Below are 57671 nucleotides of genomic sequence, written 5' to 3'. Positions count from 1 at the left end.
GCGGCCGGGATGCTGGCCGCCGCCCGGCTCGCCCTGACCGCCGCGCCCGGCGGTCGGGTCCAGCTCTGGCTGGCCTGCGCCGGCCTGCTCGCCGGCCTGGTGTGGCTCGCCGCGACCGCCGCCACGGTCGTCCGGCCGGTGCCGGGGCTGGCGTTCGGCCTGGCCGGGGCCGCCGTCGGGCACGCCCTGCTCGGCACCGAGGACCTGGTCTGGCGGGGCGGCCCGCTCGGCTGGGTCCTGTCCGTCCTGCTGGTCGGCGCCTTCCTCGCCGCGCAGGCGGCCCCGTCGTCGCCGGCCGGGCTCCGGCCCTCGGCCCGTCCCGCCGCCTTGGCCGGTGACGCCGTGCCGGCGCCGGGCGGGGGAGCCGGCCGTGCCGCCTGGCTGCTGGTGGGGCCGGTGCTGTTGCTGGCCGGCCAGTTGGCCCTCACGACGGCGGTGTGGGACGCGGCCGCCTCGTACTGGCACGGGTCGGCGGACCTGCCGGGCCTGGCGCTTCCCCCGGCGCGCCTCGCGGCGGTGCCCGAGGTGGCGATCGCCCTTTTCCTGGCAGCGGTGCTGCTCCGGCCACCCCGGCCGGTGGCGCGGCCGCTCTGGCCCGCCGCGCTGGTCGTCGGGGCCGGACTGTTCGCCGCCGACCGGGCGGGCTGGCTGGCGGCGGCGGTCCTGCTCAGCGCCGCCGGGCTCGGTGGCTGCCTCGCCCTTGTCGACACCGTCGGCGAGCGCGCGACCGTGCCGGCTGAGCGGGTGCCCGCTGAGCCCGTTCCCGCCACGACAGGCCCGGGCGGGGACACCGGTTCGGTGGCGGTCCGTGGCGCAGGTGCAGGTGCTGGTGCCGCGCCGGCCAGGTCGGGCAAGGATTCCGCTGCCGGTCCGTCTGCCGCGCCGGACCCGAGCGCCTCGGACGGCGGCCGGCGGGACTTCGCCGTCGTCGGCGGGATGCTGGGTTTCGCGGTGGGGTCGGTTGCGTACTACGCCGCCTACGACCTCGGGTACCCGAACGGCTGGGTGCCGGTGCTGGCGGCGCTCGTCGTCGCCGTCGCGGCCGTGCTCGCCCCGCCGCCGGCCGCAGCCCCGGTCCGCCGGCCCGTGCCGGTGTGGACGGTCCTCGGGGCGATGCTGCTGACCGCCGTGGCCGGCGGGATCCACCGTCCGGCTCCGGCGCCGAACCCGCCCGCGACGCCACCGGCGGCGGTACGGGTGGCGGCGTACAACATCCGGATGGGCTTCGGACTGGACGGGCGGCTCGACCTGGACGCGCTGACCCGGGCGGTGGAGGGCGGCCGGCCGGACGTGGTGCTGCTCAGCGAGGTGGACCGAGGTTGGCTGCTCAACGGCGGCCACGACACCCTCGCCCTGCTGGCCGGGCGGCTGCGGATGCCGTACGTCTTCGCGCCTGCCGCCGACCCCGTGTGGGGTGACGCGGTGCTGAGCCGCTTCCCGGTGCGGGCCGGCCGGACCCGGCCCCTCGCGGCGCACGGGGCGCCGACCGGGGCGCAGGCGCTCGGCGTCACGCTCGACCTCGGCGGCCGGGAACTCGCCGTGGTCGCCACGCACCTGCAACCGCCGCCGGGGGAGGGTCCGGTGGCCCAGGCCGGCGAGGTGGCCGCCTTCGCCACCCGGTACGCGGCCGGCCGCCCGCTGGTGCTCGGCGGCGACCTGAACACCGAGCCCGGCGATGCCGCGTTCGCCGAGTTCACCCGCGCCGGGCTGGTCGACGCGCTGGCCGCGGCCCGCCCGCTGCGGACCAGCCCCGCCGACGACCCGCGCACCCAGATCGACCACGTCTTCGTCTCACCCGGTCTCACGGCGTCGGGTGCAACGGCGCCGCGCAGCACCGCCAGCGACCACCTGCCCGTCGCGGTGACGATCGCCCTGCCCTGAGCACGGTGTGCGGACGGGACCCCTGGTCGCGCGGCGGCGTTGACAGCGGCCCTTCCTCAGAGCCGGTCGGCCGCGACCAGGCGGTCGCCGCTGAAGGCCAGCAGCCAGCCGCCGCCCTTCGGGGTGGTGTAGTCGTCGGAGCGGCCGGTCAGCCGCTCCAGCGCGCCCGGGATCACCTTGCCCTGGCTGCACACCGCGACCGGTTCCCCGTCCTGGGCCAGCGCGGTGAGCCGGGCGGCGGCGGCCAGGGCGCACTCGTCCGGCTGCTGGCCGGGGCGCGGCTCGTCCAGGTCGCCGACCACCTCGACGGGCAGGTCCAGCAGGGCGGCCGCCGGGTCGAGGGTCTGCACGCAGCGCTTGGCCGAGGCGGAGACCAGGCGGACCGGGCGGACCAGGGCGACCAGGGGCGCGAGCGCCCGGGCCTGGGCCCAGCCCTCGTCGTCCAGCGGCCGGCCGGTGTCCGGGCCGGTCCAGGTGCCCCGCTTGCCGGCGTGCGCGTGCCGGACCAGCAGCACGGTGGCGGTGACCGGCGGCAGCGCCGCGAACGCGGCGATCACCTCGGCGTCGTGCGGGTAGCTGACCCGGCGTGCCGCCTCGTCGGTGGGGAACCACGCCACCTCGTCCACCTCGGTGTCCGGCTGGAACCCGCCCTGGGCGGCGGCCCGCATCGACCAGTAGTCGACGGCCTTCGGCCGGCCCTCGCTGCGGTAGCGGACGGTCGGCAGGCGTACCTGCGGCACGGCCCGGACGTCGGTCTCCTCGGCGACCTCGCGGACGGCGGCCCGCAGCGGATGCTCGCCGGCGTCCAGCTTGCCCTTGGGCAGCGACCAGTCGCCGTACCGGGGGCGGTGCACCAGGCAGATCTCGACGCCGCCGGTGGCCGGACGCCAGACGACCCCGCCCGCCGCCCGGATCCGCACCGGCTCGTCGTCCGTCATCCGCTCACCGTATGCCCGCTCCGAGCGGGCCGTGGTCCGGTCAGCCCGCCCTCCCGCCGACCCGGTGCAGGAGCAGGTCCTGCAGGTGGGTCAGCGGCGTGTCGCCGGTGCCGGTACGCCGCTGCCAGGCGCCGTCCGGGGCCAGCTCGAAGGCGTCCACCTCCGGGCTGAACGCCGCCGTCAGCACGTGGTCCAGCTCGGCCCGGGCCACCGGGTCGCTCACCTGCACCAGCGCCTCGACCCGGCGGTCCAGGTTGCGGTGCATGAGGTCGGCCGAGCCCATCCAGAACTCCGCGTCGCCGTTGTTGCCGAACCGGAAGATGCGGGAGTGCTCCAGGAACCGGCCGAGGATCGAGCGGACCCGGATGTTCTCCGACAGCCCGGGTACGCCCGGCCGCAGCGTGCACATGCCCCGGATCAGCAGGTCCACGTGCACCCCGGCCCGGGACGCCCGGTAGAGCGCGTCGGTGATCTCCTCGTCGACAAGCGCGTTCACCTTGAACTGCACGAGCCCCGGCATGCCCAGCCGGACGTGCTCGATCTCCCGCTCGATCCGCTCGACGAGGCCGCTGCGGATGCCCTGCGGGGCCACCAGCAGCCGCCGGTACGCGGTCTGCCGGCTGTAGCCGGTGAGCACGTTGAACAGGTCGGTGAGGTCGGCGCCGATCTCCGGGTCGGCGGTGAGCATGCCGAAGTCCTCGTAGAGCCGGGCGGTCTTCGGGTGGTAGTTGCCGGTGCCGATGTGGCAGTAGCGGCGGATCTGGTTGCCCTCCTGGCGGACGACCAGCGCGGTCTTGCAGTGCGTCTTCAGGCCGACCAGCCCGTAGACCACGTGGCAGCCGGCCCGCTCCAGGGTGCGCGCCCAGCCGATGTTGGCCACCTCGTCGAAGCGCGCCTTCAGCTCGACGAGCACCACCACCTGCTTGCCGGCGGCGGCCGCGTCGACCAGCGCGTCGACGATGGGGGAGTCGCCGCTGGTGCGGTACAGGGTCTGCTTGATGGCCAGCACGTTCGGGTCGGCGGCGGCCTGCTCGACGAAGCGCTGCACGCTTGTCGCGAACGAGTGGTACGGGTGATGCACCAGCACGTCGCCGTCCCGCAGGGTGGCGAAGACGCTGCGCGGCACCTCGCCCTCGGCGAGCCGGGGGTGGGTGGCCGGCACGAACGGCGGGTCCTTGAGGTCCGGTCGGTCGGCCTCGCCGTAGACCTGCCAGAGCGCGGAGAGGTCGAGCAGGCCGCGGACCCGGAGCACGTCCTGGCTGTCCATGTCGAGCTCGCGGACGAGCAGCTCCAGCATGTGGTCGGAGATGGAGGCGGCCACCTCCAGGCGCACCGGCGGGCCGAACCGGCGCCGCGCCAGCTCCCGTTCCAGGGCCTGGAGCAGGTCCTCGTCGCGGTCCTCGTCCACCTCCACCTCGGCGTTGCGGGTCACCCGGAACAGGTGGCACTCGACCACCTGCATGCCGGAGAACAGCTGCCCGAGGTGCACCGAGATGAGGTCCTCGACCGGCAGGAAACGCACTCCCGGCTGGTCCCGCGCCACCCGGACGAACCGGGGCACGTTGTTGGGCACCTTCACCCGGGCGAACAGCTCGGAGCCGCCGTCCGGGTCGCGCACCGACACGGCCAGGTTCAGGGACCGGCCGGAGATGTAGGGGAACGGGTGCGCCGGGTCCACCGCGAGCGGGGTGAGCACCGGGAAGATGTGCTCCCGGAACCAGGTGCGCAGCCGCTCCCGCTCGCCGTCGTCGAGGTCGCTCCAGCGCAGGATCCGGATGTCCTCGGCGGCCAGCTTCGGCAGCACGTCGTCGACGAAGCAGGCGGCGTGCCGGGAGACCAGGTCGGCGGCCTTCTCGGCGATCAGCTCCAGCTGGGTCCGCAGCGGCATCCGGTCGCCGCCGCGCACCGGCAGGCCGGCGGAGAGCCGCCGCTTCAGCCCGGCCACCCGCACCATGTAGAACTCGTCCAGGTTGCTGCCGAAGATGGCCAGGAACTTGGCCCGCTCCAGCAGCGGCGTGCGGGGGTCCTCGGCGAGCGCCAGCACCCGGGCGTTGAAGTCGAGCCAGGAGAGCTCCCGGTTGAAGAACCGGTCCTCCGGCAGCGGCCGGGCCGCCGGCGGCTCGTCCAGCGGGCCCGGCCCCTCGACCGGGTCGAGGGACTCCTCCAGCCCGGCGGAGGCCGCCGCCGCGGGCTCGGGGCTGACGCTCTCTTCGGGCGGGCGGACGCGGCGGAACCGGCCGTCGCCGCCGCGGGTCGACGCGCCGTTGCGGGGCGTGTCGGGGTCGACGAGGTTACGGGGACCGTCGGGGCGCTCGCGAGGGGTGCTCACCACCTCATGATTCCCCGACAAGGGTGAACGGAAAATGAACTCGGGGCAGGTTGGTCACGCCATCGTCGGCAACGTCACCCGGACGACCTCGCCGGCGGCGTCCCGCTCGATGCGGACGCGCTGCCCGAGCCGGAGCAGCCGCAGCCCGGAGGCGTCGAACGCGCGGGCCGGGAAGGCCAGCTCGGTGCCGTCGTCGAGGAGCAGCACGCCGCTGCGGGTCGACGCGTCGTAGGTGGCCACCGTGCCCTGCATGCCAGCACCGTACCCGACGTCCTTGCCGGCCCGGGCCAGCAGCGCGGCGGTGCGCGGGCCGGCGCCGAGCCGGGCGGCGGCGGCCAGATCGGCCGGGGTGTCCACGTCCCGCCGTAGGGTGGGCCAGCCGCCGGGCAGCGGCAGCGCCCCGCTCGCCGCGTGCGCCGCCGCCGAGCCGGGCCCGAAGCGGGGCGCCAGGGGCACCCCGGGCGGCGCGGCGAGCAGCACGGTGCCGCTGCCGGGGGCGTCGGCCACGAACCCGCGTACCCCGTCGGTGGGGGCGGCCCGCAGCGCCCCGTCCAGGTCGGCCGGGCGCAGCGCCGGCAGGTCGGCGGTGAGGCCGGCCACCGCGGCGCCCGGGCCGGCCACCGCCGCCCCGTGCCGGAAGGCCGCGTTCAGCCCGGCCGCCGGATCCGGCACGACCGCCGCGCCGGCCGCCGTCGCCTCCGCCGCCACCCGCGGGTCGTCGGTCACCACCAGCACCCCGGCGACCGCCGGGCAGGCCACCACCGCCCGGACCGTGTCGGCCGCCAGGGCCAGCGCCAGCTCCTCGTGGGGTACGCCGGGCAGCGCGCCCCGCAGGCGGCTCTTCGCCACTGCGAGGCGCTTCACCGGCACCACCACGGTCCAGGTCGGCTCAGGCACGTGACAATCCTGCCAGCCGGGCAGCGGTACCCTCACTGGCCGGACCCGGAGCGAGCAGGCATGATTTCGTGCCGGGGCGTGCGCGCGTGGGGCGGAACGAGGAGGCAGGGTGGCACGGCGGAGGCTGGGATTCTGGCCACGGTTCGCCGTGGTGCTGGTGAAGCCGGTGTTGACCGTGTGGACGCGCCGCACCTGGCGGGGCATGGAGCACCTGGGCGGCGACGGCGGCATCATCATCGTGCCCAACCACATCTCGCACGCGGACCCGCTGGTGTGCGCGCACTTCATCCACGACGCCGGGCGCTGGCCGCAGTTCCTCGGCAAGGCGAGCGTGTTCCGGGTGCCGGTGATCGGCTGGATCCTGCACCGGTGCCGGCAGATCCCGGTCGAGCGCGGCAGCATCGAGGCGGCCCGGTCGCTGGACAAGCTGGTCGCCGCGGTGCACGCGGGCGGTGCCGTGGTGATCTACCCGGAGGGGACCACGACCCGCGAGCCGGACCTGTGGCCGATGAAGGGCAAGACCGGCGCGGCCCGGCTGGCGCTGGCCACCGGAGCCCCGGTGATCCCGCTCGCCATGATCGGCCCGGAGAAGATGTTCGACCCGCGGACCGCCCGCGTGGGGCTGCGCCCGCGTACCCCGGTGACGGTGGTCGCCGGGCCGCCGATCGACCTGAGCCGGTGGGCGGGCGCCACGCCGACCCGGGCGATCCTGGAGGAGATGACGGACACGATCATGCTGCGGATCCGGGACCTGGTCGCCGAGATCCGCGGCGGGACACCACCACCGCTGTGGGAGCGGCCGGCCGGGACGCGTACGCCCGAGGTGACCGAGTGAGCGGGCACGTCGCGGTGCTGGGGGCGGGCTCGTGGGGCACCGCGTTCGCCAAGATCCTCGCCGACGCCGGCCGGGACGTGACCATCCTGGCCCGGCGGGCCTCGGTGGCCGAGGCGATCCGGACCGGGCGCCACAACCCGGAGTACCTGCCGGACGTGCGGCTGCCCCACCGGGTCACCGCGACCGGCGACGCCGAGGAGGCGATCGCCGGCGCCGAGGTGGTGGTGCTCTCCGTGCCGTCGCAGACGCTGCGCGGCAACCTCGCCGACTGGACCCCGCACCTGGACGCGGACGCCACGCTGGTCTCCCTCATGAAGGGCATCGAGCTGGGCACCACCAAGCGGATGAGCCAGGTGATCATGGAGACCGCCGGGGTGCCGGCCGACCGGGTGGTGGTCGTCTCCGGGCCGAACCTGGCCCCGGAGATCGCCGCCGAGCAGCCGGCCGCGACCGTGGTCGCCGGGACCGACAGCCGCCGGACCGCCCTGGTGCAGTCGTCGATCCGCACGCCGTACTTCCGCCCGTACACCAACGACGACGTGATCGGCTGCGAGCTGGGCGGGGCCGTGAAGAACGTGATCGCCCTGTCGTACGGCATCGCCACCGCGATGGGCTTCGGCGACAACACCCGCGCCATGCTGATGACCCGCGGCCTGGCCGAGACCGCCCGGCTGGGCGTGGCGCTGGGCGCCGACCCGATCACGTTCGCCGGGCTGGCCGGCATGGGCGACCTGGTCGCCTCCTGCTCGTCGCCACTGGCCCGCAACCGCACCTTCGGCGAGCACCTGGGCCGGGGGGAGACCCTGGAGCAGGCCCAGGCGGCCACCCGGCAGACCGCCGAGGGCGTGAAGAGCTGCCTGGCCATCCGGGACCTGGCACGGGCGCACGGGGTGGAGATGCCGATCACCGAGCAGGTCGAGCGGATCTGCCACGAGGGGATGGATCCGCGGCTCGCCGTGGACGCCCTCATGAGCCGGACCGCGAAGCCCGAGTCGTACGAGTGAGGCGGCGATGACCGAGTGGGGTGACGGCACGCGCAGCGTGCACGCGGGCCTGCCCGCGCCGGAACCGGGCCAGCCGTTCCTGCCGGGGCCGGTGTTCGCCGCGCCGTACCACCTCGACCCGTGGCGGGGGCCGGAGGCGACCCCCAACGGGTACGGGCGGCCGGACAACCCCACCCGGCGGCTGCTGGAGGCGGCCGTCGGCGAGCTGGAGGGCGGCGACTGCCGGGTCTTCGCCAGCGGCCAGGCGGCCATCACCGGGCTGCTGCTGGCCGTCCTGCGCCCCGGGGACACCGTGCTGCTCCCCGCCGACGGCTACTTCCCGGTGCGCGCCTTCGCCACCGCCACCCTGGAGAGCATCGGGGTACGCGTCGTCTTCGTGCCGACCGCCGGGCCGTACCCGTCGTTCGAGGGTGTCCGGCTGGTGCTGCTGGAGACCCCGGCGAACCCCGGCCTGGACGTGGCCGACGTGCCGGCGCTGGCCGCCGCGGCGCACGCCGCCGGGGCCCTGGTCGCGGTCGACAACACCACCGCCACCCCGCTCGGGCAGCGCCCGCTGGAGCTCGGCGCCGACGTGGTGGTGGCCTCCGGCACCAAGGCCCTCACCGGCCACTCCGACCTGCTGCTCGGCTACGTGGCGACCCGTTCCCCCGAGCTGCTCGACGCGGTGACCGCCTGGCGGACCACCACGGGCGGGGTGCCCGGGGCGTTCGACTGCTGGCTGGCGCACCGCTCACTGGCGACCGTAGACCTGCGGTTGGCCCGGCAGACCGCCAACGCCGGGGCGCTGGCCCGGCTGCTCGCCGGCCGTGGCGACGTGACCGGCCTGCGCTGGCCCGGGCTGCCGGCCGACCCGGCGTACCCGGTGGCCTCGGTCCAGATGCGACGGATCCCCGGCGTGGTCTCCTTCGACCTGGGCGACGCCGACCGGGTGGCGCGCTTCCTCGACGCGTCCCGCCTGGTGTCCGCCGCCACCTCGTTCGGCGGGCTGCACACCACGGCCGACCGCCGGGCCCAGTGGGGGGACGACACCGCGCCCGGCTTCGTCCGGCTCTCCTGCGGCATCGAGGACGGCGCCGACCTGGTGGCCGACGTGACGGCCGCGCTCGACGCGTCCTGACGCGTGCCGGCCGGCTCCGCTAAGGTGACGGACAGCAGCGGCCCGCGCGGGCCCCGACCGGAGGAGGTGAGACCGATCCACCAGCAGAGGACCGGCGCTCCCTCCGAGTCCGCGTCGCCCCAGGGTTAGGGCGACGCCGGGAGCGCCGACGAGCGTTCCCGAAAGGCCTGCCATGCCACCCACCCTGTTCTCTCCCGACCGTCCCGCCCTCGTCCGCCGGCTGCGCGCCGCCGGCTGCGTCTTCGCCGAGGACGAGGCGGAACTGCTGATCGCCGCCGCCGGGTCGGCCGAGGCGCTGACCGACCTGGTCGACCGCCGGGTCGCCGGACTGCCGCTGGAGCACCTGCTCGGCTGGGCCGAGTTCTGCGGCCTGCGGGTCGCCGTCGACCCTGGGGTGTTCGTACCCCGCGGGCGGACCGCCCTGCTGGTCGCCGCCGCCGCGGCGGTGGCCGGACCGGCGCCCGCCGTGCTCGACCTCTGCTGCGGCTCCGGGGCCGCCGCGCTGGTGCTGCACGGCCGGGTGGCGCCCCGCTGGCTGGCCGCCGCCGACGTCGACCCGGCCGCGGTGACCTGCGCCCGGCGCAACCTGGCCCCGCTGGGCGTACCGGTCTACCAGGGCGACCTGTTCGCCCCGGTGCCGGTGCGGTGGCGGGGGCGGCTGGACCTGGTGGTGGCGAACGCACCGTACGTGCCGAGCGGCGCCGTGGCCATGCTGCCGGCGGAGGCGCGGCTGCACGAGGCCCCGGTTGCGCTGGACGGCGGCGCGGACGGGCTGGCCGTGCTGCGCCGGGTGGCCGCCGGCGCGGCCGAGTGGCTGGCCCCCGGCGGGCACCTGGCGGTGGAGGTGAGCGCCGGCCAGGCCGGGACGCTCTGCGGGATCATGGCCGACGCCGGCCTCGACCCGTCCGTGGTGCACGACGACGACCTGGAGGCCACCGCCGTCACCGCCCGCCGTCCCGGGTGAGACGTCGCCCGACCCCGCCCCGCGCGGAGACCGGGCGGGCGGGGTGGCGCGACCGTGGCGGGACGCCCCGGCGCGAACTAGCCTCGGGTCAGACTCGGCGGGAGGCGGTGGCGGTGGGCAGCGCGGGTGTGCCGGTGGTGGTGGGGCTGGACAACGGCGGCACGAGCAACAACGCCACCGTGCTGACGGTCGACGGCCGGTTCCTGGTGGACGGGCTGGTGGAGATCCCGAGCGAGGTCCAGGCCGGCCCGGACCCCGCGATCGAGGCCCTCGCCCGGGCGCTCGACGGCGTGCTGGCGCTGACCGGCGTGCCCCGCGAGCTGGTCCGCGCGGTCGGGCTGGACACCCCCGGCCCGGCCAGCGCCACCGGGGTGATCTCCTCGCGCGGCTCGACCAACTTCTCCCAGCCGGCGTGGCGCGGCTACGACGTGCGCGGCGCGCTGGAGCACCGGCTCGGCCTGCCGGTGGTCTACGCCAACGACGGCAACGCGGCGGCCCTCTACGCGCACCACGTGCACTTCGGCGCGGACGCGATGGCCCGTTCCTCGGTCGCCGCGATCGTCGGCACCGGGCTCGGCGGCGGTGTGGTGGAGAGCGGCCGGGTGGTCGGCGGGGCGGCCGGCATGGCCGGCGAGTTCGGGCACGTGCACATCCCCCTCGACGGGCTGCTCGGGCCGGGCCAGCCGGTGCCGGTCTGCGCCTGCGGCTTCGCCGGCGACGCGGAGAGCGTCGCCTCGCTCACCGCCATCGCGAACCACCTGCTGCCCTACTGGCTGGGCCGGTTCCCGGGGCACCCGCTGGCTCAGGAGGAGCCGGGTCGGGCGGCGAGGCTGGTCCGCGGCTACGGCGAGCGGGGCGACGCGCTGGCCCGCGAGGTCTTCACGCAGCAGGCCATGGCGCTGGGCCGGCTCTTCACCATCGCGGCCAACTTCACCGACCCGCACGCGTACTTCGTGGGTGGTGGGGTGGTGGAGGCGGCGCCGGAGTTCCGCGACTGGTTCCTGGCCACCGTGCGGGAGCACACCGTGCTCCGCGCCGAGCAGCGCGCGGTGGCCACCTTCGCGCTGGTGCCCGACCGGGACATGGCCGGTGCGCGCGGGGTGGCCATCGCGGCGCTGGAGGCGGTCCGCGGCGGGGCCGCCGCCGGTCCGCTGGTCGCCGGCTGAGCCGCGCAGTCGCCGGCCCGAGGCCCGTGCCGCGGCGCCGCCGACCGGCGGATCAGGGGCGCGGTGGTGCGCCGGTGAAGGCCGCCCACGCGGCCGGCGGGAAGACCAGCACCGGGCCGGCCGGGTCCTTGGAGTCGCGGACCGCGACCGCCTCCGGCAGCGGCGCCATCTCGACGCACGCGCCCTCGTCGCCACTGTGGCTGCTCTTGCGCCAGCCGGTCGCCGGCGGGCGCGGGCTGTTCGTGCCGTTCATGCTCTCTACCTCTCGTTCAGCAGGCGGAGCAGCTCGTCCCGGCTGGCCGCCGGGCTCAGCGCCACGGTCCGCAGGTGCTCCATGATCTTGGTGCAGGTGCGCAGGTCGCCCGGACGGTCCAGCACCATCTGCCCGGCGACGGTCTCCACCGAGGCGATGATCGGATCCTCCGGATCGGCGAACTCCAGAATGTGCAGCGACCCCCGCGTCCCCCGGTGGTATCCGGCGGAGAGGGGGATCACCTGCACCGTGATGTTGGGTAGTTCGGCCATCTTCAGCAGGTGCTGGAGCTGGCCTCCCATCACGGTGCGGTCGCCGACCGGCCGCAGCAGCGCCCCCTCGTCGATGATGGCGTCGAGGATCGGCGGATCGTCACCCATGAGCCGTTGCTGGCGGTCGAGCCGCAGCTTGACCCGCTGCTCCACCTGCTCGTCGCTGAGGGTGTGCGGGCCGCCGCGCATCACCCCACGGATGTAGTCGGCGGTCTGGAGCAGGCCCGGTACCACCGACGGCTCGAAGTTGGCGATGCCGGTGGCCTCCGCCTCCAGGGCGATGAAGTCGATGGTCCGCCGGTCGAGCAGGTACGAGTAGGAGACCCACCAGCCGGGCTTGCGGGCGTCCTTGGCGAGCTGCACGGCCCCGGCGATCTCGTCGGGCCCCACCCCGTAGAGGGTGAGCAGCGCCCGCACGGTGGCCGGGTTGACCAGTGTCTGCGCGTTCTCGTAGCGGGACAGGGTGCTGCGGGTGCTGTTGATCTCGTCGGCGGCGGCCTCCAGGGTGAGGCCGGCGGCCTCCCGGTGGGTCCGCAGGGCGATGCCGAGCCGTCGGGCCCGGGCGGTCTTCGGCGCCATGCATCGATGGTCGCACATCAACGGGAGCTTGGGCATGAGAGAAATCCGATGAGAGTTGCATTCACGCGTGCACACCTGTCAATCTGTGACGGCGTCCTCACCGCCGGTTGTCGTGGCGACGGTGGTGGTGAGCGACCGGAGGGGATGGGGCGCGCGGTGATCGGGTTTTACTCCCCCACGACCCGATCGCCGCGTGCCCGTACCGGACGCCAGACGGGGAGGGATCGCGATGACGGTGACGGCCTGCCACCCCGCCGACGGGGGTGGGCGGCGATGACCCGCTTCCTCGTGGTCCTCACCGACGTGCGCCCCCTCGACGGCATCTGGCGCAACGAGCGGACCAGCCCCGAGCGGCGCCGGCAGGTCGTCGGCGCGACCACCCGCGAGGCGGCGGACCGGATCGCCGGCGCCTTCATGGCGCTGGGCATGGTCCGCGCCGGCCGGCAGCGGGTGAAGGTCATCGCGGTCGGCCGCCGGCGGACCGCGGACCAGTGAGCTGAACCGGGCCCGCCCCCGGGACGCGGTGACGGGGGCGGGGAGCCGGGCGGTCGGTGGCAGGTCCCGCCACCGGCCGCCCGGGCACACCGCCTCCGGCACGCCTCGACCGCACGCATCCGGTTACTCCCCGTATATGCTCTGCTGACCGGTTGCCGTCCGCTGCGTCGTCTCCCCGGGTATCCACCACCGACGCTCGCCACGCACAGTAAGGTCAAGCGGGTGAGCGCCCCCGGCGAGCACGGCAGCCGCAGTCGTGGACGAAGAGGTGACCCGGAGTGACCACCCCAGGCAAGACCCGCGTGGCGATCGTCTTCGGCGGCCGCAGCCCGGAGCACGGCATCTCCTGCGTGAGCGCCGGCAGCGTGCTGGCCGCCCTCGACCCGGACGAGTTCGAGGTCGTGCCGGTCGGCATCACCCGGCAGGGCCAGTGGGTGCTGGCCAGCGGCGACCCCGCCCAGCTCGCCATCGCCGACCGCAAGCTCCCCGAGATCACCGCCGGCTCCGGCGCCGAGCTGGTGCTGCGCGCCGACCCGGCCGTGGGCGGCCTCCTGGTGCTCGACCCGGCCCAGGGCCCCGTGGCGCTGGCCGACGTGGACGTGGTCTTCCCGGTGCTGCACGGCGCCTACGGCGAGGACGGCACCATCCAGGGCATGCTGGAGATGGCCGACATCCCCTACGTCGGCGCGAACGTGTTCGCCTCGGCCGCCGCCATGGACAAGGAGTTCACCAAGAAGCTCTGCGCCGCCGAGGGCATCCCGGTCGGCCCGTACGTGGTGCTGCGCGCCGGGATGACGCTGACCGAGGAGGACAAGGAGCGCCTCGGGCTGCCGGTCTTCGTGAAGCCCTCCCGCGCCGGCTCCTCGTTCGGCATCACGAAGGTCGACGACTGGGCGCAGCTCGACGCGGCGGTCGCCACCGCCCGCGAGATCGACACCAAGGTGCTCGTCGAGGGCGCGATCGTGGGCCGGGAGATCGAGTGCGGCGTGCTGGAGGGCGAGGCCGGCGGCGCCCCGGAGGCGTCGGTGCTGGCCGAGGTGCGGGTGGTCTCCGGCCACGACTGGTACGACTTCGAGGCCAAGTACATCGACGACGCCTGCGAGTACGACATCCCGGCGAACCTGCCCGACCAGGTGACCCGGCAGGTGCGCGAGTACGCCACCCGCGCGTTCACCGCGCTGGACTGCTCCGGACTGGCCCGGGCCGACTTCTTCGTCACCCCGGAGCTGGACGTCTACCTCAACGAGATCAACACGATGCCGGGCTTCACCCCGACCTCGATGTTCCCCCGGATGTGGGCGGCCAGCGGCCTGGAGTATCCGAAGCTGGTCAACCGGCTCATCCGCACGGCCCTGCGCCGCGCCGGCCGCTGACGCCCCCGGCGTCGCGACCGGCCGGCGACGGTCAGGCGGAGCAGCCGGACGGGGCCGTCTTCGCGGCGGGCACCGAGGCGACCACCGCGTCGGCGATCGGCGTGACCCACTGGAGCGGCTGCTCGTACTGCTTCGGGACCCGCACCCGCACCGGGGTCTCCCGGTCGACGGTGGTCAGCACGGTGGCGTCCGCCTCCTGCACGGCGTGCCAGCAGACCTTGTTGACCGACCAGACCTCGTCGGTGGGCTGCACGATCGGCGGCGTGCCGCCGCAGGCCACGGTGAGCGCCGGGTCGCCGTACGCGGCGTTCTGCTCGGGGCCGGCCGTGACCGGTCGCTGCGCCAGGTCGCGGACGGTCGCCGGGAGCTGCGACACCAGGGCGCGGCACACCGTGGCCGGGCGCTCGGCCAGGGCGGGGGCCGGCAGCTCGACCGGCGTGGTCGACTGGGGCCGGGCGGCGCTCGCCGACGGGCTCGGCGCAGCGGTCGGGGAGTCCGGGGCCAGCTTGGCGAAGGTGAACCCCGCCACCGCCAGGGTCACCGGTACCGCGACGAGGGTCGCCCAGAGCGCCGCGCTGCGGCTCGCCCGGTCGCGACGCGCCGGGCGGGACTCCTCGGCGGCCGGGGAGGACGTGATCTGTTCCACTTACAACCGCACCACCGAACACGTGAGGGTGCGGGTGATGCCGGGCACCATCTGCACCTTGCTGACGATGAGTTTGCCCAGCTCGTCGACGGTGTTCGCCTCGGTGAGGACGACCACGTCGTAGGGCCCGGTGACGGCGTCGACGCGTACCACGCCGGCAAGGTCCGCGATCAGACCGGCCACGTCACGCGCCCGACCGACCTCCGTCTGGATGAGGATGTACGCCTGTACCACGACTCGACCTCCGTCCGTCGCCGCCTGGGGCGGCCCGAAGGGTGAAACTACCCTACGGAGCGGCCCTGATCTGTCTCGGTCGTCGGCGCGACGCGGTGAGCGAGCACACGTCGGGGCCGTGGTGGCGGGACTGGGAAGCGTCGAGAGCGCGACGAGGGGACGGCATGACGGTCGCGGGTGTCGGTGAGTTCGGGCTGATCGACCGGGTGACGGCCCGGTTGGCCCAGGGGGAGAGCGTCCTGCTCGGCCCCGGCGACGACGGGGCGGTGGTGGCGGCGCCGGACCGGCGGGTGGTCGCCTCCACCGACGTGCTGGTCGAGGGGCGGCACTTCCGCCGGGACTGGTCGGGGGCCCGGGACGTGGGCCGCCGGGCGGCGGCGGCCAACCTGGCCGACATCGCGGCCATGGGGGCCACCCCGACCGCGCTGCTGGTCGCCCTCTGCATGCCGGCCGACCTCGACCCGGCCTGGGCCGAGGAGCTGGCCGACGGGCTGGGCGCCGAAGCGGCCCTGGTGGGCGCGAGCGTGGTCGGCGGGGACATGTCCGCCAGCCCGACGCTGACCGTCGCGGTGACCGCCCTCGGTGACCTGGGTGGCCGGCCGCCGGTGGTGCGCTCCGGCGCCCGCCCGGGTGACGTGGTGGCGCTCGCGGGGCGCACCGGCTGGGCGGCGGCCGGCTACACGGTGCTGTCCCGGGGCTTCCGCACGCCGCGGCTGCTGGTCGAGGCGTTCCGCCGGCCCGAGGTCCCGTACGCGGCCGGCCCCGACGCCGCCCGGCACGGCGCCACCGCCATGATCGACGTGTCGGACGGGCTGCTGGCCGACCTGGGGCACGTGGCGAAGGCCAGCGGGGTGGCCGTCGACCTGACCCGGGAGGCGTTCGAGGTGCCCCGGCAGATGCGCGACGCGGCGCAGGCGCTCGGCGTCGACCCGTACTCCTGGATCCTCGGCGGGGGCGACGACCACGCCCTGGCCGCGACCTTCCCGGCGACGGCGACGCTGCCGGAGGGCTGGCGGCCGGTCGGGCGGGTGACCGAGGGCGCCGGGGTGACCGTGGACGGCGCGCCGTACGCGGGCCCTGCCGGCTGGGACCACTTCCGCCGCACGGGGTGATCTGCGTCCGATGCGGGTGAACGGGCTCCGGGCGGGCCCGATCCCGGTCGTACCCTGCATGTCGTGAGCGAGATCGAGATCCGGGCGCGGCGCTTCGACGCGCCCGAGTCGCAGGCGTTGATCCGGGCGGCCCTGGCCGACCTCGGCCAGCGGTACGGCGGCAACGGCGACGACACGCCGGTCGACGCGGCCGAGTTCGAGCCGCCCGCCGGCGCCTTCCTGGTCGCCTACCTCGACGGTGAGCCGGTGGGCTGCGGGGGCTGGCGCAGCCACGGCGACGACACGGCCGAGCTGAAGCGGATGTACACGGCGCCGGCCGCCCGGGGCCGGGGCGTGGCCCGCGCGGTGCTCGCGGCCGTCGAGCGGTCCGCCCTCGACCACGGCCGCAAGCGGATGATCCTGGAGTGCGGCGACAAGCAGCCCGAGGCGATCGCCATGTACACCTCGGCCGGCTACGAGCGGATCCCGAACTTCGGCTTCTACCGGGACGCCCCGGGCTGCCTCTCCTACGGCCGCACCCTCTGACCGTCAGCCGACGGTGATCCGGATCTCGTCGGCGGCCCTGCGGGCGGCGCCCTCCGCCTCGGTGGGGGTGGCGCCCCAGGCCAGCAGGTGCCCGCTGCGGTGCGCCGAGGAGAGCAGCTCGGGCACGTGGTCCCCGACCTTCGCCTCGATCTGCAGGTCGAGCACCCCCGGCACCCGCAGGGCGGCCCGCCGGCCGTCCACCGCGGTGACCCGGCCGGGCGGGGCGACCAGGAACTCGACGGCCGCCGCGCCGGTCGGCCGGGCCCGCAGCGCGGGCCGCTCGCCGCGCAGCACCCGCAGGTACGCCTCGATGAAGTCGGCCTCGTAGGCGATCGAGACCAGCGCGGTGATCATGTCGCCCGGCATCCGGGCGGCGCACTCGACAAGCGTCGGCACCCCGTCGACCATGATCCATTCGCTGTGCAGCATCCCGCTGCGGAAGCCGGCCGCCGCGGCGAGCCGGACCGCCGCGTCCCGCAGCGCCCCCTGCGCCGGCCCCGGCAACCCTGACGGCACGGTGTGCCCGGTCTCCACCGGGTACCGGCCGCCGGCGATCCGCTTGTCCGTGACGTTGGCGAAGATCGTCTCGCCCTCGGCGACCAGCAGCTCGACGCTGTGCTCCGAGCCGACCAGCAGCTCCTCCACCAGTACCCCGGTGGGCAGGCCACGCTCGACCGTCTCGGCCGGCTCCGGCGGGGCGGCGCTGGCCGCCCAGCGTCCGGCGATCTCCGCCGGGTCGGTGACCAGCTGCACGCCCAGGCTGCCGGAACGGCGGGTGGGCTTGAGCACGCACCGGCCGCCGTGCGCGCGGGCGAACTCCGCCGCCCGCGCCGGGTCCTCGACCAGCTCGTACGCCGGGTTGGCCAGGCCGGTGGCGTCGGCGAGCTGCCGCATCCGGTGCTTGTCGGAGAAGACGTCCGCGGCGGCCACCCCGGCGCCGGGCAGACCGAGCCGGTCGGCCAGCCGGGCCGCGGCGCCGACCGCGTACTCCAGGCCGGGCAGGACCAGCCGGGCGCCGGCGAGGCCGGGCTCCCGGGCGAGCAGGGCGTCGGCGTCGAACCCGGTCTGGTACTCGGCCGGCACCAGTCGGGCGACCATCGACAGGCCGGCGACGAAGCGGTCCAGGCCGCGGCGGCGGATCACATCCGGCTCCTCGACCAGGACCACGCTGCCGGCCGGCAGCTCCTGGTCGAACCAGCGCAGCGAGCCGAACGACCCGCCGATCACCACCAGCTGCTCCCGCCCCAGGTCCAGCTCCACGGGTCGTACCTCCCCACGCCTCACGCCGGAACGGACGGCCGGCGCAGCAGCACCCTAACCGGGCCGGCGCGGCCGGTCGCCGGACGGTCGGCGACCCGTCAGCGGGAGACCGTGGGCACGACGAAAGCCGGCGGACCCGAGGGGTCCGCCGGCATCCGGCGAAACTGTGCAGGCGGTGCTTACCGCGTCAGGCGCGGGCGACCTTGCCGGCCTTGATGCACGAGGTGCAGACCTGCAACTTCTTGGTGGTGCCGCCACCGGCCGGGGTGCGCACCGACTGGATGTTCGGGTTCCAGCGGCGGTTGGTCTTCTTCTTGGACCAGGGCACGTTGTGGCCGAAGCCCGGCCCCTTGCCACAGACGTCGCACACGCTAGCCACGGGATACTCCTGGGATTGAAACGTTCATGAGGTCGCCGCCAGGCGCAGCCCGGGCAACCTGGCCAGGTTACCCGATGACCGGCCCGGACGCCCAACCGGCCCGGTCGGGACCGGCCCAGCGTACCGGCGGGGACGGCCGGCGGGCGACGGGCCGGTCCCCGGGCCGTCCCGGACACGCCGGGCGGACGTGGCCGGCCCCGGCGGGTGTCGGTGCGCGCCAGTAGGCTTCCCGACGTGCTGGACACCCTCGACGCCGCCGCGGTGCGCCGCTGGTGCGCGAGCGGCCTGGCCGCCCTCCAGCGCCACCAGGGCGAGATCGACGAGCTCAACGTCTACCCGGTCCCCGACGGCGACACCGGCACCAACCTGGTGCTCACCCTCACCTCGGCGCAGCAGGCCCTCGCCATGGACCTGGAGACCCTTCCCGACGACGGGCACACCCCGCACGGCCACGCCCTGCGGCTGATGGCCCGGGGCGCGCTGCTCGGGGCGCGGGGCAACTCCGGGGTGATCGTCTCGCAGATCCTGCGCGGCTTCGCCGACGCGCTCTCCGCCGCGCCGGCGGTCCGCGGCCGGCAGCTCGCCGCCGCGCTGGCCGACGCCACCACCGCCGCCTACGCCGCGGTCGCCCATCCGGTCGAGGGCACCCTGCTCAGCGTGGTCGCCGCCGCCGCCCGCGCGGCCGAGCGGGCGGACACCGACGACCTGTGCGCGGTGGCCCGGGCGGCGGCCGGCGAGGCGGCCCGCGCGCTGGCGCGCACCCCCGAGCAGCTGCCCGCGCTCGCCCGGGCCGGCGTGGTCGACGCCGGCGGGCGCGGCCTCTGCCTGCTGCTCGACGCGCTGGTCGAGGTGGTCACCGGGGAGAGCCCGCGCCAGCCGGCGCCCGCGCCGCCCGCGGCCCGCGCGCCCGCCACCGCCGTCCGGGAGACCGGCTCCCCGGCGTACGACTACGAGGTGCAGTACCTGCTCGACGCCACCGACGAGGCGGTGACCCGGCTGCGCGGCGAACTGGACGCGCTCGGCGACTCCCTGGTGATCGTCGGCGACCGCGGCACGTGGAACGTGCACGTGCACGTCAACGACGTCGGGGCGGCCGTCGAGGCCGGCGTGGTGGCCGGCCGGCCGCACCGGATCACGGTGACCCGGTTCGCCGACCAGGCGGCCCCGGCGCCGACTCCTCCGGCGGCGCGGCCCGACGGCCGGGCCGCCGTGGTGGTCGCCACCGGCGCCGGCATCGCCGAGCTGTTCGGCGCCGAGGGCGCCACCGTGGTGCCGGCCAACCCGTCCACCGGCGAGCTGCTCGACGCCATCCGGGCCACCCGCGCCGCCCGGGTGGTGGTGCTGCCCAACGACCCCAACACCCAGTCGGTGGCGAGCGCCGCCGCCCGGGAGGCGCACGGGCTCGGGGTGAAGGTGAGCGTGGTGCCCACCCGGTCCCCGGTGCAGGCCCTCGCCGCCCTCGCCGTGCGGGACCCGAAGCGGCGCTTCGAGGACGACGTCATCGCCATGGCCGAGGCCGCCGGCGCCTGCCGCTACGCCGAGGTCTGCCACGCGAGCAGAGAGGCGCTCACCGTGGCCGGGCCGTGCCGGCCGGGCGACGTGCTGGCGCTGGTCGAGGGCGAGGTGCACCTCATCGGCGCCGATCTCCTCGGCACCTGCACCGCCGTGGTCGACCGGATGCTCGGCGGTGGTGGCGAGCTGGTCACCCTGCTCTGCGGGGCGGACGCCCCGGCCGGGCTGGCCGACCGCGTACGCGAGCACGTCGAGCGGTCCTGGCCGTTCGTCGAGGTGCAGGCGTACGAGGGCGGGCAGCCGCACTATCCGCTCCTGCTGGGGGTCGAATGACGAGCGAACCGGCCACCGTGGACACGCCGCTCAAGAAGCTGGTCGGGGAGCGCACCGCCAAGGCCCTGGCGAGCCACCTCGACCTGCACACCGCCGGCGACCTGATCTACCACTTCCCCCGCCGCTACGACGAACGCGGCGAGCACACCGACATCCGCTCGCTGGATGTGGGGGAGCAGGTCACCGTGCTGGCGCAGGTGCAGCGCACCGCGGTCCGGCCGATGCGGCAGCGCCGGGGCAACCTGCTGGAGGTCACCGTCGGCGACGGCTCCGGCGGGGTGCTCACCTGCACCTTCTTCGGCAACCAGGCGTGGCGGGAGCGGGAGCTGCGCCCCGGCCGCTGGGGGCTGTTCGCCGGCAAGGTGACCGAGTTCCGGGGCAAGCGGCAGCTCAACGGCCCGGAATACGTGCTGCTCGGCGAGGGCGGCGACGGCGAGGCGGCGGCCAACGAGGAGGTCGAGGAGTTCGCCGGGGCGCTCATCCCGGTCTACCCGGCCGCGGCGGCCGTGCCGACCTGGGTGATCGCCCGCTGCGTGCGGGTGGTGCTGGACACCTTCACCCCGCCGGACGACCCGCTGCCCGCCACCGTGCGGGCCAGCCGCAACCTGGTCGGCATCGGCGCCGCGCTGCGCGAGATCCACCGGCCCACCAGCAAGGAGGAGCTCTACAGAGCGCGCCGCCGGCTCAAGTGGGACGAGGCGTTCGCCGTGCAGCTCACCCTGGTCCAGCGCAAGCACCGCGCCGCGGCGTGGCCCGCGAAGGCCCGGCCGGCGAAGGCCGGCGGGCTGCTCGACGCGTTCGACGCCCGGCTGCCGTACGAGCTGACGTCCGGCCAGCAGGCCGTCGGCCGGGAGATCGCCGCCGACCTGGCCACCGCGCACCCGATGCACCGGCTGCTGCAGGGCGAGGTGGGCTCCGGCAAGACCGTGGTCGCACTGCGGGCCATGCTGCAGGTGGTCGACGCCGGCGGGCAGGCCGCGCTGCTCGCCCCGACCGAGGTGCTGGCCGCCCAGCACCACCGGGGCATGCTGGACCTGCTCGGCCCGCTCGCCCGTGCCGGGGAGCTGGGCGCCGCCGACGACGCCACCCGGGTGGAGCTGGTCACCGGCTCGCTGGGCGCGGCCGCCCGCCGGCGGGCGCTCACCGAGGTGGCCGAGGGGCGCGCCGGCATCGTGCTCGGCACCCACGCCCTGCTCTACGAGGGGGTCGACTTCTCCGACCTGGGGCTCGTGGTGGTCGACGAGCAGCACCGGTTCGGCGTGGAGCAGCGGGACGCGCTGCGGGCCAAGGCCGACCAGCCGCCGCACGTGCTCGTCATGACGGCCACCCCGATCCCGCGCACGGTCGCCATGACCGTCTACGGCGACCTGGAGATCTCCACGCTGTCGCAGCTGCCGCAGGGCCGCTCGCCGATCGCCTCGCACGTGGTGCCGGCCGCCGAGAAGCCCGCCTTCCTCGACCGGGCCTGGCGCCGGCTGCGCGAGGAGGTCGCCAAGGGTCACCAGGCGTACGTGGTCTGCCCGCGGATCGGTGAGGGTCCGGCCTCGGACGAGGAGGCGCCGAGGGAGGACGACTCCGGCCGCCGGCCCCCGCTCGCCGTCACCGAGGTGGCCCCGCTGCTCGCCGAGGGGCCCCTGCACGGGCTGCGGATCGGGGTGCTGCACGGGCGGCTGCCGGCCGACGAGAAGGACTCGGTGATGCGCTCCTTCGCCGCCGGCGACCTGGACGTGCTGGTGGCGACCACGGTGGTCGAGGTGGGCGTCAACGTGCCCAACGCCACCGTGATGATCGTGCTGGACGCCGACCGGTTCGGCGTCTCCCAGCTGCACCAGCTGCGCGGCCGGGTGGGCCGCGGCTCGGCGGCCGGCCTCTGCCTGCTGGTCAGCGAGGCGATGGAGGGTTCCTCCGCCCGGGAACGGCTCGACGCGGTCGCCTCCACCACCGACGGGTTCAAGCTCGCCGAGCTGGACCTGGAGCAGCGCCGGGAGGGCGACGTGCTCGGCGCCACCCAGTCCGGCCGCCGGTCCCACCTGCGCCTGCTGTCGCTGCTGCGCGACACCGACCTGATCCGCGACGCGCGGGCCGAGGCGATCACCCTGGTCGAGGAGGACCCGGAGCTGGCCCGGCATCCGGCGCTGGCCGCCTCGGTGGCCGCCCTGGTCGACGAGGAGCGCGCCGAATACCTGGAGAAGGGCTGACCCCACCGGGCGGCCGTCCCGGCCTAGGCTCGTCGGATGCCGAAACCCTCTCTCGATCGCGGCGTGCTCCTGCTGGCGCGGGGCGACGACATCCTGATGTCCCGGGTCACCGGCGCGGCCGACGCGGACAGCGCGGCCCCCTGCACGCCCGCGACCCGGTTCCAGATCGCCTCGATCAGCAAGCAGATGGCGGCCGCCGCGGTGCTGCTCCTCGCCGAGCGGGGCGCGTTCCGCCTGGACGATCCGGTCAGCCGCTGGCTGCCCCGCCCGCCGTCGGCCTGGTCCGGGATCACCCTGCACCACCTGCTCACCCACACCTCCGGCCTGGGCCACTGGGAGGACTACCCGATGATCGACCTGGCGGCGCCCGCCGAGCCGGACGAGTTGCTGGGCGTCTTCGCCGGTGTGCCGCCGCTGTTCGCCCCCGGGGCCGGCTGGCACTACAGCAGCCCGGGCTTCGTCCTGCTGGCCCGGGCGGTCGAACAGGTGGCCGGTCGGCCGTACGCCGCGTTCCTCGCCGACGAGGTCTTCGCGCCGCTCGGCATGACGGGCAGCTTCGCCGGTTCCGGCGCGGGGCGGGACGACGTGGCGACGGGACACGAGGGCGGCAAGCCGGTGCCGTCCTGGGACCTGGAGACGGTGAGCATGGGCGCCGGTGACGTCTGGTGCACCGGGGCGGACCTGCTCACCTGGCTGGACGTGCCCCGCCGGGCCCGGTTGCTGGGGCCCGCCGCGGCGGCCGCGATGATCGCCCCGCACGCGCCGACCGGCCGCCCCGACGAGGCGTACGGCTACGGCTGGTTCGTCGGTTCGCTGGCCGGGGAACGGGCGGTGCACCACTCCGGGGACAACGGTGGCTACAAGGCGTTCGCCGGTTGGTTCCCCGACTCGGACCGGCGTCTCGTGGTGCTGACCAACCAGGCGGAGATCGATCCCGCGCTGCTGAAGGCGGAGCTGGAATGAGCCGAGGGCGCGCCGGCCGGGTGGTCGGCGCGCCCTCGGATCAGGCGTACGTCAGGCGGTGAAGCGGATCCGGCGACGGCGGGCGATCACGAACAGCACCGCACCGGCGGCGAGCAGCACGGCGGCGCCACCGGCGATGGCGCCCGCGGCCGGGCCGGTGACGGGCAGGCCGCCGCCCTGGCCGGAGCAGTCCTTCGGCTGGGTGTACGGGATGGTCTCGGAGTCGTCGACCACGTCGTACTTCACGGTGACCTTGAGGCCCTGGTAGGCGTCGAAGTCGGCCGACGCGGTCCGGCCCGGCTGAGAGACGAGCTTCTTGGTGACGCCCTTCTCGGTGGTCAGCGTGGCGGTGAAGGGGATGCCCTTCACCGGGTTCTCCACGATGAAGGTCATCGTGTCGCAGTCCTGGTCCAGCTTGAAGATCGGCTCGGCCGGCGCGGCGGGAGCGGACGGGCTCGGCGGGTTGGAGGCGGACGGCGACGGGGTGGGCTCCGGCGACCCGCTCGGCTCGGGCGTGGCGCTCGGTGACGGCGAGCTGGGCGACGGCGACGGGGTCTCCTCCGCCTCGCAGTTCCGGCTGGGCTGGGCCACGACGGTGCGCTCACCGTCGTGGGACTGCCGGCCCCGCTCCCAGTGCGCGCCGACGGTCAGCTCCAGCTTGGGGATGGCGCCCTGGAACGTGTAGGTCTGGCTCCCGGTGAGCGGCCCGTCGCCCTGCTTCTTCAGCTCCGCGCCGACGGCCAGCGCGCCGGTGACGGGGCCGGGCACGGTGGACTCCAGCTTGGTGATGCGGCCGGAGATGTCGGTCTCGCTGCTGATCACCGACCAGTTGACGGTGACCTTGCCGTCCCGGGTGGCGCAGTAGCTGCCCGAGGGCTCGGGGTGGTGGGCCGCGGCGGGGCCGGCGACGGTGGCCACGCCCGCGAGGCCGATCAGCGCGCCGGCGGTGAGGACGGCGGCACGCCGGAGGTGGAGACGGTTCACGCCTACTCCTGGTGAGGGGAGGATGGGGGGAATGCGGGCGGACGGACCTTAGCCACGCGTCCGCACGACAATCGGGCAGACCCTAGCGAGATCGACAGCGTGGGCGTTACCGCAACCCACGGGTCGTAAAGGGTCCGTTATAGATTTGAGATCATTGATGTACCGGCCGTGACGAGCCGTGGCCGCGGGGTGGTCCGCGCGCCCCGATCCGGACATCGCGTAGCGTCGGGGCATGCGGAGGGAGCGACGGTGACCCGGATCGTGGGCGGGACGCTCGGCGGCAGGCGGCTCGCCGCCCCACCCGGCGCCGGCACCCGGCCGACCTCCGACCGGGTCCGGGAGGCGCTGTTCAGCGCCGTGCAGGCCGAGCTCGACCTCGACGGGGCGCGCGTCGCCGACCTCTACGCCGGCTCCGGCGCGGTCGGCCTGGAGGCGCTGTCCCGGGGCGCCGCCCACGTGCTGCTCGTCGAGTCCGACGCCCGCGCCGCCCGGGTGATCCGGGAGAACGTGGCCGCGCTCCGGGCCGCGCCGGCCGCCCGCCTGGTCACCGGCCGGGTGGCGACCGTGCTCGCCGCCGGCCCGGACGGCGGGCCGTACGACCTGGTCTTCGCCGACCCGCCCTACGCCGTGCCCGACAGCGAGATCACCGCGATGCTGGCCGCGCTGGTCGGCGGCGGCTGGCTGGCCCCGGACGCCCTGGTGGTCGTCGAGCGGTCCAGCCGCACCGGACCGGTCGAGTGGGTGGACGGCGTCACTGGCGAGCGCAGCCGCCGCTACGGCGAGACCACCCTTTGGTACGGTCGCCGATCATGAGACGTGCGGTCTGTCCCGGCTCGTTCGACCCGGTCACCAACGGACACCTCGACATCATCGGCCGGGCGAGCCGGCTCTTCGACGAGGTGATCGTCGGCGTGCTGGTCAACCAGTCGAAGCAGGGACTGTTCACGGTCGAGGAGCGGATCGACATGCTCCGCGAGGTGACCTCCTCGTACGACAACGTGCGGGTCGAGTCGTTCCGCGGGCTGCTTGTCGACTTCTGCCGCGCCCAGCAGGCGAGTGTGCTGATCAAGGGCCTGCGCGCGGTCAGCGACTTCGACTACGAGCTCCAGATGGCCCAGATGAACATCGGCCTGGCCGGCGTGGAGACGCTCTTCATGCCGACCAACCCGCTCTACTCGTTCCTCTCCTCCAGCCTGGTCAAGGACGTCGCCAAGTGGGGCGGGGACATCTCCGCGCACGTCCCGGACGTGGTCCGCGAGGAGCTGGTGGCTCGGCTGCGCCGCTGACCGGCCGCGCCGGGCCCCGCGGGCGACGCGCCGGGCGGGGGCGGGTGGCGCGGCGGTGGCCGACGCGCGACATGATGTGTGCAGCGCCGAACCCGGGCGCAGGCCGCATCATGTAGGTCGGCCGACGAACGACAGGAGTGAGGTACCGGTGGACCCGCTCGATCGCATCGACGAACTGATCGCCATGGTGGAGCAGGCCCGCTCCGTGCCGATGTCGCGCAACAACTGCATGGTCGACCGGGGCGAGATGATCGCCGCCCTGGACGAGCTGCGCGTGGAGCTGCCCGCCGACCTCCGCCGGGCCGCCGCGCTGCTGGAGGAGCGGGACAAGATCATGGAGGCCGGCAAGCGCGAGGCCGACCGGATCATCAGCGAGGGTGAGGCGGAACACGCCCGCCTGGTCTCGGTGAACGAGATCACCGTCTCCGCCGAGCACGAGGGCGCCCGGATCATCGCCGAGGCCCGGGCCGAGGCGCAGCGCCTGCGCGACGAGGTCGACGACTACGTCGACACCGCGCTGGCCAACTTCGAGCAGTTCCTGACCCGGGCGCTCGCCTCGATAGAGCGCGGCCGGGACAAGATGCACGCGCTGCGGGAGATCGGCACCTTCGCTGGGGACGAGGCGGATCGCCCGCTACCCTTCTGAGCGGCACGCGGGCCGGCGGCCGACAGCCGGCAGCCGCGAGGGCCGGGCGGCGACGCCCCCGGTTAGGCGGTTCGCGGGTCGCCCAGGTAACCTTTTTTGTCGGCCTCTCACCGGCCGGAGTCTAACTATGCCCAAACACTCGCCAAGCCATCTCGACCCCAGGTCGCCGCTGGTCCTCGACACGAGGGAACTGCCGCGACGGCCTGGCGCGTTGCGTACGCATCGGCAAGTCGTGCCGGCACCGGCGGACCTCGGCGTGGAGTTGATCACCGTTCCGGAGGGCGCGGACCTCGACCTCGACCTGAGGTTGGAGTCGGTGTCCGAGGGCGTGCTCGTCTCCGGGACCGTCACCGGTCCCGTCAAGGGCGAGTGCGGGCGCTGCCTGCGCGAGATCGACGACACGGTGGCCGTGACGATCCAGGAGCTGTACGCGTACGAGAACAGCACCACGGACGACACGACCGACGAGGACGAGGTGGGCCGGATGCAGGGCGATCTGATCGACCTGGAGCCGGCGCTGCGGGATGCGGTGGTGCTCGCACTGCCGACCAACCCGCTCTGCCGGGAGGACTGCCCAGGGTTGTGCCCCGAGTGCGGGGTGCACTGGGACGAGCTGCCGGCCGACCACAGTCACCAGCAGGTCGACCCGCGTTGGGCGGGCCTGTCGCAACTGACCCGTACAGAGGAGTAAGAACCGTGGCCGTCCCCAAGCGCAAGATGTCGCGCAGCAACACCCGCGCCCGCCGGGCGAACTGGAAGGCCGCGGTTGTGGCGACCGTCGCCTGCCCGCAGTGCAAGTCGGCCAAGCTGCCGCACGCCGCCTGCTCCGTCTGCGGCACCTACAACGGCCGTCAGGTCCTCGAGGTCTGACCGCCGAGTGACGTCCCCGACCACCGGTCGGGTGACGCACGCACCAAGGCTCTCGCCCGGTGCCCCGGCTCCCGCCGCCGGCCGTTCCCCGGCCGGCGCGCCCGCGGAGCCGGGCACCGCGCGGATCGCCGTCGACCTCCTCGGCGGGGACGATGCTCCCGCCGTCGTGGTTGACGGCGCTCTGCGGGCCGTGCGTACGGACCCTGACCTGCACCTGCTGCTCGTCGGACCGACCGAGGTCGCCGACGGGCTGATCGGTGCGCTCGACTCGGAGCAGCGTGCCCGGGTCACCGTCCGCCCGGTGCGGACGGTCGTCGGCATGGCCGACCACCCCACCGCCGCGCGCGGGGAGAGCACCGTCCGCGCGGCCGTACACGCCGTCCGCGACGGGTTCGCCGACGCGCTCGTCTCCGCCGGTTCGACCGGCGCCACCGTCACCGCCGCCGCCCTCGGCCTCGGTCGCTGGACCGGCGTACGCCGGCCCGCCCTGGTGGCCACCCTGCCGGCCGTCGACGGACCGGTGGTGCTGCTCGACGTCGGCGGCACCCTGGAACCCGGACCCGCCACCCTGGCCCGGCACGCCGTGCTCGGCGCCGCCTACGCGGCCGTGGCGCACGGCGTCACCGCGCCCCGGGTCGGACTGCTCTCCGTCGGCACCGAGGCGGGCAAGGGCGACCGGCTCCGCCGCTCCGCCGCCCCCGCCCTCGCCGCCGTGCCGCTGCCCTGCGGCGCCCGCTACGTCGGCCTGGTCGAGGGCTACGACGTCTCCCTGGGCACCCGTGCCGACGTGGTGGTGACCGACGGTTTCACCGGCAACGTGCTGCTCAAGGCCATCGAGGGCGCGTACGCGATGGCCGGTGGGCCCCCGGCGAGCGGCGGCGCTCCCCGCGCGGCGGCCCTGCTCGGGGTGGCCGGCACCGTGGTGGTCTGCCACGGCGCGGCCCGGCCCGACGACGTCGCCTCCGGCATCGCCCTGGCCGCCCACCTGTGGCGCCGGGGCGCCACCCACACGGTCTCGACCCTGCTCGACGCTGTCCCGCACGATCCCGCACCTGACCGCAACGACACCGAGGTAGCACCATGACCAACGACAAGCGGCGGCGTGCTCCCGTCGGCCACCTGGAGGCGGCCTTCGGGGTGTCGCTCGACCCGGAACTGCTGGAGCGCGCGCTGACCCACCGCTCGTACGCGTACGAGAACGGTGGCCTGCCCACCAACGAGCGGCTGGAGTTCCTCGGCGACTCGGTCCTCGGCGTGGTGATCACCACGGCGCTCTTCCACAACCACCCCGACCTGCCCGAGGGGCAGCTCGCCAAGCTGCGGGCCAGCGTGGTCAACATGCGCGCCCTCGCCGACGTGGCGCGCGGCCTCGGCCCCGACGGGCTGGGCGCGTACCTGCTGCTCGGCAAGGGCGAGGAGGCCACCGGCGGCCGGGACAAGGCCAGCATCCTGGCCGACACCCTGGAGGCGCTGCTCGGCGCGATCTACCTCCAGTACGGCCTGGACACCGCGGCCCTCGTGATCCACCGCCTGTTCGACCCGCTGATGGCCGAGTCGGCCGGCCGGGGCGCGGCGCTGGACTGGAAGACCAGCCTCCAGGAGTTGACCGCCGCGCTGGGGCTGGGCGTTCCGGAGTACCGCATCGAGGGCACCGGCCCGGACCACCTCAAGACCTTCACGGCCTGGGTGGTGGTGGCCGGCAACCGCTACGGCGGCGCGGAGGGGCGCAGCAAGAAGGAGGCCGAGCAGCGGGCCGCCGAGTCGGCCTGGCGGATGCTGACCGAGCAGGCCGAGGCGGAGGCCGCCGCGAAGTCCGCCGCCGAGGCGGAGCTGGGCGACCCCGCCGAGTCGGGTGCCGGCCGTGCCTGAGCTGCCCGAGGTCGAGACCGTCCGGCAGGGGCTGGCCCAGTGGGTCGTCGGCCGGCGGATCAGCGCCGTCGAGGTGCGCCACCCCCGGGCGGTCCGCCGGCACGAGCCGGGTGGCGAGCACTTCGCCGATGTGCTGACCGGCCGGACGATCACCGACGTCCGGCGCCGGGGTAAGTACCTGTGGCTGCCGCTGGACAGCGGGGACGCCATCATCGGGCACCTCGGCATGTCCGGCCAGCTGCTGCTCCAGCCGGTCGGTGCGGCCGACGAGCTGCACCTGCGGGTCCGGTTCCGGTTCGCCGACGACGGCCCGGAGCTGCGCTTCGTCGACCAGCGCACGTTCGGCGGGCTGTCGGTCTCGGAGGGTGGGGCGGAGCTGCCGGCCGAGATCGCGCACATCGCCCGGGACCCGATGGACCCGGAGTTCTCCGACGCCGGCTTCGTGGCCGCGCTGCGGAAGCGGCGCACCGAGGTGAAGCGGGCGCTGCTCGACCAGACGCTGATCTCCGGTGTCGGCAACATCTACGCCGACGAGGCGCTCTGGCGGGCCAAGCTGCACGGCGTCCGGCCGACCGACGCCCTGACCGCCCCGGCGGCCACCCGGCTGCTCGGCCACGTCCGGGACGTGCTCGGCGAGGCGATCAAGCAGGGCGGGACCAGCTTCGACGAGCTGTACGTGAACGTCAACGGCGAGAGCGGCTACTTCGACCGGTCCCTGAACGCGTACGGCCGGGAGGGGGAGCCCTGCCCGCGGTGCGGGGCGCCGATCCGGCGCGAGGCGTTCATGAACCGCTCGTCCTACAGTTGCCCGCGTTGCCAGCCCCGCCCCCGGGGGACCCTCCGGGGATGACCCCGAGCCGGCTCGGGGTTGCGCCCGTGTGCCTCGCCGGCCACGGCCCGGCGGGTCCCGGGGTCGTACCCTGAAAAGTCCCTTCTGTCCGGTTGGCCGACCCGGTTCCGGCCGCCCGGCCGGAGCCTGCCGGATGGGGGACGAGCGGGGGCCGTTCCCCGATGTCCGTTCCCGCGCCGCTCCCTAGCGTCAGCAGGGGTCGGCACAGGGCCGACGTCTGGAGGGGGTCCCAGGTATGGGCAGGCGACCGGTGACCGTGCGGCTGGCACGGTGGAGTGCGGAGCACCCGTGGCGAGCCATCGCGCTCTGGGTGGTGTTCGTGGCGGTGTGCTTCGTCGGCGGCAACGCCGCCGGCCTGAACGAGGCAACCGACGACGACCAGGCGATCGGCGAGTTCGGGCGGGCCCAGCTGATCGTCGACAGTGGCGGCTTCCACGAGCCGGCCACCGAGAACGTGCTGATCACGCCCCGCTCGGGCACGCTCGACCAGGCCGCCGCGAAGGCCGCCGCCGACGACGCGGCGGCCCGGCTCCGGCAGGTCGACGGGGTGGCCTCGGTGGGCGCGCCCATGCCATCCCGGGACGGCAACGCCGTGCTGGTGCCGATCACCATGTCGGGTGACCCGGAAACCGCCTCCGACCGCGTGCAGCCGCTGCGCGACACCACCGCGAAGGTGCAGGAGTCGCACCCGGCGCTGCGGGTGGAGCAGGTCGGCGGCCCGTCGATCGGCCAGGCGCTCGACGACACCCTCGGCAAGGACTTCAAGCGCGCCGAGCTGCTCAGCCTGCCGGTCACCCTGGCCATCCTCATCATCGCGTTCGGCGCGCTCATCGCGGCCGGCGTGCCGGTGCTGCTCGCGCTCTCCTCGGTGGCCGCGGCCATGGGCCTCTCCACCCTCGCCTCGCACCTGGTGCCGGCCACCGACACCACGGCCAGCGTCATCCTGCTGATCGGCATGGCGGTCGGCGTGGACTACTCGCTGTTCTACGTCCGGCGGGAACGCGAGGAACGGGCCAAGGGGCGCTCCGGGCTCGACGCCGTGGAGATCGCGGCGGAGACCTCCGGGCACGCCGTGGTGGTCTCCGGCACCGCCGTGATCATCTCGATGGCCGGGCTGCTGCTCGCCCAGGACGCCATCTTCTCGTCGCTGGCCGTCGGCTCCATCCTGGTCGTCGCGGTCGCGGTGATCGGCTCGCTGACCGTGCTGCCAGCGCTCCTGGCCCGGCTGGGCCGCTGGGTCGACCGGCCCCGGGTGCCGCTGCTGTGGCGTCTCACCGCCCCGCGCGTCGGGCGGCACGGCCAACCCGCCCGGCCCCGGTTCTGGCCGGCCCTGCTCAAGCCGGCGCTCCGCGCGCCACTGGCCACCCTGGTGGTCTCGGTCGGGCTGCTGCTCGCGCTGGCCGCCCCGGCCCTCGGCATGAAGCTGAAGTTCCCCGGCATGGAGGACGTGCCCCGCACCACCGCGGCCATGCAGGCGTACGACCGGCTCACCGCGGCCTTCCCGAGCAACGGCACCAGCCACACCGTGGCGGTGAAAGCCCCCGCCGAGCAGGCCGACCGGGTGAAGGCCGCGCTGACCGGGCTGGCCGACCGGGCCGGCGCCGACCCGCTCTTCGCGCCGGCCGAGGGGGACGGCCCGAAGATCAAGGTGTCGGCCGACCGGCGGGTGTCGGTCCTGGAGGTCGCCACGCCGTACGCCAGCCGCACCGACGAGGCGTCCCGGTCCCTGCACGAGCTGCGCCAGGACCTCGTCCCGGCCGCCCTCGGCGGGATCCCCGGCGTCGAGTACGCGGTCGGCGGCGGCGTGGCGGCCAGCGAGGACTACGCGGACCACATCTGGGCGAAGCTGCCCCTGGTGGCGGCGTTCGTGCTGGCGCTGACCTTCCTCGTGATGGCGTGGACGTTCCGCTCGGTGGTGGTGGCGCTCACGTCGATCCTGCTGAACCTGCTCTCCGCCGGGGCCGCGTACGGCCTGCTCGTGCTGGTCTTCCAAGGCGACTGGGCGGAGGGGCTGCTCGGCTTCACCTCGATGGACGCGATCGTCACCTGGCTGCCGATGTTCCTGTTCGTGGTGCTGTTCGGGCTCTCCATGGACTACCACGTCTTCGTGGTCAGCCGGATCCGGGAGGGCATCCGCCAGGGGATGTCGAACAAGGACGCGGTGGCGTACGGGATCACCTCGTCGGCGGGGGTGGTGACCAGCGCGGCGATCGTCATGGTCGGGGTGTTCTCGATCTTCGCGACGCTGAGCACCATCGACTTCAAGCAGCTCGGCATCGGGCTGGCCGCGGCGATCCTGCTGGACGCCACGATCATCCGGGCGGTGGTGCTGCCCTCGCTGATGACCCTGCTGGGCGATGCGAACTGGTGGGCGCCGCGGTTCCTGCGCGGCCGGGCGGCGACCCCGCCGGCCGAGCCGCCCGCGCCCGCACCGGAGCTGGTCGGCGCGCGCTGAGTTCGGGGGGACGGGGGAGGGCGGGCCGCTCGGGTCCGCCCTTCGCCCTGTGCCGCAGGTGTCCCGGCAGGATTAACGGCCGCGGCGGCGGGGCATCTGGGCCGCCATGGACGAACAGCTCACGCCGGCGGTCCGTCATCGCGCCCCGGCCACCGCAGCCCCCGGGAGCGCGTCATGAGCACCGACGTGCGGACCGGCACCGTACGGACCAACGTCCCGGCCCGCCTGGACCGGCTGCCGTGGTCCCGCTGGCACTGGATGATCGTGATCGGCCTCGGCACGGTGTGGATCCTCGACGGCCTCGAGGTGACCATCGTCGGCAACCTGTCCGGCAAGCTGGCCGAGCCGGGCAGTGGCCTGAGCATCACCCAGAGCCAGGTCACCGGCCTGGCCGCCGCGCTCTACGTGGCGGGCGCCTGCACCGGCGCGCTCTTCTTCGGCTGGCTCACCGACCGCTTCGGACGCAAGAAGCTGTTCCTGCTGACCCTCGGGCTCTACCTGGTCGCCACCGCGATGACCGCGCTGTCCTTCGACACCTGGTGGTTCTTCCTGTTCCGGTTCCTCACCGGCATGGGCATCGGCGGCGAGTACGCGGCCATCAACTCGGCGATCGACGAGCTGATCCCGGCGCGCCACCGCGGCCGGATCGACATCATCATCAACGGCACCTTCTGGCTGGGCGCGGCGCTCGGCGCGCTGCTGACCGTGCCGCTGCTCAACGGCCTGCCCACCAACCTCGGCTGGCGGGTGGCGTTCGGGCTGGGCGCCGTGCTGGGCGTGGTGATCCTGCTGGTCCGCCGGCACGTCCCGGAGAGCCCACGGTGGTTGTTCATCCACGGCCGGGCCGACGAGGCGAACCATCTCGTCGACTCGGTCGAGGCGGAGGTGAAGCGGGAGACCGGCAGGGACCTCACCGAGGCGGACAACTGGATCGAGATCAAGCAGCGGAAGAGCACCAACTTCCTGGAGATCGCCAGGACCCTGTTCGCCCGTTACCCGAAGCGCGCCACGCTGGGCTTCGCGCTCTTCATCGGGCAGGCGTTCCTCTACAACGCGATCACCTTCGGCTTCGCGCAGATCCTGCAGACGTTCTTCGACGTCCCACCGGGCAACAGCGGCTACTACTTCGCGGTGATCGCGGTCGGGAACCTGCTCGGCCCGCTGCTGCTGGGCAGGCTGTTCGACACCGTCGGCCGGGTGCCGATGATCGCCGGCTCGTACATCGGCTCGGGCGTGCTGCTGCTGGGTACCGCCTGGCTGTTCCACTCGGGCGTGCTCACCGCGGTCACCATGACCGCCTGCTGGTGCGTGGTGCTGTTCTTCGCCTCGGCGGGCGCCAGCGCCGCGTACCTGACGGTCAGCGAGATCTTCCCCATGGAGACCCGGGCCATGGCCATCGCGTTCTTCTACGCGATCGGCACCGCCGCCGGCGGCATCACCGGCCCGCTGCTCTTCGCCAAGCTGGTCGGCACCGGCAAGGTCGGCGACACGGTGGTCGCCTTCGTGGTCGGCGCCGCCGTCATGATCATCGGTGGCCTCGTGGAGCTGACCCTCGGCGTCAAGGCCGAGGGGAAGTCCCTGGAGGAACTGGCCACCCCGCTCAGCGCCGAGCACGCCGGCGTCCCGGCGCAGCGCGGCGCCGGCGCTCCCGCCCCGGTCACCGGCGGCGCCCCCGGCTGACGACCGCCGCTCCCCCCGGCACCGCCCCCGCCCGTCCAGGCCGGGGGCGGTGCCGCTATTCCAGGGGTACGCGGCGCTCGGCGCTGCACGTCCGCCGGGATCCGCAGAGGGGGCGGAAAACCCCCGGGCGGAGGCGGGTGGTTGCCGGCTTCCGACCGCCCACCGGGTTGCCTAGCGTCGATCCTGTGATCGAACTACGTGAACTGACCAAACGCTATGGCGACCGGGTCGCCGTCGACGGGCTGAGCGTCCGGGTCCAGCCGGGGGTGGTGACCGGGTTCCTCGGCCCGAACGGATCCGGCAAGTCGACGACCATGCGGATGATCCTCGGCCTGGACGCCCCGGACCGTGGCGAGGCACTGATCGGTGGCGTCCGGTACCGGGACCTGAGCTGGCCGTTGAGGACGGTCGGCGCGCTCCTCGACGCCGGGGCGTTCCATCCCGGCCGCAGCGCCCGTGCCCACCTGACCGCCCTGGCCGCGAGCAACGACATCCCCGGTTCCCGGGTGGAGCAGGTGCTGCGCGTCGTCGGTCTCTCCGACGCGGCGACGCGGCGCGCCGGCACGTACTCGCTCGGCATGCGCCAGCGGCTGGGCGTCGCGGTGGCGCTGCTCGGCGACCCGGGCGTCCTCCTGCTCGACGAGCCGGTCAACGGACTGGATCCGGAGGGCATCCGGTGGATCCGGGACCTGCTGCGCGGGCTCGCCGCCGAGGGCCGGACCGTGTTCGTGTCCAGCCACCTGATCGCCGAGATGGCGCTGACCGCGGACCGGCTGGTGGTCATCGGCCGCGGCCGGCTGCTGGTCGAGACGACCGTCGCCGAACTCGCCGCCGGCGACGACAGCCTGGAGGACGCGTTCTTCCGGCTCACCTCGCAGGCCACCGACTATCGCGGAGTGGGAGCGTCATGAAGGGTTACGGATTCCGGCACGCGGCCCGGATGGAACGGATCAAGCTGCGGAGCGTCCGGTCGACGTGGTGGCTGGCGATCGCGTCGGTGGTCGCGATGGCCGCGGCCGGCGTCGGGGTGGGGCTCGGGTACCGGTCGCACACCCCGGTCGCCACGGCCGCCCAGATCCTGAACAACAGCCTCGGCGGCGCCATTCTGGCCCAGTTGCTCCTCGGCGCGCTCGGCGTCCTGATGGTGACCGGCGAATACGGCACCGGGATGATCCGCTCGACGTTCGCCGCCGTCCCGCGGCGTCGGACCGTCCTGGCCGCGAAGGTCGCCGTGTGCGGTGGCGCGGCCCTCACCGTCGGCCTGGTCGCGAGCTTCGCCGGCTATCTGGGCGGGCAGCTCGCGATCCGCGGCACCGCCATCCCGGCCGCCTCCCTCGGCGACCCGGCGATCCTCCGCGCGGTCGTGCTGACCGGGGTGTACCTGGGCGCCACCGCGCTGATCGGGGTCGGCATCGGGGCGATCGTGCGGCACTCGGGCGCCGCGATCGGCACGCTGTTCGGTCTGATGTTCGTCCCGATGATCGTGGCCGGCCTGTTCGGCGAGAGCGGAATCGCGGTCGGCCGCTTCGTCCCGCTGCTGATGCTGCTCAACTCGATCGCGGTGACCTCGCCCATACCCGGGCTGTTCGCCGGCTGGATCAGCGTGCTGCTGATGTGCGGGTACGCGGCGGTGGCGGTCCTGTGCGGCGGCGTGCTGCTCCGCTGGCGGGACGCGTGACCGGTGACAATGGGCCGATGACCGCCCTGCGCGACCCGTTCACCACGCTGGCCCTGCGCCGGGCGGTGTTCTGCGTCGCCGGCCTGGTCAGCGCGGCCGCGATCCTGACCGTACCGGCGATCCTGCCGGCCCTGGCCGTCCTCGTCCTCTGGGCGACCGGCGCCCTGTCCGACCGGCCCGCACCGGCCGTCGCACCGGTGTTCCTGGTCCTGTTCCCGCTCACCATCGCGCTCCTGGTCGTGCTGGCCACCCCGATCGGGCGCGCCATGGGAGCCGTGCACCGGTCACTCGCGGACCGGCTGCTCGACGTGCGCGTGGACGCCCCGCCGGCCCGCGTCTCGAAGCGGATCGGCGCCGTGCTCTCCGACGGGCCGGGCTGGCGCGCCGTCGGGTACGGCCTGCTCAAGGTGCCACTGGCCATCCCCGAGGGCTACGGCGCGTTCTGCTACGTGTTCGGCCTGGTCAACCTCAGCTACCCGGTGTGGTGGCCGCTGTTCCGCAACCACCCGGACGGAACGCGCCTCGGACCGGTGTGGGCGCTGACGCCGTTCGGCACCATCGGCGCGCGGACGTTCGCCGGGACGTTCCTCATCGCCGCGGCCGGCCTCGCCATGCTGCTGGTCGCACCGTGGTTGATGCGGGCCGGCACGACGGCGGACCTCGCGGCGCTGCGCCGGCTGCTCGGTCCGCGCCGGCTCGCCGAGCGGGTACGCGAACTGCAGGTCACCCGGGCCCGCGCGATCGACGACGCGGCCACGATGATGCGCAGGCTGGAACGGGACCTGCACGACGGCGCGCAGATCCGGCTGGCCACGCTGGCGATGAACCTCGGCATGGCGACCGAGAAGCTCGGTGTCGACGGCCCGCCGCCCGACCTCGCCCAGGCCCGCGAACTGGTCGCGCTCGCCCACCGGGGCGCGAAGGAAGCCCTCGCCGACCTGCGCGACCTGGTGCGCGGGATCCACCCGCCGGTCCTCGACAACGGTCTCGGCGACGCGCTGGCGACGCTGGCGACGAGCAGCGCCATCCCGGTCGAGGTGAAGGTCGACCTGCCCGACCGCCCGGCTCCCGCCATCGAGACCATCGCCTACTTCTGCGCCGCCGAGCTGCTCGCGAACGCGGCCAAACACAGCCGGGCGACCCGCGTCGGGCTCGGCGTCGCCCGATCCGGCGAGCGTCTGACACTGACCGTCGAGGACGACGGCGTCGGCGGGGCGAACCCGGGCGGCCGGGGCCTGTCCGGCCTGGCCCGCCGCATCGCCGTCGTGGACGGCCGGATGCGCGTGCACAGTCCGCCCGGCGGTCCGACCCGGGTCGCGATCGAGCTGCCCACACACGCGTGAACGGAGGCGACGACATGCGGGTGGTGATCGCGGAGGATGCCGCGATGATGCGCGAAGGCTTGGTCCGGCTGCTCACCGACCGCGGTTTCGAGGTGTGCGCGGCGGTGGCCGACGCGGAGGAGTTGCGGTCCGCGGTCGCCGCCGCCGTACCGGACGTGGCCATCGTCGACATCCGGATGCCACCGACGCACACCGACGAGGGACTGCGCGCCGCGATCGACATCCGGCGCGACCATCCCGGCGTCGGTGTGCTGGTGTTCTCGCAGTACGTGGAGACCCGCTACGCGACCCGCCTGCTCGCCGATCGGCCGAGCGGCGTCGGCTACCTGCTCAAGGACCGCGTCGCCGACGTCGCCGATTTCGTGGACGCGTTGACCCGGGTGGCATCCGGCGGCACCGCGCTCGATCCGGAGGTGGTCGGTCACCTCATGCGGGCCGGGCAGGACACGGCCGGGGTCGCGTCGCTGACCCCGCGGGAGCGCGAGGTGCTCGCGCTGATGGCCGAGGGACGATCCAACGCCGGGATCGCGGCGGCCCTCGTCATCACGTCCGGGGTCGTGGAGAAGCACGTGGCGAACATCTTCGCGAAACTCGGCCTGCCGGCCTCGGACACCGACAATCGCCGGGTCCTGGCCGTCCTCCGCCACGTCAGCGGCTGAGCGGCCACACCGTCGTCCCCGCCCGCCGGTCCGATCGGGCTGGCGCGATCGCGCGACGGCACCTCAGGGCAGCGCGCAGGGTTCGCGCCACGCGTCGAGGGTGCGGTCCTTGAGGATCGAGGCGAAGCCGTAGCCGACCGTGGTGACGCAGAACTCGGCCGGGTCGCCCGTGTACTCCACGTGGAACACCGGCTTGTCCGCGTCGACGAACGGCAGCAGCTTGTCGCACCCGCCCCGGCGGACGCACTCCTGGTTGACCGCGAAGTCGAAGTCGGGGGCGAGCGCCGCCACCTGCGGCAGGTCGTCGACCAGCCCGGGGGAGAGGTCCAGCCGCCGGGCCAGTGCGGCGACACGGCGGTTGAACACCAGCTGGTCGTCGAAGGTGAGCGGGAAGCCGGGGCGGTGCAGGTAGCCGTCGGCGTCGTCGAGCGCCACGGCGCCGAAGCCCTTGCCCCGGCAGAGCCGGAACCGGTCGGCCAGCACCGGTTCCAGCGAGTCCCACCGGCGGACGTCCAGCCACCGGCTGCCCGGCCGGCCCGCGACGGCCGCCCCGCGTACCGCCGCCGGGAAGCGGCTGGCGTCCGGAGCGCCGGTCGCGTACGTACCGACCCCGACCTGGCACACCAGGCGGCGGTGGCGGGCGCGCAGCGCGCCGGTCTCGGCGGCGGTGGTCCGCACGGGGTCGAGCAGGAAGACGTCGGCCTCGACGGTGACGTCCACCGGGCCGGTGAGCTGCCACTGCCACTGCCACTGCCGGGCCTGCGCGGACGGCCACGGGGTGGGCGCGCCGGGCGGGACGAGCGGCTCCCGGCAGGCCGCCGCCGGGGCGAGCAGCAGCACCGTCAGCACCACCGCGAAGCCCCGGCGCGGCCCGCGTCGGCGGACGCGGACCGGCCGGGGCGACACGGCCCACGCCGGCCGGATCCGCATCGACAGCTCCCGGGTCGCGGGCGGCACCCCGCCCCCTGCCGGTACGTCTCCGGCGGCCCCGCTGCGCCGGCCGCGGGGCCGGCACGGCTCAGGCGTCCCCGGCGTACCTCACCCGGTCAACGAGCGCGGGCCCGGTCACGACGCGCCGGTCAGCGCGGGGTGCCGAAGTCCTGCGTCCAGTACGGCCCGTTGCTCCGCGCCACGCCCACGCCGATCTCGGTGAACGAGCAGTTCAGGATGTTGGCCCGGTGCCCCGGGGAGTTCATCCAGGCGTCCATCACGGCGGCCGGGCTCTGCTGGTTCCAGGCGACGTTCTCGCCGTACGACCGCCAGGCGTAGCCGACCCGGTCGAGCCGGTCACCCACGTCGCTGCCGTCGCTGCCGTCGTGCGACATGGTCTTGTGGTCGGCCTGGTCCTGGCTGTGCCGCTGGGCGGCGAGCGTCAGCTTGTCGTCGACGGTCAGCGCCTTGCAGCCGGCCTTGGCCCGCTCCTGGTTGACCAGGTCGACGACCTCCCGCAGCTCGGCGCTGAGCCCCTTGGCCGAGGCCGTGGTGGCGCCCGTGGTGCGCGGTGCGGCGCTGCGCGGCAGCTGCCGGGACGGGGCGGTGGTCCGGCTCGGCTTCGGGGTCGGCTTCTTCGTCGGACTCGGCTTGGCGCTGGTCGGTGCGGCGCTCGGGCTGGCCGACTCCGGCGCGAGCGCGTCGCCCGCGTCCGCCTCGGCGCCGTCGGACGCGAGCGGAGCGGCGGCCACCGGGGCGTCGGCGGCGGTCCGCTCGGTCGGCTGGTCGTCGCCGGTCAGCACCAGGGCGCCCACGCCGAGGCTCACCACGAGGGTCGCCGCGGCGGCCGCGCCACCGATGAGGAGCGGACGCGGCAGGCGGCGCCGCTGCCGGTGCCGGCCGGTGTCCTCGGCCGCGGCGTCGGTGGCCGGCTGCCAGGCGGCGGCGGGCTGCCACGCGGTGGTGGGCTGCTCGTCCGCGGCCGGCTGCCAGGCGGCGGGCTGCTGCTCCGGGTGCCAGTCGGGGGCCGGCTCGTAGGGGGACATCGGGGCGCCCGGGTGGGCCGCCGGGCGGTACGCCGGCGGCTCACCGGCCGGGGCGTACCCGGTCGGGTCGGCGTCGGCGTACCGCCCGGCGTCGGCCCACCCGTGCGGGGCGGCACCGGCGGCGGGGAGGTGGCCGGTGCGCTCCGCGGTGTGGTCGTCCCGCCACGGCGTGGCCGGGGTGTCGGCCGGCCAGGCGCCGGTCGGCGTCTCGGACCGGGCCGGGCCGGGCTGCCCCGGCTCGTCCCCGAAGAGGTAGGACGACCGCGGCTCGGGCCGGTCGGTGAGCCAGGCCGGCCCGTCGTCGGTCGGTGGCTCGGGGCGTCGGGAGACGCCGTCCGGGTCGATCGGGTCGGTCCAGCGGTACACGCCTGTCCCCTCCACGGGTCGGTTGCGGGCCGCAGTGACGCTACGGGCGCGGCGCGAGCTGCGGCAACGTGGCTAAGAAAGAGTTAAGGGGAACCGGACGGCAAGGGTGAGGCGTTCACACATTCCCGGGCGTACAGTAAAGGCGTCCGGACAGAGCGTGTCCGCGCCTTGTGGCAACCCCCCGACAAGTGGACCGGTGGACGTGGAGATGATCTACGGCCTGCGGGAACTTGACGAAGGAGGGGGGTTCGGCTCAATATATAGGTGTCGCCAGTCGCGCCCAGCCATGCCCGGATTTCGCGGGGATGGCAGCCGCGAACATCATGGGCGCGCGTTGGCCGGCCTTTCCGGCAGCGCATATCAAGGAGTCAGCATGGCGAAGGCCCTCTACGGCCACGTAGGTGCAGCGCCCGACCGGCGTCTGCTCGACGAGGTCACCCGACTGCGTGCCAGGGTTCAGGCACTGGAGTTCGAGATCACGCGTCTGCGCGCCGACAACGATCGGCTTGCGGCGGCTGCGGCGGAGGCAGACGACCTCCTCCGACTGGCCGAGCCCGCGCTGACCTGATCTCCGGTCGTCGGAAAACTGAATCGCACCACACAGAAAACGCGCGCCGACACCCCAGTGCCGGCGCGCAGCTTTTTGTTTCCGGGGACCCCATTCCGCGATCTTGCCGGCCGTCACCGGAATTGCGCCCCGCAATTCTGATCTTGCACTTTTCCGTGGCGTACGCCACACCGCCGGAAAGCGGACACCTCCGGCACCGGGTGGGTCGCGTACCAGCCTCCCCCCGCCCGCGGGTTAGTCTGCGGGTTCGCCAGGTCCGCGCAGCCGGCGACGGTACGGCGGCCACCGGACGAGGATCGAGAAGGTGCATCTCAAGAGCCTGACGGTGAAGGGCTTCAAGTCCTTCGCCTCCGCGACGACGCTGAAGCTGGAGCCCGGGATCACCTGCGTGGTCGGCCCGAACGGCTCCGGCAAGTCCAACGTCGTCGACGCCATCGCCTGGGTCCTCGGCGAGCAGGGCGCCAAGGCGCTGCGCGGCGGCAAGATGGAGGACGTCATCTTCGCCGGCACGGCCGGGCGGGCGCCGCTGGGCCGGGCCGAGGTCACCCTCACCATCGACAACACCGACGGCGCGCTGCCGATCGAGTACACCGAGGTCTCCATCACCCGCCGGATGTTCCGCTCCGGCGAGAGCGAATACGAGATCAACGGCGACTCCTGCCGGTTGCTGGACATCCAGGAGCTGCTCTCGGACTCCGGCATCGGCCGGGAGATGCACATCATCGTCGGGCAGGGCCGGCTCGACGGCATGCTGCACGCCAAGCCGGAGGACCGGCGGGCGTTCATCGAGGAGGCGGCCGGCGTCCTCAAGCACCGCAAGCGCAAGGAAAAGGCGCTGCGGAAGCTCGACGCGATGCAGACCAACCTCAACCGGCTCACCGACCTCACCGCCGAGCTGCGCCGCCAGCTCAAGCCGCTGGGCCGGCAGGCGGAGGTGGCCCGCCGGGCCGCCGCCATCCAGGCCAACCTGCGCGACGCCCGGTTGCGGCTGCTCGCCGACGACCTGCACACCCTGCGCACCACACTGGACCGGGAGATCGCCGACGAGACCGCGCTGCGCGAGCGGCGCGAGCAGATCGAGGCCGAGCACGGTGAGGTGCAGGGCCGCCTCGGCGAGCTGGAGGCGGCGCTGGCCGAGGACGCCCCGCTGCTCGCCGCGGCCCAGGACACCTGGTACAAGCTCTCCGCGCTCCAGGAGCGGTTCCGCTCGATCGAGCAGCTCGCCCGGGAACGGCTGCGGCACCTGAGCGCCACCGGGGACGACGAGCGCCCCGGCCGCGACCCGGACCAGCTGGAGGCCGAGTCCCGGCGGGTCCGCGAGCAGGAGGAGGAGCTGCGGGCGGCGCTCACCGACGACCAGATCCGGCTCGCCGAGGCGGTCGAGCACCGGCAGGAGCTGGAGCGGCAGCTCGCCGCCGCCGAGCGGGAACTGGTGGCCGCCGCCAAGGCCATCGCCGACCGGCGCGAGGGGCTGGCCCGGCTCACCGGCCAGGTCAACTCCGCCCGGGCCCGGACCACCAGCGCCGGCGAGGAGATCGAACGGCTCGCCGCCGCGCACACCGACGCCCTGACCCGCGCCGAGAAGGCCCAGGGCGAGCTCGACGCGGTCGCCGAACAGTCCACCGAGGCCGACCGGGACAACGCCGACCTGGACGCCCGGCACGCCGAGGCGGTCGCCGTGCACGAGCAGGCCCAGGCCGCCGTGCGCAGCCTCGCCGACGCCGAGCGGGCCGCCGAGAAGGACGCGGCGACCTGGAAGGCCCGCGAGGAAGCGCTCGCCCTCGGCCTGCGCCGCAAGGACGGCGCCGGCGCCCTGCTGGCCCGCGCCGACCAGGTGCCCGGCCTGCTCGGCAGTCTCGCCGGGCTGCTCACCGTGGCCCCGGGCAACGAGGCGGCGCTGGCCGCCGCGCTCGGCGGGCTCGCCGACGCGGTCGCGGTCAGCGGTGTGGACGAGGCCGTCGAGGCGATGCGGCTGCTCAAGATCTCTGACGCCGGCCGGGCCGGCCTGCTGGTCGGCAGCCCCGCCGGCCCCGGCATGGCGGGCTCCGCCGACGCGCTGCGCCCGAAGCTGCCCGACGGCGCCCGCTGGGCCCCCGACCTGGTGGAGTGCTCCGCCGAGATCCGCCCGGCGGTGCACCGGGCGCTGCGCGACGTGGTGCTGGTCGACGACCTGGCCGCCGCCGCCGAGCTGGTCGCCGGCAACCCGGAGCTGCGCGCGGTCACCCCCGACGGCGACGTGGTCGGGGCGTACGCGGCGGCCGGCGGGTCGGCCAAGGCACCCAGCTACATCGAGGTGCAGGCGGCCGTCGAGGAGGCCCGGGCCAACCGGGCCACCGCCGAGCGGACCAGCGCCGAGCTGCGCGACCAGCTGGTCGAGGCGCGCGCCGAGGTGGCCGCCGCCAAGGAGGCCGTGCAGCACGCGGCCGCCGCCAAGCGGGAGGCGGAGAGCCACCGCAACGCCGCCGCCCGCCGCCTCGCCGAGCTGGGCGCCGCCGCCCGGTCCGCCAAGGCGGAGACCGACCGGCTCGGCGAGTCCCGGGCCCGCGCCGAGGCCGCCCGGGAGCGCGATCTGCAGGCCCTCGCCGAGCTGGAGGAACGGCTCCGGCTGGCCGAGGCCACCCCGCTCGACGCCGAACCGTCCACCGAGGAACGCGACCAGCTCGCCGCCATGGTGCCGCAGGCCCGGCAGAACGAGATGGAGGTCCGGCTCGCCGTGCGTACCGCCGAGGAGCGGGTCTCCTCGATCGCCGGCCGGGCCGACTCGCTGGCCCGGCAGGCGACCGCCGAGCGGGCCGCGCGGGAGCGCGCGGCCGCCCGGCGCGCGGCCCGCACCCGCGGCGCGGAGATCGCCCGGGCCGTGGTCGGCGGCGCCCGCGAGGCGCTCACCCGGCTCACCGTCTCGATCGCCCGCGCCGAGGAGCACCGCGACGAGGTGGCCCGCGAGCGCGCCGCCCGCGAGGCCGAGCTGTCCGAGGTACGCGGCGCGGCCAAGCGGCTCGGCGCCGAGCTGGAGCGGCTGACCAGCCAGGTGCACCGGGACGAGGTGGCCCGCGCCGAGCAGCGGCTGCGCATCGAGCAGTTGGAGGCGAAGGCGGCCGAGGACTTCGGCCTCGACGTGGCCACCCTGGTCGCCGAGTACGGCCCCGACGAGCTCGTCCCGCCCACCGACGCGGACGTCGCGGCGGCGGAGAAGGACGGCACGCCGGTGCCCGAGCCGGTGCGCTACGAGCGGCCGGTGCAGGAGAAGCGTGCCGCGAAGGCGGAGCGGGAGCTGGCCCTGCTCGGCAAGGTCAACCCGCTGGCGCTGGAGGAGTTCGCCGCGCTGGAGGAGCGCTTCAAGTTCCTCTCCGAGCAGCTGGAGGACCTCAAGGCCACCCGCCGGGACCTGCTCACCGTGGTCAAGGACGTCGACGACCGGATCCTGGAGGTCTTCGCCAGCGCGTTCGAGGACACCGCGCGGGAGTTCGAGCAGGTGTTCACCGTGCTCTTCCCGGGCGGCGAGGGGCGGCTGGTGCTCACCGACCCGGAGGACCTGCTCACCACGGGCGTCGAGGTCGAGGCCCGGCCGCCCGGCAAGAAGATCAAGCGACTCTCGCTGCTGTCCGGCGGCGAGCGCTCGCTGACCGCGGTCGCCATGCTTGTGGCGATCTTCCGCGCGCGGCCCAGCCCGTTCTACATCATGGACGAGGTGGAGGCGGCCCTCGACGACGTCAACCTGGGCCGCCTGATCACGCTGCTGGCCCAGCTCCGCGAGAAGAGCCAGCTCATCGTGATCACCCACCAGAAGCGCACCATGGAGATCGCCGACGCGCTCTACGGCGTGACCATGCGCAGCGGCGTCACCCAGGTGATCAGCCAGCGGCTCAACCGGGCCGACGACGAGGGGCAGGGGAACAGCGAGTGAGTCGGGAACGCGCCACGGCGCTCCTGGTGGATTTCGACGGCGTGCTGCGCCGCTGGGACCCGGCGGTCGCCGCCCGGGTCGAGCGGGAGTACGGGCTGACCGAGGGCGTCCTCGGCGAGATCGCCATGTCCTGGGGGCTGCTCCGGCCGGTGCTCACCGGCAAGGTCAGCCACGCCGAGTGGATGAGCAGCGTGGCCGACGCCCTCACCCCCTCGGTCGGCGACCCGGGGCGGGCCCGGGCCGCCGTGGACGCGTGGCAGAGCTACCGGGGCGAGGTCGACCCCGAGGTGCTCGCGTTCATCCGGGAGATCCGGGCGGCCGGCGTGCGGGTCGGGCTGGGCACCAACGCCACCGACGTGCTCGACGCCGACCTGGCCGCGCTGGACCTCACCGACGAGCTGGACGTCGTGGTCAACTCCTCGGTGCTCGGGGTGCACAAGCCGGCGAAGGAATACTTCCAGGCGGCCTGCCAGGCGCTGGCGACGCCGCCGGCCCGGGTGCTGTTCGTCGACGACGAGGACCGGGCGGTGGCCGGCGCCCGGGTGGCCGGGCTCTCCGCGCACCGCTGGAGCGGCCCGGCCGACCTGCGCTACATCCGGGCGGCGCTGGCGTTCTGAGCCGGGGCGGCGGGTTCCGGTCGGCCGGGACACCGCCGCCGCACCGGTGGGACGGTCAGTCGCCGGTGACGCCGTCGATGCGCTCGCGGATCAGGTCGGCGTGGCCGTTGTGCCGGGCGTACTCCTCGATCATGTGCACGTAGACCCAGCGGAGGTTCATCTCGTCCCCCCGGCCGTCGCGGCGGGTGCGCGCGAAGGTGTGGTCCAGCGGCAGGTCGGCGACGGCTCCCCGGGCCGCCTCGACCTCGGCGCGGAAGGTGGCGAAGGCCGCCTCCGGGTCGGCGTCGGCGACGGCGTTCAAATCCGCGTCCGGGTCCTCGTCGCCGGCGTAGAGGCCGGGCAGGTCCTGGCCGGCGGCGCGGATCCGGAACCACCAGCGCTCCACGTCGGCGAGGTGCCGGACCAGCCCCAGCAGGGTCAGGGTCGACGGCTCGACGCTCGCCGTCCGCAACTGCTCGGCGGTCAGGCCGGCACACTTGTGCAGCAGGGTGTCGCGGTGGTAGTCGAGCCAGCCTTCCAGCATGGTCCGCTCGTCACCGACGTAGGGCTCGTGGCTGCGGTCGATCTCGGGTGCTCTCCAGGTCATGCGGGGATGGTAGGGGGGACCCCGGTGCCACGCGAGGCGTTAAGCGGGGCCCCTCCTCGCACTCAGGGCACCACGACGACCGGCCAGCGGCCGGTGCGGACCAGGCGGGTGGCCACCGAGCCGACCAGCTTGTGGCCGGCCTGCTCGGACGACCCGACGACCACCAGGTCGGCGCGGTGCTCGTCGGCGGCCTTGGCCAGCTCGGCGTACGCGTCGCCGCGCCGGCACAGGAAGGTCACCGGCAGGCCCAGCTCCTCGGCGCCGCGCCGGCACTCCTCGCGCAGCTCGGCGGCCAGCTCGTCCTGGGTCTGCTGGACGGCACCGGCCACCACGCCGGACATGATCGCGGTGTAGGGCGACGGCGAGCTGACGAAGACCACCACGAGCCCGGCGCCCTGCCGGCGGGCCAGCCCGGCCGCGTACGAGGCGGCGCGCAGCGAGGTGCGGGTGCCGTCGACGCCGACCAGCACCACCCGGGGCCCGTCCGTGCCGCGTTCGAACGGCAGCGGCCGGGCCTCCGGGCCGTACTTCTCACGCTCGGGGGCGTCCATCGGGTCAGTCCCGTCCGCCCGTGCGCACCACCGCGGCGCCGGCGCCGGCCGCCACGGTCGACTCCCGCTCGACCTCGGTGGAGATCGCGTCGCTGTTGGTGCGGCGCAGCGGCACCTCCTTGATGAACACCACCGCGATCAGGGCGATCAGCCCGAACGGGGCGGCGGCCAGGAAGATGTCCCCGGCGCCGTGCCCGTACGCGGCCTCGACGACCGCGCGGATCGGGGCGGGCAGGGTGTGCACATTCGGCAGGGTACCGCCGCTCCCGGAGCTGGACGCCGGGATGCCGAGTCCGGCGAGCCCGTCGGCGAGGTAGTCCTTGACCTTGTGGCCGAGGATCGCGCCGAGCGCGCTCACCCCGATGGCGCCGCCGAGGCTGCGGAAGAAGGCGACCACGGAGCTGGCCGCGCCGAGCTCGTGCGGGCCGACGGTGTTCTGCACGGCGAGGACCAGGTTCTGCATGGTCATGCCCAGGCCGAGGCCGATCAGCGCCATGAAGACGGCGAGCCGCCAGTACGGTGTGTCCGCCCGCATGGTGCCCATCAACGCGAAGCCGGCGGTGAGCAGCGTCGAGCCGAAGACCAGGTAGCGCTTCCAGCGGCCGGTGTTGGTGATGATGCGGCCGACCACGGTGGAGGCGATCAGCAGGCCGAGGATCATCGGCAGCGTCATGAGGCCGGACATGGTCGGGCTCTCGCCGCGGCTGATCTGGAAGTACTGGCCGAGGAAGACGGAGGCGCCGAACATGCCCACGCCGACCGCGATGCTGGCGATCACCGCGAGGGTGATGGTGCGGTTGCGGAACAGGCGCGGCGGGATCATCGGCTCGGCGGCCCGGTTCTCCACCCGGAGGGCGAGCGCGCCGAGGAGCACGGCGCCGACCACCATGACGGCGCTCTGCCAGGACAGCCAGTCGTACTTGTCGCCGGCCAGGGTGACCCAGATCAGCAGCAGCGACACGGCCGCGGTGATCAGGGTGGCGCCCCACCAGTCGATCTTCACCTCGCGCTTGACCACCGGCAGGTGCAGGGTCTTCTGGAGCACGATCAGGGCGAGGACGGCGAACGGCACGCCCACGTAGAAGCACCAGCGCCAGCCCAGCCAGTCGGTGTCGACGATGACGCCGCCGACCAGCGGGCCGCCGATGGTGCCCACGGCCATCACGGCGCCGAGGTAGCCGCTGTACCGGCCGCGCTCGCGCGGGGCGATCATCGTCGCCATGATCACCTGGGCCAGGGCGGTGAGACCGCCCGCGCCGACGCCCTGGAGCACCCGGCAGGCGATGAGCTGGCCGGTGGACTGGGAGAGGCCGGCCAGCACCGAGCCCAGCACGAAGGTCGTGAGGGCGAGCTGGACCAGGAGCTTCTTGCTGGCCAGGTCAGAGAGCTTGCCCCAGATCGGGGTGGTCGCCGTGGTCGCCAGCAGCGTCGAGGTCACCACCCAGGTGTACGCGGACTGGCCGCCGTGCAGCTCGGTGATGATCCGCGGCAGCGCGTTCGAGACGACCGTGGAGGAGAGGATCGCGACGAACATGCCCAGCAGCAGGCCGGAGAGAGCCTCCAGGATCTGCCGGTGGGACATGTCGACGGCGGTCGCCCGGGTGGGCGCTGTCGCCTGCGTCATCGTGGAATGCCTCCGGGAAAGACGGGGGAAAGAGTTGCTTCGGGCAACCGTATGGCTTGGTTGCCTCAAGCAACAACCGCACGTGGCGTACGTCTTATTCCAGGGCGGATCCGGTCAGAAGGTCTCGTTGAACCGGTGCATGAGCCGGGCGAAGTCCTCGACGTCCTGAATCGGCCAGGATTCGAGCGAACGCCGGATCTGTCCGAGTCGCGCCGCCCGCGCCGCGTCGAACCGGCGGGTGCCCTCCTCGGTGAGGCTGAGCTGGGCGGCCCGCCGGTCGGTCGGGTCCGGGTCGCGGCGGACCAGCCCCAGCGCCTCCAGGCCGCCGATCTGCCGGCTCAGCGTGCCCTTGCCGATGCCCAGCTTGACGGCCAGGTCGGTGAGCCGGATCGAGCCGGACCGGCGCAGCCAGAGCAGCAGCCCGTAGGCGTTCGGCTCCAGGTTGGGATGGACCTCGCGGGCGATCTCCCAGGACAGCGCGCGCCCACGCCGCAGCAGTGCGGTCAGTTCGTGCTCCACGGCGCGCAGGCTCTCGTCCACGCTGAGAGGGTACTCACACCTCGTCGCTGAGCCGCTGCCGTGCCACCGTGCGCAGGTGCCCGTCGCTCGTGGTGCCCTCGATCACGACCTCGGCCGCCCGGCCCCGGTGGGTGAGCGTCGCCACCGCGTTGCCGAAGTAGGGCCCGGCCAGCTTCCTCCAGCGCACCGGCGGGCGGCGCACCCCGGCCGAGCGGGCCAGCGCGCGGGCCGCGCCGGCCGGACCCGGGTTCCAGCCGAGGCGCATGAGCGGGCGCATCCCCGCCGGCACCTGGTTGTGGATCGGCGAGCAGGTGAGCTGGTGCACCGGGGTGCGCACGCTCCGGTCGGCGAATCGGGCCCGGGCCACGTACGAGTGGTGCACGTCCCCGGAGAGCACGCTGATCGAGGCCGGCCGCGAGTACGCCGGACCGGCGCCGACCCGGGCACCCTCGTCGGGGGCCGTGCCGCTGCCCAGCCGGACGAACAGCTCACCGAGCGAATCGAACGAGCGCCGGAACGAGGCCCAGTGCTCCAGGTCCCAGGCCCGGCGCATCCGCTCGGCCAGCTTCGCGACCCAGGGCCGGCGGGAGTCGGCGAGCTTCTCGTTCCACGACTCGACGTGGTGGATGCCCGGCGGGAGCAGCCAGGGCAGCGAGGCGCCGACCACCAGGTGGTCGTAGACGCCGTGCGCCCGGTCCAGGAACCAGGACCACTCACCCGGCGGCAGCATGGCCCGGTTGCCGGAGTCGAGCACCCGGCTGGAGCGGTTGTCCAGCATGACCAGGCGGGTCCGCCCCAGGTCCAGCGCGTAGCTCCACTGGTACTGCACGGCCCGCCAGCGCTCGGTGTCGTGCGCCACGTCGGCCTCCTGGTCGACCCGCTCGCCGAACTCGTGCAGCACGCTCGTGGCGTCCTCGGCGGCGGCCACCTTGGCGAAGACCGGGTCGGCGGCGATCTCGTCCGGCGACAGGTTGCCCAGGTGCTGGTAGACCCAGTAGGAGGCCAGGCCGCTGCGGATGCGCTCCGGCCACCAGGGCTGGGCGCGCATGTCCGCCCGCCAGGACGCCGAGGTGTTCCAGTCGTCGATGACCTCGTGGTCGTCGAAGATCATCACGCTCGGCACGGTCGAGAGCAGCCAGCGGATCTCCGGGTCGCGCCAGGACTCCAGGTAGAGCTTGGTGTACTCGTCGAAGCTCACCACCTGGGTGGCCGGGGCGCCCTTCGGCCGGCGCCGCCGCCGCTTCAGCAGCCGGCGCACGGTCGGCGAGGTGACGTCGGCGTAGACCTGGTCGCCGAGGAGCACCAGCAGGTCGGGCAGGGCGTCCGGGTCGGGAGCGGCGATGAGCCGCCGGGCGTACGCGTCCAGCGCGTCCGGGGGCAGCCGGCGGGCGGTGGCGTGCTGGGTGGTCTCCCGGCAGGAGCCGAAGATCAGGTTCACCGGCTGGTCCCGGTCGTCCTCCGCGCGGGTCCGGATCACGCTGGCCGGGAAGCCGCTGTCCGGCACCGGCCAGGCCACCTCGTCGTCGATCAGCACCTCGTAGGTGGTGCTGCTGTCCGCCGTCAGCCCCGAGACCACCACGATCGCGTAGTGGTGGTCGTACGCCGAGAAGGTGGGCGCGCTGCCGGTGGCGCCGTCGGCCGTGCGAACGGTGACCACGGCGGGGCCACTGGTCTCCACCCAGACGGTGGCCCGGGTGCCGACGACCCGGCGCAGCAGCGGGCCGATGAGCAGACGGGAACCGGTCACGGCGCACCTCCGAGGAAGATCATCATTCCTTTCCTACCCGGCCGGCGGTTGCGGCACGCCTTCCAGCCGCGAGCGTACCCGCAGCTCGTTCACGTGCCGAGGCGGTGAGTGGGACGCCGTCGCCGCCATCTGACAGGATTTCGGGCATGAAGGAATACCTCCTCCTCGCACTCGCCCTGCTCGGCGTGCTGATCCTCGGCGGCCTCAGCCTCGTGGTGCCCCGCTTGCGCCGGCGCCCCGAGCCGCCGCTGCCGGAGACGGAGGTCGACACCCGGGCCGAGGAGGACCTGGCCGGGCCCCCGGTCGAGGCGGCCGAGTCGGACCTGCGCACCGGCGTGCTGGTCGAGCCGCCGCCGGTGGTCGAGGCGCCGCCGCTGCCCACCATCGAGGTCCCCGAGCCCACCGCCGGCCGGCTGGTGCGGCTGCGCTCCCGGCTGTCCCGCTCGCAGAACGTCTTCGGCAAGGGCCTCCTCGGCCTGCTCAGCCGGGACCGCCTCGACGAGGACACCTGGGAGGAGATCGAGGACAGCCTGATCACCGCCGACGTCGGCGTCGACTCCACCCGCGAGATCGTCGACCGGCTGCGCGAGCGGACCCGGGTGCTCGGCACCCGCTCGGTCGGCGAGCTGCGCACCCTCCTCGCCACCGAGCTGGTCAACGCGCTCGACCCGACGCTCGACCGGTCCCTGAAGACCGAGCCCAAGGAGGGCGTGCCGGCGGTGCTGCTGGTGGTCGGGGTCAACGGCGCGGGCAAGACCACCACCTGCGGCAAGATCGCCCGGGTGCTCATCGCGGACGGCCGGACCGTGCTGCTCGGCGCGGCCGACACCTTCCGGGCCGCCGCCGCCGACCAGCTGGAGACCTGGGGCGGCCGGGTGGGCGCGGAGACCGTCCGCGGCCCCGAGGCCGCCGACCCGGCCAGCGTCGCCTTCGACGCGGTCAAGCGCGGCATCGACACGAAGGTCGACACGGTGCTGGTGGACACCGCGGGCCGGCTGCAGAACAAGGTCGGCCTGATGGACGAGCTGGGCAAGGTCAAGCGGGTGGTCGAGAAGCACGGCCCGATCGACGAGACCCTGCTGGTGCTCGACGCCACCACCGGCCAGAACGGCCTGGAGCAGGCCCGGGTCTTCACCGAGGTGGTCAACGTGACAGGCGTGGTGCTGACCAAGCTCGACGGCACCGCCAAGGGGGGCATCGTGATCGCCGTGCAGCGCAAGCTGGGCATCCCGGTCAAGCTGGTCGGCCTCGGCGAGGGCCCGGACGATCTGGCCCCGTTCGACCCGGCGCAGTTCGTCGACGCGCTGCTCGGCACCGAGCCGCTCGCCCGGGACGCGTAGCCTCGACGTGACGACTGACGATCGCGCCTACGCGGGGTGGCGCGACCCCAGCCACCCGTCGCCACGCCTCGGGAGACCGTACGTGACTTCGCAGGAGATCCCGCTCCACGGCGGGAACGTGAGCACCGTGGTCCGTGTGGGCGACACCGTCCGGCGCAACGCCGGCCCGTGGACCCCCTCGGTCCACGCGCTGCTGCGCCATCTGGAGTACGTCGGCTTCACCGGCGCGCCCCGCGCCCTCGGCATGGACGAGCGCAACCGGGAGGTCCTGTCGTACCTGGAGGGGGAGTGCGGGGAGTACCCGCTGGCCCCGCACTGGGTCACGGACGAGGCCCTGGTCACCGTGGCGACCATGCTGCGGATGTTCCACGACGCCCAGTACGGCTTCACCCCGCCGCCGGGGGCGGTCTGGCGCTCGTTCGGCCCGCCCCCGCCGGACACCGAGGTGATCTGCCACCACGACGCCGCCCCGCACAACGTGATCTGGCGGCCCGACGGCACGCTCGGGCTGATCGACTTCGACCTGGCCTCGCCCGGCGCCCGGATCTACGACGTGGCGTACGCGGCCTGGACCTGGGTGCCGATCTTCTCCGACCGGGACTCGATCACCCTCGGCTGGAAGCACCCGGACCGGCCGCGCCGGCTGCGCCTCTTCGCCGACGCGTACGGGCTGATCCCCCGGGACCGGCACCGGCTGATCCGGACCATCCGCAAGCGGATCGTCGACCACGTCGAGGGCATCCGACGGATGGCCGCGGCCGGCGAGCCGGCGTTCGTCCGGATCGTGCACAAGGGCCACCTGCGCCGGCCGATGCGCGACCTGCGGCTGCTCGACTACGAGCGGCACGCCCTGGAGAACGCGCTGCGCTGACCCGCGCACAGGCCCGGTGCACCCCGGGGTTCTCCCCAGGCATGATCGTCTTTCTTCACACGCCGGAAACAACGCGTCACGCGTCGGAAATCGAGCGGTGTCGGTGAAGGAAACAGCCGCCGAGCAAGCTTCCGCGCAACCGGCGTACGGGCGACGCTGCCCCGGAAGCCGCGAAGGAGGAGACTTCACCTTTAGGAGGCCAGCGTGCCTGAAGCACCGACGATCGACGGCGGCAACACCGTTTGGCTGCTGGTTTCGACCGCTCTCGTGCTGCTCATGACCCCCGGCCTGGCGCTGTTCTACGGCGGCCTGAACCGGGCCAAGGGCGTGCTCAACATGATGATGATGAGCTTCTCGGCCATCGGGCTCATCTCCGTGCTGTGGTGGTTCTACGGTTTCAGCGTCGCCTTCGGGACCGACGTCAACGGTTTCTGGGGCGACCCCGCCGCGTACCTGGGCACCAAGACCTTCCTGGCGGAGACCGACCTCTGGGGCGCCACGGCGGAGAACCCCAGCGGCATCGGCGTCCCGCTGTACGTGTTCATGGCGTTCCAGATGGTCTTCGCGGTGATCACCGTCGCGCTGATCAGCGGCGCCATCGCCGACCGGGCGAAGTTCGCCGGCTGGCTGCTGTTCGCCTTCGGCTGGGCCACCCTGGTCTACTTCCCGGTGGCGCACTGGGTGTGGGGCGGCGGCATCATCGGCGCCAAGCTCCACGCACTCGACTTCGCCGGCGGCACGGCCGTGCACATCAACGCCGGCGCGGCGGCGCTCGGCGTGGCCCTGGTGCTCGGCAGACGGGTCGGCTGGCCCCGCGAGGGCATGAAGCCGCACAACATCCCACTGGTCGCGCTCGGCGCCGGCCTGCTCTGGTTCGGCTGGTTCGGCTTCAACGCCGGCTCGGAGCTGACCGTCGACTCGGTGGCCGGCCTGGCCTTCCTCAACACCCAGCTCGCCACCGCGGCCGCGGTGCTCGGCTGGCTGGCGATCGAGTGGATCAAGGACGGGCGGCCGACCATGGTCGGCGCGTCCTCCGGTGCCGTGGCCGGCCTGGTCGCCATCACCCCGGCCTGCGGCTTCATCGCCCCGTGGGCGGCCGTCCTGCTCGGCATCGTCGCCGGTGCGGTCTGCGCGCTCGCCATCAGCCTGAAGTACCGGCTCGGCTACGACGACTCCCTCGACGTGGTGGGCGTGCACTTCGTGGGCGGCTGGATCGGGTCGCTGTGGCTCGGTCTCTTCGCCACCAACTCGGTCAACGGCGCGATCAGCGGCGTGGTGGGCGCCTCCGACGGCCTCCTCTACGGCGGCGGCCTGACCCAGCTCGGCCGGCAGGCCCTGGCCGGCATCATCGTCACCGTGTGGTCGGCCGGCATCGCCTGGCTGCTCGCCTTCGCCATCGAGAAGACGATCGGCTTCCGGGTGGCGGCCGAGGCCGAGGTCGACGGCATCGACGTCGCCGAGCACGCGGAGAGCGCGTACGACCTGTCGCCCACCACGGGTGGCAGCGCCGGAGGCGCGTTCGCCATGGCCGGGATCGGCGCGAGCAGGCCGGCCCCGGAGCCCACCGACCCGGCGGAGGAGCCCGCCGAGCCGGTCAGCGAGAAGGTCGCCGGTTAACGTTCCTGGGATGGAGGGGTTGGACATGAAGCTGGTGACCGCGGTCATCAAGCCGTACCAGCTGGACGCGGTGAAGGAGGCCCTGCACGCCCTCGGCGTGGCCGGCCTGACCGTCAGCGAGGTCCAGGGCTACGGCCGGCAGAAGGGGCACACCGAGGTCTACCGGGGTGCCGAGTACACCGTCGAGTTCCTGCCCAAGATCCGGGTCGAGGTGCTCACCGACGAGATGGACGTCGACAAAATCGTCGACGCCATCGTGGGCGCCGCCCGCACCGGCAAGATCGGCGACGGCAAGGTCTGGGTGACCGGCGTCGAGGAGGTCGTCCGGGTGCGTACCGGCGAGCGCGGGCTCGACGCCCTCTGACGCCGGATCCGACCGACGTGACCTCGTTGACCACGCCGACCGGCCCCACCGGGGACGGCACGCCCGTGGTCAACGAGGTCGCCGGCGTACCCGGTGGGGTCGGCGCCGCGGCGCGCGCGGCCCGGGCCGACGCCCTGGACGCCTGGCTGCGCGGCATCTTCCCCCACCGGGAGGGCATCGCGCTGGTCGCGGTCGGCGGGCTGGGCCGCCGCCAGTGCGCGCCGCACGGCGACCTCGACCTGGTGCTGCTGCACGCCGGGGTGCCCGGCACCGACGAGCTGGCCGCCTCGCTCTGGTATCCGATCTGGGACGCCGGGCTGCGGCTGGACCACTCGGTGCGCACCGTCGCCGAGGCGCTGTCGGTGGCCCAGGACGACGTCAAGGTCGCCCTCGGCCTGCTCGACGCCCGGCACGTGGCCGGCGACCCGGTGCTGGCCGACCAGCTCGTCCGCACCGCCGCCGACCACTGGCGGCGCACCGCCGTCCGCCAGCTCCCGAAGCTGCGGGAAATCACCACCGCCCGCTGGGAGGCCCACGGCGAGCTGGCCTTCCTGCTCGAAGGCGACGTCAAGGAGGCCGCCGGCGGGCTGCGCGACGTCGGCCTCCTGCGGGCCATCGCCACCGCCGGCGTCACCGACGCCCTCCGCCCCGCCGTGCACGCCGCGCACCGGCGGCTGCTGGACACCCGCGACGCCCTGCACCAGCAGGTCGGCCGCCGGGTCGACCGGCTGGTCGCCCAGGAACGCGACGGCGTCGCGAAGCTGCTCCTGCTGGAGGAGGGCGACGCGCTGCTGCGCCGGGTGGCCGGGGACGCCCGGACCGTCAGCCACGCCCTCGACGACGCCTGGCGGGCCGCCGACCGGCTCCGCGCCGGCCGGCACCGGAGCGCCGCCGGCCGGCCGCTGCGCCGCCCGGTCGCCCGGGACGTGGTCGAGCAGGACGGCGAGCTGGTCCTCGCCCGCACGGCGATCGGCGCCCGCCCCGACCCGAGCCTGTCGCTGCGGGTCGCCGCCGCGGCGGCCACCACCCGGCTGCCCATCGCCCGGGCCACCTGCGAGTGGCTGGCCGCGTACTGCCCGCCGCTGCCCGCGCCCTGGCCGCCGGCCGCCCGGGCCGCGCTGATCACCCTGCTCGGGGCCGGTCCCGGCCTGGTGCCCGCCTGGGAGACCTGCGACCGGTACGGGCTCATCGACGGCTGGCTGCCCGAGTGGACCCGGCTGCGCAGCCTGCCCCAGCACAACCCGGTGCACCGGTTCACCCTGGACCGGCACCTGGTGCAGGCCGCGTACGAGGCGAGCCGGCACACCCGTGACGTGGACCGCCCGGACCTGCTGCTGCTCGGCGCGTTCCTGCACGACATCGGCAAGGGACTGCCGGGCGACCACAGCACCGTGGGCGCACCCCTGGCGGAGGCGGTGGCCGCCCGGATCGGGCTGCCCGCCGACGAGGCGGCGCTGATCGCCAAGCTGGTCCGGCTGCACCTGCTGCTGCCCGACGTGGCCACCCGGCGGGACCTCTCCGACCCGAAGACCGTCGCCGGGGTCGCCGAGCGGGTCGGCGACACCACCACCCTGGACCTGCTGCACGGCCTGGTCCGGGCCGACGCCGCGGCCACCGGGCCGGCCGCCTGGTCGGGCTGGAAGGGGCGGCTGGTCGCCGAACTGGTCGCCCGGGTGCGGACCGCCCTGGACACCGGCGTGGTCCCCGCCCCACCGGCCCCCGACCCGGCGGTGGTCGCCGGGCCGCTGCCGGTCGTACACGTGGGGGAGGACCGGGTGTCGGTGGCCGCGGCCGACCGGCGGGGGCTGCTCGCCACGGTGGCCGGCTGCCTGGCCCTGCACCGGCTGGAGGTGATCTCCGCGGACGCCGCCACCGTCGACGGCCGGGCCCTGGTGCAGTGCCGGGTGCAGCCGCGCTACGGCCTGGCCCCCGACCCGATCGCGCTCACCGCCGACCTGCGCCGCGCGGTCACCGGCGACGTCTCGGTCACCCAGCGGCTGCGCGGCCGGGCCCTCGCCGCGCGGGCCCGGGGCGCCGCGCCCCGGGTGGTCTGGCACCGCGAGGCCGCCACCGACGCGGTGCTGCTGGAGCTGCGCGCCGCCGACGCCGCCGGGCTGCTCTACCGGGTCACGTGCGCCCTCGACGAGGCCGGCGCCCAGGTGCGGGCCGCCCGGATCTCCACCCTCGGCGGCGACGTGGTGGACGCCTTCTACCTGGTCGGCGGCTGGCCGCCGGAGGCGGAACGGTCCCGCGTCGAGGCCGCCGTGCTGGCCGCCGTGTAAGCAGGGCCCTCCGGACACTACGTCCGGCGGCGTAGGCGCGGAGCCGCTCGCGGGGCGACGTGCCGGGGCCCGTCCGGCGGGACGCTCGGTGGCATGAACCTGCCAGTGCAGACCGAAGGGCTCACCAAACGGTACGGCGGCCTGACCGCCGTGCACGATCTCCAGCTGACCGTCCGGGCCGGCGAGGTGTACGGCTTCCTCGGCCCCAACGGCGCCGGCAAGACCACCACCCTGCGCATGCTGCTCGGGCTGGTCCGGCCCACCGCCGGCACGGTCCGGCTGCTCGGCCGGCCACCCGCCGCCGGCCGGCTCACCGGGGTCGGGGCGCTGATCGAGGGGCCGGCCTTCTACCCGTACCTCTCCGGCCGGGAGAACCTGCGGGTGCTGGCCTGCTACGCCGGGGTCGGCGCCGACCGGGTCGCGCTCGTGCTCGACCTGGTCGACCTCACCGACCGGGCCGGCGACCGCTACGCCGGCTACTCGTTGGGCATGAAGCAGCGGCTCGGTGTGGCCGCCGCGCTGCTGAAGGATCCCCGCCTGCTCATCCTGGACGAGCCGACCAACGGACTCGACCCGGCCGGCATGGCGGACATGCGCACGCTGATCCGCCGGCTCGGCGCGGCCGGCTGCACGGTGCTGGTCTCCAGCCACCTGCTCGGCGAGGTCGAGCAGGTGTGCGACCGGGTCGGCGTGATCGCCCGCGGCCGGCTGGTCGCCGAGGGCAGCGTCGCCGAGCTGCGCGGTGCTGCCGGGCTGCGGCTGCTCGCCGAGCCGCTGGACGCGGCGGCCGCCCGGGCGCGGGAACTGGTCGGCGCCGATCGGGTCCGGGTGGTCGACGGCGGGCTGGAGCTGGCCGTCGAGCCGGACCGCGCCGCCTGGCTCAACACCGAGCTGGTCGGGGCCGGGCTCGCCGTGCGCGAGCTGCGTCCCCGGGAACGGGACCTGGAGCAGGTCTTCTTCGACCTCGTGGAGAGGGGAACGGCCGATGTCGCGTAGCTTCCGCGCCGAGACGGTCAAGCTCGTCCGACGGCCGGCCAGCTGGCTGCTGCTGGCCATCACGCTGGTGCTCTCGCTGATCTTCACCTACGTCTTCCCGTACGCGGGCGTCGCGGGCGGCACCGACGGCCCGAACTCCGGCCGCGCCCTGCCCGCGC

54 protein-coding genes and 1 pseudogene (2 of these 55 only partly in view) are annotated in these 57671 nt (G+C 74.6%); 37 read left to right on the top strand and 18 right to left on the bottom strand.

Annotation, left to right across the window (positions count from 1 at the left end; genetic code table 11):
* On the top strand, positions 1-1881 hold the 3' portion of the coding sequence (locus tag NFX44_RS00545; protein WP_262281466.1) for an endonuclease/exonuclease/phosphatase family protein. The gene continues 219 nt to the left of window position 1, outside the view; the window shows 1881 of its 2100 coding nt (coding positions 220-2100); its start codon lies beyond the left edge, outside the window; the stop codon is at positions 1879-1881.
* A gap of 56 nt (positions 1882-1937) precedes the next feature.
* On the opposite strand, the gene NFX44_RS00540 is transcribed toward NFX44_RS00545, so the two are convergent.
* From NFX44_RS00540 to cofC, 4 genes and pseudogenes are all read right to left on the bottom strand, one after another.
* The gene (locus tag NFX44_RS00540; RefSeq protein WP_262281465.1) at positions 1938-2819 is read right to left on the bottom strand and encodes an NUDIX hydrolase; all 882 of its coding nucleotides are present in this window, start codon (positions 2817-2819) and stop codon (positions 1938-1940) included.
* A gap of 40 nt (positions 2820-2859) precedes the next feature.
* Positions 2860-5148 (bottom strand): RNA degradosome polyphosphate kinase, encoded by a 2289-nt coding sequence (locus tag NFX44_RS00535; RefSeq protein WP_262281464.1) that lies wholly within the window; start codon positions 5146-5148, stop codon positions 2860-2862.
* A gap of 54 nt (positions 5149-5202) precedes the next feature.
* Positions 5203-5400 (bottom strand): cold-shock protein, encoded by a 198-nt coding sequence (locus NFX44_RS00530; protein WP_212838810.1) that lies wholly within the window; start codon positions 5398-5400, stop codon positions 5203-5205.
* A 39-nt stretch (positions 5401-5439) separates the two neighbouring features.
* Positions 5440-6045, bottom strand: a pseudogene (cofC, locus tag NFX44_RS00525) (2-phospho-L-lactate guanylyltransferase); the annotation flags it as partial.
* Positions 6046-6154: 109 nt separating this feature from the next.
* Here cofC and NFX44_RS00520 point away from each other — a divergent pair.
* From NFX44_RS00520 to NFX44_RS00500, 5 genes are all read left to right on the top strand, one after another.
* On the top strand, positions 6155-6880 hold the full coding sequence (locus tag NFX44_RS00520; protein WP_262281463.1) for a 1-acyl-sn-glycerol-3-phosphate acyltransferase: 726 nt from the start codon (positions 6155-6157) through the stop codon (positions 6878-6880).
* Positions 6877-7884 carry an NAD(P)H-dependent glycerol-3-phosphate dehydrogenase gene (locus NFX44_RS00515; protein WP_262281462.1) on the top strand — a complete coding sequence of 336 codons (1008 nt, stop codon included), beginning with the start codon at positions 6877-6879 and terminating at the stop codon, positions 7882-7884. The genes NFX44_RS00520 and NFX44_RS00515 overlap by 4 nt, the downstream gene beginning before the upstream one ends.
* Before the next feature lie 7 nt (positions 7885-7891).
* Positions 7892-9001 carry a cystathionine gamma-lyase gene (locus NFX44_RS00510; RefSeq protein WP_262281461.1) on the top strand — a complete coding sequence of 370 codons (1110 nt, stop codon included), beginning with the start codon at positions 7892-7894 and terminating at the stop codon, positions 8999-9001.
* A gap of 172 nt (positions 9002-9173) precedes the next feature.
* Positions 9174-9965 carry a putative protein N(5)-glutamine methyltransferase gene (locus tag NFX44_RS00505; protein WP_262281460.1) on the top strand — a complete coding sequence of 264 codons (792 nt, stop codon included), beginning with the start codon at positions 9174-9176 and terminating at the stop codon, positions 9963-9965.
* A 113-nt stretch (positions 9966-10078) separates the two neighbouring features.
* A complete protein-coding gene (locus tag NFX44_RS00500; RefSeq protein ID WP_262281459.1) occupies positions 10079-11131 on the top strand; it encodes an ROK family protein in 1053 nt (350 codons plus the stop codon).
* A gap of 52 nt (positions 11132-11183) precedes the next feature.
* Here NFX44_RS00500 and NFX44_RS00495 read toward each other — a convergent pair whose 3' ends face one another.
* Positions 11184-11384, bottom strand: a complete 201-nt coding sequence (locus NFX44_RS00495) for a DUF397 domain-containing protein (protein WP_262281458.1) — start codon at positions 11382-11384, stop codon at positions 11184-11186.
* A 5-nt stretch (positions 11385-11389) separates the two neighbouring features.
* On the bottom strand, positions 11390-12235 hold the full coding sequence (locus NFX44_RS00490; protein ID WP_262281457.1) for a helix-turn-helix transcriptional regulator: 846 nt from the start codon (positions 12233-12235) through the stop codon (positions 11390-11392).
* 273 nt (positions 12236-12508) lie between these two features.
* Between NFX44_RS00490 and NFX44_RS00485 the strand changes: the two genes are divergently transcribed.
* Positions 12509-12730, top strand: a complete 222-nt coding sequence (locus NFX44_RS00485; protein ID WP_262281456.1) for a hypothetical protein — start codon at positions 12509-12511, stop codon at positions 12728-12730.
* Between the two features lie 278 nt (positions 12731-13008).
* Entirely contained in the window at positions 13009-14103 is a 1095-nt protein-coding gene (locus NFX44_RS00480) for a D-alanine--D-alanine ligase family protein (RefSeq protein ID WP_262281455.1), read from the top strand.
* A gap of 31 nt (positions 14104-14134) precedes the next feature.
* Here the strand turns inward: NFX44_RS00480 and NFX44_RS00475 are convergent, their stop codons facing one another.
* A complete protein-coding gene (locus tag NFX44_RS00475; protein ID WP_262281454.1) occupies positions 14135-14749 on the bottom strand; it encodes a DUF3515 domain-containing protein in 615 nt (204 codons plus the stop codon).
* Positions 14750-14983, bottom strand: coding sequence for an Lrp/AsnC ligand binding domain-containing protein (locus NFX44_RS00470; RefSeq protein WP_013284547.1), 234 nt, complete (start codon positions 14981-14983; stop codon positions 14750-14752). It abuts the gene before it with no gap.
* Positions 14984-15147: 164 nt separating this feature from the next.
* Here NFX44_RS00470 and NFX44_RS00465 point away from each other — a divergent pair, with 164 nt between their 5' ends.
* Positions 15148-16095 (top strand): thiamine-phosphate kinase, encoded by a 948-nt coding sequence (locus NFX44_RS00465; RefSeq protein ID WP_262281453.1) that lies wholly within the window; start codon positions 15148-15150, stop codon positions 16093-16095.
* A 63-nt stretch (positions 16096-16158) separates the two neighbouring features.
* Positions 16159-16620: a GNAT family N-acetyltransferase gene (locus NFX44_RS00460; RefSeq protein ID WP_262281452.1), complete on the top strand. Its 462-nt coding sequence runs from the start codon at positions 16159-16161 to the stop codon at positions 16618-16620.
* Between the two features lie 3 nt (positions 16621-16623).
* Here the strand turns inward: NFX44_RS00460 and NFX44_RS00455 are convergent, their stop codons facing one another.
* Entirely contained in the window at positions 16624-17880 is a 1257-nt protein-coding gene (locus tag NFX44_RS00455) for an ATP-grasp domain-containing protein (RefSeq protein ID WP_262281451.1), read from the bottom strand.
* Between the two features lie 187 nt (positions 17881-18067).
* Complete coding sequence (gene rpmB / locus NFX44_RS00450; protein WP_091064024.1) at positions 18068-18259, bottom strand: 50S ribosomal protein L28; 192 nt, start codon at positions 18257-18259, stop codon at positions 18068-18070.
* A 234-nt stretch (positions 18260-18493) separates the two neighbouring features.
* Here rpmB and NFX44_RS00445 point away from each other — a divergent pair, with 234 nt between their 5' ends.
* The 3 genes from NFX44_RS00445 to NFX44_RS00435 are packed head-to-tail and all read left to right on the top strand — an operon-like array spanning position 18494 to position 23265.
* A complete protein-coding gene (locus tag NFX44_RS00445; protein ID WP_262281450.1) occupies positions 18494-20104 on the top strand; it encodes a DAK2 domain-containing protein in 1611 nt (536 codons plus the stop codon).
* Positions 20101-22302 (top strand): ATP-dependent DNA helicase RecG, encoded by a 2202-nt coding sequence (gene recG, locus NFX44_RS00440; RefSeq protein WP_262281449.1) that lies wholly within the window; start codon positions 20101-20103, stop codon positions 22300-22302. The genes NFX44_RS00445 and recG overlap by 4 nt, the downstream gene beginning before the upstream one ends.
* A gap of 36 nt (positions 22303-22338) precedes the next feature.
* The gene (locus NFX44_RS00435; protein WP_262281448.1) at positions 22339-23265 is read left to right on the top strand and encodes a serine hydrolase; all 927 of its coding nucleotides are present in this window, start codon (positions 22339-22341) and stop codon (positions 23263-23265) included.
* A gap of 51 nt (positions 23266-23316) precedes the next feature.
* On the opposite strand, the gene NFX44_RS00430 is transcribed toward NFX44_RS00435, so the two are convergent.
* The gene (locus tag NFX44_RS00430) at positions 23317-24249 is read right to left on the bottom strand and encodes a cell wall anchor protein (protein WP_262281447.1); all 933 of its coding nucleotides are present in this window, start codon (positions 24247-24249) and stop codon (positions 23317-23319) included.
* A gap of 249 nt (positions 24250-24498) precedes the next feature.
* Between NFX44_RS00430 and rsmD the strand changes: the two genes are divergently transcribed.
* The 14 genes from rsmD (at position 24499) to NFX44_RS00360 (ending at position 37585) form a co-directional block, all read left to right on the top strand.
* On the top strand, positions 24499-25062 hold the full coding sequence (gene rsmD / locus NFX44_RS00425; RefSeq protein WP_262281446.1) for a 16S rRNA (guanine(966)-N(2))-methyltransferase RsmD: 564 nt from the start codon (positions 24499-24501) through the stop codon (positions 25060-25062).
* Positions 25059-25535, top strand: coding sequence for a pantetheine-phosphate adenylyltransferase (gene coaD / locus NFX44_RS00420; RefSeq protein WP_091312514.1), 477 nt, complete (start codon positions 25059-25061; stop codon positions 25533-25535). Before rsmD ends, coaD begins: the two co-directional genes overlap by 4 nt.
* Before the next feature lie 148 nt (positions 25536-25683).
* Complete coding sequence (locus NFX44_RS00415; RefSeq protein ID WP_091269033.1) at positions 25684-26181, top strand: hypothetical protein; 498 nt, start codon at positions 25684-25686, stop codon at positions 26179-26181.
* 127 nt (positions 26182-26308) lie between these two features.
* Positions 26309-26872: a DUF177 domain-containing protein gene (locus tag NFX44_RS00410; RefSeq protein ID WP_262281445.1), complete on the top strand. Its 564-nt coding sequence runs from the start codon at positions 26309-26311 to the stop codon at positions 26870-26872.
* A gap of 5 nt (positions 26873-26877) precedes the next feature.
* Positions 26878-27051: a 50S ribosomal protein L32 gene (gene rpmF, locus NFX44_RS00405; protein ID WP_091096818.1), complete on the top strand. Its 174-nt coding sequence runs from the start codon at positions 26878-26880 to the stop codon at positions 27049-27051.
* 124 nt (positions 27052-27175) lie between these two features.
* Complete coding sequence (locus NFX44_RS00400; RefSeq protein ID WP_262281981.1) at positions 27176-28135, top strand: phosphate acyltransferase PlsX; 960 nt, start codon at positions 27176-27178, stop codon at positions 28133-28135.
* Positions 28132-28920: a ribonuclease III gene (gene rnc / locus NFX44_RS00395; RefSeq protein WP_262281444.1), complete on the top strand. Its 789-nt coding sequence runs from the start codon at positions 28132-28134 to the stop codon at positions 28918-28920. The genes NFX44_RS00400 and rnc overlap by 4 nt, the downstream gene beginning before the upstream one ends.
* Positions 28913-29770, top strand: a complete 858-nt coding sequence (gene mutM / locus NFX44_RS00390; protein ID WP_262281443.1) for a bifunctional DNA-formamidopyrimidine glycosylase/DNA-(apurinic or apyrimidinic site) lyase — start codon at positions 28913-28915, stop codon at positions 29768-29770. The genes rnc and mutM overlap by 8 nt, the downstream gene beginning before the upstream one ends.
* Before the next feature lie 235 nt (positions 29771-30005).
* On the top strand, positions 30006-32225 hold the full coding sequence (locus tag NFX44_RS00385) for an MMPL family transporter (RefSeq protein WP_262281442.1): 2220 nt from the start codon (positions 30006-30008) through the stop codon (positions 32223-32225).
* A 174-nt stretch (positions 32226-32399) separates the two neighbouring features.
* The gene (locus NFX44_RS00380) at positions 32400-33905 is read left to right on the top strand and encodes an MFS transporter (protein WP_262281441.1); all 1506 of its coding nucleotides are present in this window, start codon (positions 32400-32402) and stop codon (positions 33903-33905) included.
* A gap of 185 nt (positions 33906-34090) precedes the next feature.
* Entirely contained in the window at positions 34091-34816 is a 726-nt protein-coding gene (locus NFX44_RS00375; RefSeq protein WP_262281440.1) for an ABC transporter ATP-binding protein, read from the top strand.
* Positions 34813-35583, top strand: a complete 771-nt coding sequence (locus tag NFX44_RS00370) for an ABC transporter permease (RefSeq protein WP_262281439.1) — start codon at positions 34813-34815, stop codon at positions 35581-35583. The genes NFX44_RS00375 and NFX44_RS00370 overlap by 4 nt, the downstream gene beginning before the upstream one ends.
* Positions 35584-35600: 17 nt before the next feature.
* A complete protein-coding gene (locus NFX44_RS00365) occupies positions 35601-36926 on the top strand; it encodes a sensor domain-containing protein (protein ID WP_262281438.1) in 1326 nt (441 codons plus the stop codon).
* Positions 36927-36940: 14 nt separating this feature from the next.
* Positions 36941-37585: a response regulator transcription factor gene (locus NFX44_RS00360; RefSeq protein ID WP_262281437.1), complete on the top strand. Its 645-nt coding sequence runs from the start codon at positions 36941-36943 to the stop codon at positions 37583-37585.
* A gap of 63 nt (positions 37586-37648) precedes the next feature.
* On the opposite strand, the gene NFX44_RS00355 is transcribed toward NFX44_RS00360, so the two are convergent.
* Positions 37649-38542, bottom strand: coding sequence for an endo alpha-1,4 polygalactosaminidase (locus NFX44_RS00355; RefSeq protein ID WP_262281436.1), 894 nt, complete (start codon positions 38540-38542; stop codon positions 37649-37651).
* A 122-nt stretch (positions 38543-38664) separates the two neighbouring features.
* The gene (locus NFX44_RS00350) at positions 38665-39927 is read right to left on the bottom strand and encodes a CAP domain-containing protein (RefSeq protein WP_262281435.1); all 1263 of its coding nucleotides are present in this window, start codon (positions 39925-39927) and stop codon (positions 38665-38667) included.
* 373 nt (positions 39928-40300) lie between these two features.
* On the opposite strand from NFX44_RS00350, the gene NFX44_RS00345 reads away from it, so the two are divergent.
* The 3 genes from NFX44_RS00345 to NFX44_RS00335 all read left to right on the top strand — a co-directional run bounded on the left by NFX44_RS00345 (position 40301) and on the right by NFX44_RS00335 (position 45016).
* Entirely contained in the window at positions 40301-40495 is a 195-nt protein-coding gene (locus tag NFX44_RS00345) for a hypothetical protein (RefSeq protein ID WP_007456482.1), read from the top strand.
* 304 nt (positions 40496-40799) lie between these two features.
* Positions 40800-44399: a chromosome segregation protein SMC gene (smc, locus tag NFX44_RS00340; protein ID WP_262281434.1), complete on the top strand. Its 3600-nt coding sequence runs from the start codon at positions 40800-40802 to the stop codon at positions 44397-44399.
* A complete protein-coding gene (locus tag NFX44_RS00335) occupies positions 44396-45016 on the top strand; it encodes an HAD-IA family hydrolase (protein WP_262281433.1) in 621 nt (206 codons plus the stop codon). Before smc ends, NFX44_RS00335 begins: the two co-directional genes overlap by 4 nt.
* Positions 45017-45071: 55 nt before the next feature.
* Here the strand turns inward: NFX44_RS00335 and NFX44_RS00330 are convergent, their stop codons facing one another.
* The 5 genes from NFX44_RS00330 to NFX44_RS00310 all read right to left on the bottom strand — a co-directional run bounded on the left by NFX44_RS00330 (position 45072) and on the right by NFX44_RS00310 (position 50043).
* Entirely contained in the window at positions 45072-45602 is a 531-nt protein-coding gene (locus tag NFX44_RS00330) for a DinB family protein (RefSeq protein ID WP_262281432.1), read from the bottom strand.
* A 62-nt stretch (positions 45603-45664) separates the two neighbouring features.
* Positions 45665-46153: a universal stress protein gene (locus NFX44_RS00325; protein WP_262281431.1), complete on the bottom strand. Its 489-nt coding sequence runs from the start codon at positions 46151-46153 to the stop codon at positions 45665-45667.
* 4 nt (positions 46154-46157) lie between these two features.
* Positions 46158-47777, bottom strand: a complete 1620-nt coding sequence (locus NFX44_RS00320) for an MDR family MFS transporter (RefSeq protein WP_262281430.1) — start codon at positions 47775-47777, stop codon at positions 46158-46160.
* Positions 47778-47891: 114 nt separating this feature from the next.
* Positions 47892-48317, bottom strand: a complete 426-nt coding sequence (locus tag NFX44_RS00315; RefSeq protein ID WP_262281429.1) for a MarR family winged helix-turn-helix transcriptional regulator — start codon at positions 48315-48317, stop codon at positions 47892-47894.
* 13 nt (positions 48318-48330) lie between these two features.
* Positions 48331-50043, bottom strand: a complete 1713-nt coding sequence (locus tag NFX44_RS00310; RefSeq protein WP_262281428.1) for an alkaline phosphatase D family protein — start codon at positions 50041-50043, stop codon at positions 48331-48333.
* 146 nt (positions 50044-50189) lie between these two features.
* Here NFX44_RS00310 and ftsY point away from each other — a divergent pair, with 146 nt between their 5' ends.
* From ftsY to NFX44_RS00275, 7 genes are all read left to right on the top strand, one after another.
* A complete protein-coding gene (ftsY, locus tag NFX44_RS00305) occupies positions 50190-51383 on the top strand; it encodes a signal recognition particle-docking protein FtsY (protein ID WP_262281427.1) in 1194 nt (397 codons plus the stop codon).
* Between the two features lie 7 nt (positions 51384-51390).
* Complete coding sequence (locus NFX44_RS00300; RefSeq protein ID WP_262281426.1) at positions 51391-52254, top strand: aminoglycoside phosphotransferase family protein; 864 nt, start codon at positions 51391-51393, stop codon at positions 52252-52254.
* A gap of 204 nt (positions 52255-52458) precedes the next feature.
* Positions 52459-53871 (top strand): ammonium transporter, encoded by a 1413-nt coding sequence (locus tag NFX44_RS00295; RefSeq protein WP_262281425.1) that lies wholly within the window; start codon positions 52459-52461, stop codon positions 53869-53871.
* A 25-nt stretch (positions 53872-53896) separates the two neighbouring features.
* Entirely contained in the window at positions 53897-54235 is a 339-nt protein-coding gene (locus tag NFX44_RS00290; RefSeq protein ID WP_013284578.1) for a P-II family nitrogen regulator, read from the top strand.
* Positions 54236-54252: 17 nt separating this feature from the next.
* Positions 54253-56517: a [protein-PII] uridylyltransferase gene (locus NFX44_RS00285; protein WP_262281424.1), complete on the top strand. Its 2265-nt coding sequence runs from the start codon at positions 54253-54255 to the stop codon at positions 56515-56517.
* A gap of 93 nt (positions 56518-56610) precedes the next feature.
* The gene (locus NFX44_RS00280; RefSeq protein ID WP_262281423.1) at positions 56611-57513 is read left to right on the top strand and encodes an ABC transporter ATP-binding protein; all 903 of its coding nucleotides are present in this window, start codon (positions 56611-56613) and stop codon (positions 57511-57513) included.
* A protein-coding gene (locus tag NFX44_RS00275; protein ID WP_262281422.1) for an ABC transporter permease crosses the window boundary here: on the top strand, positions 57503-57671 show its 5' portion. 653 nt of this gene lie beyond the right edge of the window; 169 of the gene's 822 nt are visible here — the first part of the coding sequence; the start codon lies at positions 57503-57505; its stop codon lies off the right edge, out of view. Before NFX44_RS00280 ends, NFX44_RS00275 begins: the two co-directional genes overlap by 11 nt.

Origin of the sequence: Micromonospora sp. MA102, assembly GCF_025460765.1 — a bacterium.
GTDB lineage: Bacteria > Actinomycetota > Actinomycetes > Mycobacteriales > Micromonosporaceae > Micromonospora > Micromonospora halotolerans.
Note: the sequence above shows the minus strand (reverse complement) of the source record. Positions and strands in the feature narration are given on the sequence as shown.

Coding starts and splice junctions, on each gene's coding strand:
- NFX44_RS00540 (WP_262281465.1), bottom strand. CDS start 2,819: ATGACGGACGACGAGCCGGTGCGGATCCGGGCGGCGGGCGGGGTCGTC.
- NFX44_RS00530 (WP_212838810.1), bottom strand. CDS start 5,400: ATGCAGGGCACGGTGGCCACCTACGACGCGTCGACCCGCAGCGGCGTG.
- NFX44_RS00510 (WP_262281461.1), top strand. CDS start 7,892: ATGACCGAGTGGGGTGACGGCACGCGCAGCGTGCACGCGGGCCTGCCC.
- NFX44_RS00505 (WP_262281460.1), top strand. CDS start 9,174: ATGCCACCCACCCTGTTCTCTCCCGACCGTCCCGCCCTCGTCCGCCGG.
- NFX44_RS00495 (WP_262281458.1), bottom strand. CDS start 11,384: ATGAACGGCACGAACAGCCCGCGCCCGCCGGCGACCGGCTGGCGCAAG.
- NFX44_RS00490 (WP_262281457.1), bottom strand. CDS start 12,235: ATGGCGCCGAAGACCGCCCGGGCCCGACGGCTCGGCATCGCCCTGCGG.
- NFX44_RS00485 (WP_262281456.1), top strand. CDS start 12,509: ATGACCCGCTTCCTCGTGGTCCTCACCGACGTGCGCCCCCTCGACGGC.
- NFX44_RS00465 (WP_262281453.1), top strand. CDS start 15,148: ATGACGGTCGCGGGTGTCGGTGAGTTCGGGCTGATCGACCGGGTGACG.
- recG (WP_262281449.1), top strand. CDS start 20,101: ATGACGAGCGAACCGGCCACCGTGGACACGCCGCTCAAGAAGCTGGTC.
- NFX44_RS00435 (WP_262281448.1), top strand. CDS start 22,339: ATGCCGAAACCCTCTCTCGATCGCGGCGTGCTCCTGCTGGCGCGGGGC.
- coaD (WP_091312514.1), top strand. CDS start 25,059: ATGAGACGTGCGGTCTGTCCCGGCTCGTTCGACCCGGTCACCAACGGA.
- NFX44_RS00410 (WP_262281445.1), top strand. CDS start 26,309: ATGCCCAAACACTCGCCAAGCCATCTCGACCCCAGGTCGCCGCTGGTC.
- rnc (WP_262281444.1), top strand. CDS start 28,132: ATGACCAACGACAAGCGGCGGCGTGCTCCCGTCGGCCACCTGGAGGCG.
- NFX44_RS00385 (WP_262281442.1), top strand. CDS start 30,006: ATGGGCAGGCGACCGGTGACCGTGCGGCTGGCACGGTGGAGTGCGGAG.
- NFX44_RS00380 (WP_262281441.1), top strand. CDS start 32,400: ATGAGCACCGACGTGCGGACCGGCACCGTACGGACCAACGTCCCGGCC.
- NFX44_RS00370 (WP_262281439.1), top strand. CDS start 34,813: ATGAAGGGTTACGGATTCCGGCACGCGGCCCGGATGGAACGGATCAAG.
- NFX44_RS00365 (WP_262281438.1), top strand. CDS start 35,601: ATGACCGCCCTGCGCGACCCGTTCACCACGCTGGCCCTGCGCCGGGCG.
- NFX44_RS00360 (WP_262281437.1), top strand. CDS start 36,941: ATGCGGGTGGTGATCGCGGAGGATGCCGCGATGATGCGCGAAGGCTTG.
- NFX44_RS00345 (WP_007456482.1), top strand. CDS start 40,301: ATGGCGAAGGCCCTCTACGGCCACGTAGGTGCAGCGCCCGACCGGCGT.
- NFX44_RS00330 (WP_262281432.1), bottom strand. CDS start 45,602: ATGACCTGGAGAGCACCCGAGATCGACCGCAGCCACGAGCCCTACGTC.
- NFX44_RS00325 (WP_262281431.1), bottom strand. CDS start 46,153: ATGGACGCCCCCGAGCGTGAGAAGTACGGCCCGGAGGCCCGGCCGCTG.
- NFX44_RS00320 (WP_262281430.1), bottom strand. CDS start 47,777: ATGACGCAGGCGACAGCGCCCACCCGGGCGACCGCCGTCGACATGTCC.
- ftsY (WP_262281427.1), top strand. CDS start 50,190: ATGAAGGAATACCTCCTCCTCGCACTCGCCCTGCTCGGCGTGCTGATC.
- NFX44_RS00290 (WP_013284578.1), top strand. CDS start 53,897: ATGAAGCTGGTGACCGCGGTCATCAAGCCGTACCAGCTGGACGCGGTG.
- NFX44_RS00280 (WP_262281423.1), top strand. CDS start 56,611: ATGAACCTGCCAGTGCAGACCGAAGGGCTCACCAAACGGTACGGCGGC.